This is a genomic window from Thalassoroseus sp., from assembly GCF_984380535.1.
This window is the reverse complement of the sequence record NZ_CFHRBF010000005.1, coordinates 94,899-152,569: the sequence shown is the minus strand read 5'-3', so window position 1 is coordinate 152,569 and position 57,671 is coordinate 94,899. Positions and strand designations below refer to the sequence as shown.

General features: G+C 56.1%; 37 protein-coding genes (2 of these 37 cut by a window edge). 25 read left to right on the top strand and 12 right to left on the bottom strand.

Going from position 1 to position 57,671, the window contains the following annotated elements:
* From AC5DDB_RS08325 to AC5DDB_RS08250, 16 genes are all read left to right on the top strand, one after another.
* Positions 1–320, top strand: partial view of a DUF1501 domain-containing protein gene (locus AC5DDB_RS08325; RefSeq protein ID WP_491739245.1) — the 3' portion only. The gene continues 1,027 nt to the left of window position 1, outside the view; only the last 320 of its 1,347 coding nucleotides appear in the window; its start codon lies beyond the left edge, outside the window; it ends in the stop codon at positions 318–320.
* Positions 317–1,897 (top strand): hypothetical protein, encoded by a 1,581-nt coding sequence (locus tag AC5DDB_RS08320; RefSeq protein WP_491739244.1) that lies wholly within the window; start codon positions 317–319, stop codon positions 1,895–1,897. Before AC5DDB_RS08325 ends, AC5DDB_RS08320 begins: the two co-directional genes overlap by 4 nt.
* A gap of 66 nt (positions 1,898–1,963) precedes the next feature.
* Positions 1,964–3,031: an AAA family ATPase gene (locus AC5DDB_RS08315; RefSeq protein WP_491739243.1), complete on the top strand. Its 1,068-nt coding sequence runs from the start codon at positions 1,964–1,966 to the stop codon at positions 3,029–3,031.
* A 92-nt stretch (positions 3,032–3,123) separates the two neighbouring features.
* Positions 3,124–4,083, top strand: coding sequence for a DUF58 domain-containing protein (locus AC5DDB_RS08310; protein ID WP_491739242.1), 960 nt, complete (start codon positions 3,124–3,126; stop codon positions 4,081–4,083).
* On the top strand, positions 4,080–4,487 hold the full coding sequence (locus AC5DDB_RS08305; RefSeq protein WP_491739241.1) for a hypothetical protein: 408 nt from the start codon (positions 4,080–4,082) through the stop codon (positions 4,485–4,487). Before AC5DDB_RS08310 ends, AC5DDB_RS08305 begins: the two co-directional genes overlap by 4 nt.
* A gap of 266 nt (positions 4,488–4,753) precedes the next feature.
* A complete protein-coding gene (locus AC5DDB_RS08300; RefSeq protein WP_491739240.1) occupies positions 4,754–7,093 on the top strand; it encodes a BatA domain-containing protein in 2,340 nt (779 codons plus the stop codon).
* A 32-nt stretch (positions 7,094–7,125) separates the two neighbouring features.
* Positions 7,126–9,918, top strand: a complete 2,793-nt coding sequence (locus AC5DDB_RS08295; protein WP_491739239.1) for a hypothetical protein — start codon at positions 7,126–7,128, stop codon at positions 9,916–9,918.
* Entirely contained in the window at positions 9,915–10,115 is a 201-nt protein-coding gene (locus AC5DDB_RS08290) for a hypothetical protein (protein WP_491739238.1), read from the top strand. The genes AC5DDB_RS08295 and AC5DDB_RS08290 overlap by 4 nt, the downstream gene beginning before the upstream one ends.
* Entirely contained in the window at positions 10,112–15,103 is a 4,992-nt protein-coding gene (locus AC5DDB_RS08285; RefSeq protein ID WP_491739237.1) for a hypothetical protein, read from the top strand. Before AC5DDB_RS08290 ends, AC5DDB_RS08285 begins: the two co-directional genes overlap by 4 nt.
* 3 nt (positions 15,104–15,106) lie before the next feature.
* Complete coding sequence (locus AC5DDB_RS08280) at positions 15,107–16,471, top strand: prenyltransferase/squalene oxidase repeat-containing protein (RefSeq protein WP_491739236.1); 1,365 nt, start codon at positions 15,107–15,109, stop codon at positions 16,469–16,471.
* Positions 16,472–16,567: 96 nt separating this feature from the next.
* Positions 16,568–16,888, top strand: coding sequence for a hypothetical protein (locus tag AC5DDB_RS08275; RefSeq protein ID WP_491739235.1), 321 nt, complete (start codon positions 16,568–16,570; stop codon positions 16,886–16,888).
* A gap of 103 nt (positions 16,889–16,991) precedes the next feature.
* Positions 16,992–18,128 carry a VWA domain-containing protein gene (locus AC5DDB_RS08270; protein WP_491739234.1) on the top strand — a complete coding sequence of 379 codons (1,137 nt, stop codon included), beginning with the start codon at positions 16,992–16,994 and terminating at the stop codon, positions 18,126–18,128.
* Positions 18,129–18,227: 99 nt separating this feature from the next.
* A complete protein-coding gene (locus tag AC5DDB_RS08265) occupies positions 18,228–19,811 on the top strand; it encodes an arylsulfatase (RefSeq protein ID WP_491739233.1) in 1,584 nt (527 codons plus the stop codon).
* A gap of 87 nt (positions 19,812–19,898) precedes the next feature.
* A complete protein-coding gene (locus AC5DDB_RS08260; RefSeq protein ID WP_491739232.1) occupies positions 19,899–20,405 on the top strand; it encodes an HYExAFE family protein in 507 nt (168 codons plus the stop codon).
* A 28-nt stretch (positions 20,406–20,433) separates the two neighbouring features.
* The gene (locus tag AC5DDB_RS08255; protein WP_491739231.1) at positions 20,434–20,661 is read left to right on the top strand and encodes a hypothetical protein; all 228 of its coding nucleotides are present in this window, start codon (positions 20,434–20,436) and stop codon (positions 20,659–20,661) included.
* Positions 20,654–21,892 carry a beta-ketoacyl-[acyl-carrier-protein] synthase family protein gene (locus AC5DDB_RS08250; protein ID WP_491739230.1) on the top strand — a complete coding sequence of 413 codons (1,239 nt, stop codon included), beginning with the start codon at positions 20,654–20,656 and terminating at the stop codon, positions 21,890–21,892. The genes AC5DDB_RS08255 and AC5DDB_RS08250 overlap by 8 nt, the downstream gene beginning before the upstream one ends.
* A gap of 123 nt (positions 21,893–22,015) precedes the next feature.
* Here AC5DDB_RS08250 and AC5DDB_RS08245 read toward each other — a convergent pair whose 3' ends face one another.
* Both AC5DDB_RS08245 and AC5DDB_RS08240 read right to left on the bottom strand, forming a co-directional pair.
* Complete coding sequence (locus AC5DDB_RS08245; protein WP_491739229.1) at positions 22,016–22,930, bottom strand: TatD family hydrolase; 915 nt, start codon at positions 22,928–22,930, stop codon at positions 22,016–22,018.
* A gap of 583 nt (positions 22,931–23,513) precedes the next feature.
* Positions 23,514–24,422, bottom strand: coding sequence for an EboA domain-containing protein (locus AC5DDB_RS08240; protein WP_491739228.1), 909 nt, complete (start codon positions 24,420–24,422; stop codon positions 23,514–23,516).
* Positions 24,423–24,875: 453 nt separating this feature from the next.
* Here AC5DDB_RS08240 and AC5DDB_RS08235 point away from each other — a divergent pair, with 453 nt between their 5' ends.
* Both AC5DDB_RS08235 and AC5DDB_RS08230 read left to right on the top strand, forming a co-directional pair.
* Positions 24,876–26,225: a radical SAM protein gene (locus AC5DDB_RS08235; protein ID WP_491739227.1), complete on the top strand. Its 1,350-nt coding sequence runs from the start codon at positions 24,876–24,878 to the stop codon at positions 26,223–26,225.
* A 252-nt stretch (positions 26,226–26,477) separates the two neighbouring features.
* Complete coding sequence (locus AC5DDB_RS08230) at positions 26,478–28,955, top strand: glycosyltransferase (protein ID WP_491739226.1); 2,478 nt, start codon at positions 26,478–26,480, stop codon at positions 28,953–28,955.
* Between the two features lie 97 nt (positions 28,956–29,052).
* Here the strand turns inward: AC5DDB_RS08230 and AC5DDB_RS08225 are convergent, their stop codons facing one another.
* Together AC5DDB_RS08225 and AC5DDB_RS08220 are read right to left on the bottom strand one after the other, a co-directional pair.
* On the bottom strand, positions 29,053–32,757 hold the full coding sequence (locus AC5DDB_RS08225; protein WP_491739225.1) for a PVC-type heme-binding CxxCH protein: 3,705 nt from the start codon (positions 32,755–32,757) through the stop codon (positions 29,053–29,055).
* A gap of 237 nt (positions 32,758–32,994) precedes the next feature.
* A complete protein-coding gene (locus AC5DDB_RS08220; protein WP_491739224.1) occupies positions 32,995–33,768 on the bottom strand; it encodes a hypothetical protein in 774 nt (257 codons plus the stop codon).
* 393 nt (positions 33,769–34,161) lie between these two features.
* On the opposite strand from AC5DDB_RS08220, the gene AC5DDB_RS08215 reads away from it, so the two are divergent.
* Positions 34,162–37,263, top strand: coding sequence for a PQQ-dependent sugar dehydrogenase (locus tag AC5DDB_RS08215; protein WP_491739223.1), 3,102 nt, complete (start codon positions 34,162–34,164; stop codon positions 37,261–37,263).
* 67 nt (positions 37,264–37,330) lie between these two features.
* Positions 37,331–38,269, top strand: coding sequence for a ribonuclease H family protein (locus AC5DDB_RS08210; protein ID WP_491739222.1), 939 nt, complete (start codon positions 37,331–37,333; stop codon positions 38,267–38,269).
* Between the two features lie 2 nt (positions 38,270–38,271).
* On the opposite strand, the gene AC5DDB_RS08205 is transcribed toward AC5DDB_RS08210, so the two are convergent.
* The 3 genes from AC5DDB_RS08205 to AC5DDB_RS08195 form a co-directional block, all read right to left on the bottom strand.
* Positions 38,272–40,686 carry a DNA internalization-related competence protein ComEC/Rec2 gene (locus AC5DDB_RS08205; RefSeq protein ID WP_491739221.1) on the bottom strand — a complete coding sequence of 805 codons (2,415 nt, stop codon included), beginning with the start codon at positions 40,684–40,686 and terminating at the stop codon, positions 38,272–38,274.
* 105 nt (positions 40,687–40,791) lie between these two features.
* Positions 40,792–42,054 carry a DUF1501 domain-containing protein gene (locus AC5DDB_RS08200; RefSeq protein WP_491739220.1) on the bottom strand — a complete coding sequence of 421 codons (1,263 nt, stop codon included), beginning with the start codon at positions 42,052–42,054 and terminating at the stop codon, positions 40,792–40,794.
* A gap of 119 nt (positions 42,055–42,173) precedes the next feature.
* A complete protein-coding gene (locus tag AC5DDB_RS08195) occupies positions 42,174–43,796 on the bottom strand; it encodes a DUF1549 domain-containing protein (RefSeq protein ID WP_491739219.1) in 1,623 nt (540 codons plus the stop codon).
* Between the two features lie 264 nt (positions 43,797–44,060).
* Between AC5DDB_RS08195 and AC5DDB_RS08190 the strand changes: the two genes are divergently transcribed.
* Both AC5DDB_RS08190 and AC5DDB_RS08185 read left to right on the top strand, forming a co-directional pair.
* The gene (locus AC5DDB_RS08190; protein WP_491739218.1) at positions 44,061–45,296 is read left to right on the top strand and encodes a DUF4013 domain-containing protein; all 1,236 of its coding nucleotides are present in this window, start codon (positions 44,061–44,063) and stop codon (positions 45,294–45,296) included.
* A gap of 318 nt (positions 45,297–45,614) precedes the next feature.
* A complete protein-coding gene (locus tag AC5DDB_RS08185) occupies positions 45,615–47,720 on the top strand; it encodes an elongation factor G (RefSeq protein WP_491739217.1) in 2,106 nt (701 codons plus the stop codon).
* Between the two features lie 121 nt (positions 47,721–47,841).
* Here the strand turns inward: AC5DDB_RS08185 and murJ are convergent, their stop codons facing one another.
* From murJ to trxA, 4 genes are all read right to left on the bottom strand, one after another.
* Complete coding sequence (gene murJ / locus AC5DDB_RS08180) at positions 47,842–49,434, bottom strand: murein biosynthesis integral membrane protein MurJ (RefSeq protein WP_491739216.1); 1,593 nt, start codon at positions 49,432–49,434, stop codon at positions 47,842–47,844.
* A 323-nt stretch (positions 49,435–49,757) separates the two neighbouring features.
* Positions 49,758–50,993: a hypothetical protein gene (locus AC5DDB_RS08175; RefSeq protein ID WP_491739215.1), complete on the bottom strand. Its 1,236-nt coding sequence runs from the start codon at positions 50,991–50,993 to the stop codon at positions 49,758–49,760.
* Between the two features lie 77 nt (positions 50,994–51,070).
* Positions 51,071–52,903 (bottom strand): coiled-coil domain-containing protein, encoded by a 1,833-nt coding sequence (locus AC5DDB_RS08170; RefSeq protein ID WP_491739214.1) that lies wholly within the window; start codon positions 52,901–52,903, stop codon positions 51,071–51,073.
* An 87-nt stretch (positions 52,904–52,990) separates the two neighbouring features.
* Positions 52,991–53,326 (bottom strand): thioredoxin, encoded by a 336-nt coding sequence (trxA, locus tag AC5DDB_RS08165; RefSeq protein ID WP_491739213.1) that lies wholly within the window; start codon positions 53,324–53,326, stop codon positions 52,991–52,993.
* 567 nt (positions 53,327–53,893) lie between these two features.
* Between trxA and AC5DDB_RS08160 the strand changes: the two genes are divergently transcribed.
* The 3 genes from AC5DDB_RS08160 to AC5DDB_RS08150 all read left to right on the top strand — a co-directional run bounded on the left by AC5DDB_RS08160 (position 53,894) and on the right by AC5DDB_RS08150 (position 57,559).
* Positions 53,894–54,796: a hypothetical protein gene (locus AC5DDB_RS08160; RefSeq protein WP_491739212.1), complete on the top strand. Its 903-nt coding sequence runs from the start codon at positions 53,894–53,896 to the stop codon at positions 54,794–54,796.
* 122 nt (positions 54,797–54,918) lie between these two features.
* The gene (polX, locus tag AC5DDB_RS08155) at positions 54,919–56,643 is read left to right on the top strand and encodes a DNA polymerase/3'-5' exonuclease PolX (RefSeq protein ID WP_491739211.1); all 1,725 of its coding nucleotides are present in this window, start codon (positions 54,919–54,921) and stop codon (positions 56,641–56,643) included.
* A 43-nt stretch (positions 56,644–56,686) separates the two neighbouring features.
* Positions 56,687–57,559, top strand: coding sequence for a homocysteine S-methyltransferase family protein (locus AC5DDB_RS08150; RefSeq protein ID WP_491739210.1), 873 nt, complete (start codon positions 56,687–56,689; stop codon positions 57,557–57,559).
* A gap of 1 nt (position 57,560) precedes the next feature.
* Here AC5DDB_RS08150 and AC5DDB_RS08145 read toward each other — a convergent pair whose 3' ends face one another.
* Positions 57,561–57,671, bottom strand: partial view of a phytanoyl-CoA dioxygenase family protein gene (locus tag AC5DDB_RS08145; RefSeq protein ID WP_491739209.1) — the end only. It continues 726 nt past the right edge of the window; only the last 111 of its 837 coding nucleotides appear in the window; its start codon lies off the right edge, out of view — the gene reads right to left on this strand; the stop codon is at positions 57,561–57,563.

Sequence of the window (57,671 nt, the reverse complement as noted above, 5' to 3'; positions counted from 1 at the left end):
AACGCGGGTTGCTCGAATCCACCACGATTCTGTGGATGGGCGAATTCGGTCGCACGCCGCAAATCAACGGCACCGTCGGTCGCGATCACTTCCCGAATGCGTGGTCAGCCGTGTTGGCCGGTGGTGGAATCGCAGGCGGTCAAGCCTACGGACAAACCAGCGAAGACGGCACAGAAGTCATCGAAGGCAAAACCACCGCTCCCGATTTGCTCGCCACGTTGTGTCATGCACTCGGAGTCGGCGACGCCTCCAGCATGGCTCCCAGCGGACGTCCGATTCCTTTGACCGATGGCTATCCCATCGAGGCGGTGTTGGCATGAAACTCGCCCCAGTCTTCCAACCACTGGCATTCGGATGGTTCCTCACATCGATGACGGCCGCCGAAGAAACATTACCGGTTTCAGTGCCGGTAAAAGTGCAGTCCGTCAGCACGCCGGATTCCTCGGAATCGATGTCGATGATGATCAATCCCGGAGTGGGTGCTCCCGCAGCTCCAACTATGCCCGATGGACGGTTGCCGCAATATCAACTCGATTACAGTCGCAAAGAGATTCCCACCCTCGAAGCGATTCAAAATCCCAAGTTGCGATACCTGCTCACCCTGCCCGACCAACCACTACTGATCGAAGCCACGGTGACGATCGACGGTCAACCGTTTGGCATGGTGCGTGAACGGCGGGTCGAGCAAATGTTGACCGACGCGACACGCCCCATCCCAGAGCCGACCGAACCAAAAGTCAAACCGCCCGCCATCGCGGAGAAACCACCGGCTGAAGGCGAAATGCAGCAGAAGTACGTGACGCCACCAACGGTGCCGCCCTATTCGCTCGCAGAGAACGCCACCGAATTACTACGCCGATACGTCACGGCGATCGGGCCGGAAGTCAGCCGGGATGAAGTGCATTGGTTGCTCATCAATCGTGTTGATGGGCCGATTCTGTTGGAACTCAATTCGAACTTCCAACGCTTCCGCGCCGGCAAACGCCCGGTGTTCGACATTCTCGACCGCGACCGTGACAACATCATCTCTGCCAAGGAACTCGACGAGTGCGTCAAGAGTTTCGAAGAGTGCGACCTCAACCGCGATCAAATCGTGACGTATCTCGAACTCGACGAAGTCGCCGCCGACCCAAGGCTCCGAAAACAACTGCCGAAACACGGCGTGGAATTGATTCACCTCGCCGGGAATTCCTTGGATCGCCAAACGATCCGTGATTTGAAGGCCCGTTACGGCGATACGGTTGATGAAAGTGTGAGCGAAACGGCTCCGCATGTCCGCCTGGAATTGAATTTCGACACCACCGCACCCAACCAATCGGCGTTGACCATCACTAATGTTGCCATTGGCGATGTCGCAAGCGAATCGCAATTGCAAGCGGTCGGTTCCACGCTCATGGTGTCGACCTCACAATCACGACTGGAATTCTCCGCGTTGCAACTTGGTGCGAGTGACCAAATCTCGATCGGCGTGGTACAAGACGGTTATCCGATTTTGCCCGCGATTGATCCGAACAGCGACGGTCGCTTTACGATCCGGGAACTTCGCGGCTTACGGGAACGTCTCCAACCTTTTGACCGGAACGGCGATGGCGAAATCACCGCAGGTGAAACGCAGTCGACGATCCGCGTGTGTTTTGGACTCGGACCAGGAGTGCACCAAGAGTTGGCCGGTATTCGGTCCATGACACTCGCCGATTCCACACCGTCCGTCTCTGGACCAGAGTGGTTCCGACGTATGGACCGCAATAAAGACGGCGACCTGACTCGCGGCGAATTCCCGGGAACCGATGAACAATTTGCCGATTTGGATGCCGACTCCGACGAACTTGTCAGTGCGGACGAAGCGAACAAATTCGAACAAGACCAGAACCCCCCGGCGGAGGCGGAGTCGAAGTGATTTCCATCCGTGGTACACTCACTGATTCGCGTGCATCCCATGAATCGATTTGAAACAGATCCTGTCATGAATGTTGAAGCTCACAAAAACGGCCACGTCGCGACGGCTCCCGAAATGGACATTAATGTCGCGGAGACGGTCGATAAAATCCATGACCAATTTCGCGTCTTGCGAGAGCAACTGGGCGGCGTGATTGTCGGGCAACACGAAGTCTCTGAGCAATTGCTGATTGCCCTGCTCTGTCGCGGGCATTGCATTCTGCAAGGGATGCCGGGGCTCGCGAAAACCACGTTGATTTCGACGCTCGCGTCGCTGATCGACTTGTCATTCCGCCGCGTGCAGTTCACGCCCGACTTGATGCCCGGCGACATCACCGGGACGGAGGTGCTCGAAGAAGACCACACCACCGGCAAACGGATTTTTCGCTTCGTCGAAGGCCCGTTGTTCGGGAACGTGATTCTCGCCGATGAAATCAACCGCACGCCGCCGAAGACGCAAAGTGCTCTGCTCGAAGCGATGCAGGAACAGCAACTGACCGTGTGCGGGAAGACGTATCAATTGCCGAGTCCGTTTTTCGTGCTCGCTACGCAGAACCCGGTCGAGACGGAAGGAACGTATCCGCTACCGGAAGCGCAGCTCGACCGATTCTTGCTCAAGATTCACGTCCAATACCCCAGCCGCGCGGAGGAATTGGAAATCGCGCGTCGGCAAACGACCGATTACCGCTTCGAAACCAAAACCGTGCTGCATGCGGAAGACATCGAACGTATGCAATCGCTCGTGCGGAACGTGATCGTGGCTGATCACGTTTACGATGCGGCTCTCGATCTCGTGCGGGGCACTCGTCCCGATGAAGACGCCCTGCCCGATGAACTTCGCGGGATGGTCCAATGGGGAGCTGGTCCGCGGGCAACGATTGCCCTTCTCATGGCCGCCAAAGCCCGTGCCCTGATCAACCGCCGGTGTCACGCGACGACTGCGGACTTGATCGCGGTTGCGCATCCGGTCTTGCGACATCGCATCATCCTCACGTTCAACGCCGAAGCTGCCGGTGTCGATGCCGACTCGGTACTGACGAAGATCATCGAAGCGACCAAGTCCCTGAGGAAACAACCCGAGAAAGCAAAGCCGTAGGGTGCGTTACAACGCACCGCAAAAATGGAACCTGTAACGAACGGTGCGTCACGACGCACCCTACGAAAACCCTGGCTTCTTGACCGAAAACAATGTTCAAACTGTTCCGCTCGAAATCAACTTCAGCCGCACCAACGGAACCGAACCGCACCGGTTACCAACTGCCGGCGGATTTGGTGGATCCGCGGGTGATGGATCAGATTGGGCATTTGGAACTGCTGTCGAGGACGGTTGTCGATGGACTGTTGGCGGGGAAACATCGCTCGACGACGAAGGGCGGTTGTTGTGAGTTCGCCCAACATCGGCAATACGCGCCGGGTGACGAAATTCGTCAAATCGATTGGCAAGTTTACGCCCGCAATGATCGTTACTTCATTCGGCAGTTCGAGGAGGAAACGAACCTCCACGGAATCCTGGCGATCGACACCAGTGGTTCCATGAAGTTTGGTCATTCGACGATTTCGAAACTCGATTACGCCAAACAAGCCGCCGCGTGTGTCGCTCGATTGTTGCTTCGGCAACGCGACGCGGTTGGTGCGATTGTGCTCAACGAATCGAAGCCGTTGTTCGTGCCACCGAAGCAACATGCCGCTCATCTGCAGGCGTTACTTTCCGCGTTGCATGCGGCCAAGCCACAGGATGGCGGGAACTTGGGACATCAAATTCAGGCGAACATTCCGCGGTTCAAACGACGGGGATTGTTCGTGCTGTTTTCCGATTGTTTCGGCGATTTGGACGATCTTGGAAAATCGCTGCGAATTGTGCGGGCTCGTGGGCATGATGTTGTCGTGATGCACGTCCTAGCTCCAGAGGAGATTCATTTCAACTTTCGGCGGTTTTCGTCGTTTCAATCATTGGAAGTCGCCGGTCAGAAGTTGAACCTCGACCCGGCAGCGGTTCGCGATGAATACGTGCGACGAGTGCGAATCTTTCTCGAACGATTGGAAGAACTTGTCACCGGATTGGGCGGGGATTACATCCGCATGACGACCAATCACGATCTGGCGAATACACTTGGATGGTTTCTTCGTAACCGGATGGCTCGCGCATGAAATCGGAAGACGAATTCTTGCCGCAAGCTCCAATGGACTACCCCATGAATCGCAATATTCTTTGGTTTCTACCGTTGGCGACTGTGCTGCTGTCACAAACGATGTTCAGCGAGGAACCGAAGCCGGAACTAAGCCTGCTAGAACAATGGAACGCCGTTCCCATTCCTGACGAAACACCCTTCAGTGCAAAACCGAAGTTAGAAACGCAGTATCTGAATTCGTATCGTGACGGCTTCAGCTGGGCGAACGGTTTGCACGCGGTTTGTCCGACGAATCCCAGTGATCAAAATTTGCACGCGATTCGCGGGTGGGTCGAAGGTTGGCAAGCCGGTGTCAAAGCCGGCGGCACGGCCCCACTCCCGGCGAAGTACGCAGCGTATTTGCAATGGAAAGATCATTCTTAGATCCCAAAGCCTATAAGGTGCGTCGCATACGATTGCGAACATGTGAGATGGCAAGGAACACAAACTATTACAAAGACGGAAGTTGTGTGTCACTGCTAGCTTGCCTAGCAGTGCGAGTGACCAGCGGTTCGGGAGTCGCTGAAAACACTGCTGGACAAGCCAGCAGTGGCACCCATTGACGCCAGCATTGGCAACCGTAAACGCTGACAAATGCGAAATCGTATGCGACGCACCCGACAACGAACCCCCTAACCCCGAAAACATCCGTGAGCTTCCTCAGCATTGCCTTCCTTTCAGCGTTGCCATTGGCCTTAGCGCCGGTGCTGCTGCACTTGTTTGATCGGCGTCGTAATGTCGTCATCGAATGGGGAGCGATGCAGTTTTTGCAGGAAGCCGTCACCCGCCGGACGAGCGCTCGTAAACTGAAGCAATGGTTGTTGCTGCTGCTGCGAACATTGGCTGTCTTGGCGTTGGTCTTCGCACTCGCTCGTCCGCTGTTGCCGGGCAATTGGTTCACAGGGACCGATCGCGGCGAGACGATTTTCATTGTGGATAATTCCATGTCCATGATGCGCTCGGTCGAGGATGAAACGCTGTTCCACCAAGCCATCGCCAAGGTGAAGAGCGAACTCGACGAGATGCCACCAACGGAGTTTGTCCGCGTGTTGCTTTCGTCGCCGTATCCGTCTTGGGCGACGACCGGAAGTTTGCGAGCAGATTCGCAAGCGAAGTCGCACATCGTCGACGAACTCGACGAACTTCGCCCAACGCAAGGCCAAAGTGACTTGCTTGCGGCATTGTTTGCAGCCACGCAGGCGGAAGTTCAACCCACGCAACAACGCCGTCGCATCGTATTGCTCACCGATCATCAGGCAACCGATTGGAACCTTGAAGTCGAGGAAAGTTGGCAACGCTTCCGTGATGTGCTCGCTTCCACGCCGATCCCGACGGAGTTGGAAATCGTCAACCTCCGTGAGACGCAACCGAGCAAAAATATCGCCGTCAATTCTCTGTCCGCGAATCGCACGACGGTGGGTGTCGACCGACCATTTACGTTGACCGCCGAGATTCAAAACTATTCCGACGCAGGCATGACACCATCGTTAGCAACATGGACGATCGCGGGCGAATCGGTCAACGAAAGTCAGATTCCCGATCTCGATGCCAACGCGGTTCACACGGCCGAATGGACCCACTCGTTCTCCGAACCGGGCGTGTATGCGATTTCCTGCGGACTCGACATCGACGACGAACTCACCGAAGACAACTCCGCGACATTGGTCATCGAAGTCGTCCGACAACTACCGGTGTTGGTCGTCGAAGGAACACCCGGCGGAGCGGAATTGCAACGCGATGCATTCTTTGTGGAGACGGCGCTCGGTTGGATCGATGGCATGCCGGGGTCGGCAAACACCGTGTACGCACCGACCGCGGTGGAACCGGATCGCTTGGAACATCTCGACCTCGCCGAGTTCCACGCTGTCGTTGTTCCGAACTTAACGGAACTCAGCGAAACCAGCGTCGCGCGGCTGTCCGAGTTCGTGCAATCCGGCGGTGGTCTGTGGATCGCACTCGGTCCGCGAACCGATGTCGATGCCTTCAATCAACGGCTGTACTCCGACGGCAATGGCTTGGCTCCCTTGCGAGTGGACCGCATCGTCGACTCGGCGGATTCCGAGGAATCGACCGACCGCACAAAGATCAATCCCTTTATGAAAGGACACCCGGCGACGGCGTCGCTTTCGGATACCGATCAACTCGATCTCGCCGATGTCGCGGTGGCCCGGCGATTCCGGTTCGAATCCGCACCACCGGGGGAAGATATCTCCGTGCTCCTCAGTTTGACGAACGGCGAATCGTTGGCCGTCGAGAACTATTTTGGTCGTGGTCGAGTTGTCGTGCAGGCGATTCCGTTGCGATTGCAATGGAGTGATCTTGCTCGTTCGCAGTCGTTTGTGGTCATCGTGCACGATTGGCTCGACTACCTGACGCAACCGTTATCAACGCAGCACAACCTCGTACCGGGCGAGCAACTCGCGATCCGGCTACCGGATAGTGAATTGAAAACCGCGACGCTGGAAACGCCGCACGGGAATGAAATCGAACTCACGGCGGAATCGTCCGATGGCGGGGCTGTCTTCCGCACCAGTCGGACGGCGTTGCCCGGCGATTACCGGTTAGAGACGGGACAAGAAACCGCGGCGATTCCATTTCACGTCGTTCGCGATTCGTCCGAATCCAACTTAGCAGCATTGGTCGGCGAGCAGCTTGAGTCGGTGCAGTCCCTGACGGACATCGAACCGAAAGCAACCGAAGCCGGCGAGATCATCGAAGTCGGCACGGAACCGCTGTGGCCGTTCTTGTTGATCGGATTGATCGCGGTGATTGCGGCGGAATTGTTGCTTTCCGGCATGATCTCTCGCGAACGCTTCGGCAGCGATCCAATCGCCGAAACCACTGAACCGATGAATCAAAGTTTCGGATTTCCACCGCCGGTCGATCATGGAACCACTTCCGTGAGTGGTATGCCTAAGACTCGGCATGGGGCTGAAAATTCCGAAATTGAACCTCGAACAAAGCGTGATGAGCACGCGACACGCGTCTAATACAGAGAACCATTTGGAAAAATAACTCTCGTATGAATCCCACGACCACGAACATCTCAGAACAGCTGACCCTCGACGGGCCGATTTCGCTAACGGCGGCGGTTTTGGTCGGGTTGGGTGCGTTGTTGGTGTTCGCGTGGGCGTTGTGGCGAGAACGCAAAATCCTCGGGCCGAAGCAAACCGTGATCTTCTGGTGTCTACGGACGGCGGCCATCGCGACGGTGTTGTGGATGCTGCTTGCACCGGCTCAACGTCGTGTGGAAACATCGCGAACGCGTCGGGCGATCGCAGTCGTTCACGACACCACCGGCAGCATGCAGACCATCGATCCGGTCGGTACTGCCGACGAACTGCGGTGGGCCATCAGTTTAAGCGACGAAGATTCCTCACCCATCCAATCCGGCGACAAAGCGGTCGTTGCAATGGGTTTGGCTCGACAACATTTGCTCGCCGCTGTTGATGCCCTGAAACATTACCAACCCGAAGCCGTCTTCGTGAAAGAGATGACAACGACCGGACGGGCCCTCGAACGCGTACGGTCTCACCTCCAACGACTCAGCGAGGCCCCGGTGAGCTCCGCAACCAAGGTGGCGATCGATCGGCAACTTACGGCGCTCGATGATGCGGAGTTTCAATCGTTTCAATCCGTCACCAACGCCCTGGAAAAAGGCCGCACGCCGACGGAAAAAGGTTGGCGGGAAAGTCTGCCGGACTTGGAATACCGCATCGCTGGTGCTGTCCGTTCGCTGCGGGAACTCGCTCGGCAAGTGGCGGTGGATGTACAATCTCAACCCGACGAATCGATCAAACCACAGTTGGCGAAACTCTCGCAACAATCGCGTGGCGAACGGGTGCGAAACCGCATCGGGCATCTGCAATCGGCTACGTTGAAAACCATTGAAGACACTGCCGACGTGCGGTTCGCAGAATTCGCGCAAGCGGTGAATTGGTCCAGCACGCCACCAAAACCGAAAGTGAAGAAAACCGACGACGAACCACAAGATTCGGCTTTGGGAACTGACTTGGCGATGGCTTTGGAACAGGTGCAACGACGCGGCCAGGAACAACCGCTCGCGGCGACGTTTCTGTTCACCGATGCGGCTCAAAATCAGACCGGTGCCGGCACTCCACAGGATGTTGCCCGTCGGTTGGACAATACGCCGGTTTATGTCGTGCCGATCGGTAACACGCGGTATGTGCGGGACGTGATTTTGCAATCCGTTTCCGCCCCGGCCGTCGCGATGCGGAACGATGATGTCGTCATCGAAGCGAATCTCGAAGCCCACGATTGTGCCGGCGAGGTTTGCCATGTCGAACTCTTGCAAGACGGCATGGTGATCGACTTCCGCGATGTCATCCTCGATTCCGATTTCGCCACGCGGAGTGTGCGATTCGAACAACGCGTGCCCGAGATCGGTCGGCAAGTATTCCAAATCGCGGTGTCTCCACTCGATCGCGAATCGACGGACCAAAACAATTACGACGAGGTCGAAGTCAACGTGACTCGCAGCGATATTAAAGTGTTGCTGACCGACGAGTTGCCCCGTTGGGAGTATCGGTATCTCACGCAACTGTTCCGGCGGGACGCGAAAGTCGAGTGCGACGAACTTCTCTTCCGTCCGCGATTGATCGCCACCGGACGCCGAAAAGCCACGCGAACTTTGCCGACGACAGTCGACGAGTGGGACCAATACGATGTTGTGCTGTTGGGCGATTTGTCACCCGAGTATTTTTCGACGGTCGCGCAGCAGTCGTTGCAAGAATATCTGCATGATCGCGGCGGCACATTGATCTTGATTGCCGGTCGAAACGCGATGCCGCAGGCGTATGTCAATCAGCCGCTCGAAGAGATTCTTCCGGTACGACCGATCGATTCGCCAGACGCGGAATCGACGCGGTTTGCCTTCCGTGTGACCGAGGATGGCTTGAGTCACGATGCTCTGATGATCGGCGAAACCGAGGCCGCTACCCGCACCGCTTGGGACTTTGTCAATCGATTTTCGCCATTGCATGAGGTGTCGGGATGGCGGCATCCGTTGCCATCAGCGGAAACACTAATCGCCGCCGTCCGCCGGGACCAACCGAATCTCGCCCAAGACGCCGCCAGCAATGCGTTCCTATGTTGGCAACCGATCGGTCGCGGGCGGATCGTGTATCTCGCCGGTCCTGAGACATACCGTTTGCGGTTACTCCGCGGCGACAGTTTGCATTACCGGTTCTGGGGGCAGTTGCTCCGCTGGGCGATCGCGGCGGATTTGTCGACCGGCACACAGTTCGTCCGTCTTCGCACGAACAAATCTCGTTACCAAACGCGTGACGAAATCCTGGCGACGGTGGAACTCAGCGATGCCGATGGTGAACCCGTCACAGCGGACAAGTTGGAAATTCAAATCACTTCCGGCGAGGACATTCGCACGGTGGCGTTAAAAGCACAGCCGACAGTGCCCGGCCAGTATCAAGCCGAGATTCGTTCGCTGCCGCCCGGTGTGTACCGACTCGAACCCGTTGGGCCGAGGATCAAAGAGCTTCAACAAGACAGTCTGGAACCGGCAGTTGCCAGCATCACGGTGCAAGCGGATTTGCCTCGTGAGATGGTCGACACTCGTTGCGACTTGGCATTAGCTGGGCAAATTGCAGACCTGTCCGGCGGGCAAGTTCTGCCACCGACTACCGTCGAAGAAGTGTTAGCATTGACGGATCTCGAACCCATCGTCACGGAAACCATCCAGCGAAAACCGCTGTGGTTGGAATGGAAATACCTGTGGATCGTCTTCGGCTGCCTGCAAACCGAGTGGATCGTCCGCAAATGGAAGGGACTGTCATGAAGGCAGAGAGCCAAGAGCGGAGCGCGGAGAGCCAGAAGCTCTCAGAACTTCGCGACATGCAACGATGTGCTTCCGTCTCGGAGCCTGAATTGGTTGTCGAAGAAACGAGTCTGAGCGACATGCATCAATCGCTCGGACTTTGGCTCTCCGCACTCCGCGCTCAGCCCTCCGCTCAACAGAACGAGGATGACCGATGATTCAGACACACAATAATGCCGTGCCGTCCGTCATTCAGCGGAAGTTGCGATCCATTCGATTGCGGCAAACCGGGTTGATTCTCCTCCGCGGACTGGCGATTGCGATCGCGGTGTTTGTCGCGGCGATGGTCTTGGCGATGACGATCGACTGGGTCTTCACGATCTTCAGCGCGACCGTGCGTGTTGCGTTGACGGGGTTGGCTGTCGTGTTGTCTCTCATGGCGTTTGCCGTCAATGTGGTTTCGCCGTTGCGTCGCACGTTTGGCCGGACACAACCCGCCGCCGATGCCGACGCCGCCATTCCGCAACTCGAAGAACGTTGGACGACAGTAGCGTCGTTCGCGAACTCCGGTGAGAAACCGGATTCGCCGATGTCACAACGCATGCTCGACCAGGTCAACAGCGAAGCGGTCGCGATGCAGCGATTGGTTCGCCCGTCGATCGTCGTGCGTCCGGCGTCGTTAAAACGACCGGCGATGTGGCTTGGGGCGTGTGTGTTGTTACTTGCCGGGTTTCTGCTGATCGATTTGCCACGCACGACCGTCCTGGTGAAGCGGTTTCTATCGCCGACGGCTCCGATCACGGCGACGCAACTCGTCAGCGAGTCGGGCGACATCATCATCCCACGCGGCGAGATGTTCGATATCGTCGCGAGTGCCACGGGTATCGTGCGAGAGTCAGTCACGTTGGCGATCGAACATGAATCCGGTGTGATCGATGTGCTCGAAGTGCCCGGCGATTCCGACGATACGAAACGCTTCGCACATGCGATGCGGGCGGACGATTCGTTGCGGTATCAAGTGACCTCCGGCGATGCCCGCACGGAATGGCATCGCGTGACGGTCATCGATCATCCCACGCTGGAGGAAGTGCAGTTCCAAGTGACGCCGCCGTCGTACATCGATCAGCCGGCAATCGAGAAAACGCTCATTCCCAGCCGACTGCGTGTGCCGCAAGGCAGCGTTTTGGAAGTGGCAATGAAGCCCTCGACCGATTTGGAATCGCTCACGATCGACCTGGAAATCCCGAGTGTCGAAGGCGAACCGCAACGCAAGTCCGTCAGTTTGCGTCCCAACAAACAGGGGTGGTATCGGTTCCGCACGCAACTGCTGAGTGATGTGTCGTTCCGACCCACGCTTAGGAACGTGTTCGGATTGGAGAACGAAGACAAGCGGGTCTGTCATATTGAAGTCATCGTCGATCGGGCACCGGTGGCTCGCATCATCAATTCCGATGCTGAGTTGGCCGTGGCGGACGACGAGGAAATCGAAATTGAATTCGAAGCCCATGACGATCATGGCGTCAAAACGGCGGAGTTGGTCATCTACGATGAAACCGCGACCGAGGAAGGCGAAGAACCGAAGATTCTCGAGGTTCGCGAAATCCCGTTAGGAGATCAACAGGACCAACAACACGTGAAGGCCAGCACGAAGTTGGACCTCAAAGAACTGAATCTGCCCGAAGGCGCGAAGATCAGTTATTCGGTCCGTGTGACCGACAACCGCAAAGTGGAGATCGATCCGGAGATGATGTTGGCAGCGACCGACACACAGCCAGACGAAGAATCAGCGGACACAAAAAGCGAATCCAAACAGGCCTCTAAGTCGGAGAATACCGACCGCGAATTGGCGATGGCCGAACCGTCGGAGGCGATGAAAAACGACACGACTGCGGAACCGAATTCCATCGATGAACCCGCGACCGACTCGCAGACGACGGTTGCCCAGTCGGACACCTCCGACAAGAAATCAGACGCGAAGCCAGGGGAGAAATCGACATCAGAAGAGAACACAGAGAATCTCGCCCAGGCGGAAACGCCAGGCAAAATGGATGATGAGGAAAACGGAACTCGTAAGAACGCCGATGCGAAATCGAGTTCAAGCAAGACTTCTGAAGAGAGCGAAGCCGATCCATCCGCCGAGGACCCGACGCAGGTCGCTTCGGCTGAGAATATGAAACCGAAAACCGGCAGCGAGCAAGCGGATACAGCAACGGAGAACGCGGACAAAGACGCGGAAACCGTCGCCGACGATGGCAAGGCGTCACCATCAGATCAACCGAACTCGGAACCAAAGAGTACCGAGAGCGAAAACGTCAAAGTTGCCCGGAACTCAACTAAGAAGACTGACGGCGATCCCGAATCCGAGGTCGACGACTCCGAGAAAGTCGCGGCAGCGGACGCCAATCCACCGATGGCCGATAACGAGAACAAGCCGGCGGACGCCGACAACGACACGGGCAAATCAACCGCCGATTCGGAAATGCCGACGGTGGCTCAGGCAGATCCGTCGGACGGGAAGCTGACCGATGACTCCAAAACGTCGGACGAAAACAACACCGTCGCCGACGCAGAATCCAAGACGCCAATGTCCGAGGACGACTCGAAGACTTCGGATGCCGGTAACAACTTAGCAGGTCAACCGCGAGATGCGAAAACGCCGTCCGTCGCTCAATCGGACAGTGCCGACGATCAGCCGATGCCGAATGACGATCCTCAAACAGCGGAGAAAACCGAGTCCGAGGATGCGAATCCTGAGGAATCTTCACCCGACAAGACGCCAAAGATTGCCAACGCAAAACCGACCGCGACTGGTAGTGCGAAGTCGCGGAAACGTCGGTCCCCATCCGAATCTGAACCGCCGATTCCCGTGGACGTCAGGTTGATGGCTCAGCAGTCGGAGAGTGGACAGAACACGGAAACTAACAAACGCCAACTCAAAATCACGAAGCGTCTGGCAAGTGTTGCCAAGTCGGATGCCGAGCGGAAAGAAGACGAGCGTATTGGCATTCGGGAAAAGGTTGTGGCGATTGATGTCATGCTTGCCGAGGTGCAAACGCGACTGACGCAGATACTGAACCGCGAAATTCCCGATTCCGAGCATCGTCCGGCTTTCCAAGAAATCGACGATCGTTTGGGCGACGTCGAAACCTACGTGTCAGAGTTGCGAGAAGAAACCGCAGAAGGCGAGTTCGCGTTTATCGGGTTGCAGATGGTCGATATCACGCGGACCTACGTCACACCGGCTCGGGACCGTGTGTTCCGGGCGATTCGTGATGCTGCCGGTGCAGAAGGCCATACGAAGGCCGCGACCGGGCACATCACCCGTGCCCGTGAAATGCTAGCGGCCCTGCTCGCTCAATACGACAAAGTCGCTCAGGAGAAGAAACTCGCCGAATCCATTGAGGAAACGGCTGAAATCTACGAAGTGTACGTCGAAAAAATGCAAAAGCTGATGCGGGAGCGTCGGCAAAACAAGAACCCGCTCAAACGCGCGATGGCCGTCATCGAAGTCGATCAAGATTATCTCGATCGGCTCGCCGAAGTCATCACGCTCCGTCGGGAAATGATGCGGGAGTTTGGACGAATGCTCTCGGACGATCCGCGGTTGCTCGCCCGTTACATGGACTTGCTCAAACGACGAAATAAGTCGCTAAGGGATCAACTTTCGGATTTGTCCGAACGACAGGAAGAAGTCGCTTACGAACTGGCCGGTTGGCAGTCGGTCGATGAAGCGGGCCGGGTCGACGTGTGGACGATCGTCATCGAAATGCGACTGTTGGCCGCCGAGGAATTGGCGAAGGAATCCGCCGCTCTCGCCGAGCGAGTTCACAAGCAATTGCCACTTACGTTGGAACCATCGCATCCGGTGGCGGCGCGGGTGCTTGCCGAGACCGATCGGATGGCTCAGCTGGCCCAAGAGATTGCCTTCGATGCTGAGTTGTTCCTCACCGCGACCCCGGACGATCCGCAGTTACAAGAGGCACTTGGCAGAACTCGGCAACTGACGGCCAGCTTCAACGATTTGGATGCGGCTCTCGATCAGTTGATCGTCGAAAACGAAGGTGATGAGGACACTGCCACTTATGTGAATTCCCGATTGCGGGAGAGTCGCAGTGTCGCCGATCAAGCCGAACGCTGGGAGCAAATCGCGAAGGCGATCCAGGCCCGATCGTATTATGGTTTGAATGAACTTGACCAATGGCAACTCAATACGACGACCGAACTATTGCGGGTAGACATGCTGGAATTCGAAGACGAATTGCAAGGCCAGTTCCAACAGCAAGCCAACAGCGATATCCCGGGCGAGATCGTCGACATGATTCGTCAACTTCACCGACTGATGGAAACGATTACGTTCAACCAGTCCGCCGCAACGTTCGCCCTGAAACGTGATCGCGGTGAGTTCGCTGAGGAGCAACAAGCCGAAGCCGTCAAGAATTTGGCGTTGGCCGAAGACTTGTTCGACAAGATTCGTCGGGCGGTCATCGCCGAGTTGGATCAGTATGAAATCGACGATCCGAATATCGCGAATCTACGTGACCCGACACTCGATCAGTTCTTGGCGAACTTGGAACGCGAACCGAATATCCAAGCCCAGCTGGGTATTCCGCGTCGCCCGACCAACTTACGGATTCGGGCTGATAATCTCTTTCAGGCCGAGTCTGGCATGTTGCAGAGTTCCTCCGAGGCGGCCGAAAGCCGGGCGAAGAATGCCATGAAAATGGCGCGGGACAGAAATCGAAACGGCAAAGAGGACGAACAAGAGAATCAGAAATCCGGTGAGATGACGCCCGAAGAGAAAGAGAAAATGGAAAAGGCCAAGCGAATGCAGGAGACGTTGGCCAAGTCGATGGCGGCTATCGAGGATAAACTCAAAGACCCGAAGACACCGCCCGCCGAAAAACGAAGACTGGAACAGATGAAGCAGAATCTCGAACGGGTTCGACAGCAACTCGACGAGAACGCCACTTCCGCGGAAGAGTGGGACAAGATTGTCGAGCAAGACCAGGCAGCCGAGATGCTGAAGGCACTCGCGAACGGCGAACGCATTCCCGACGAACAATGGAACAAGTTGATGTCCACACTCGAAGACGGTCTATGGCAAGTCCGGGGCACGCAGCCGCCGGAAGAGTATCGTCGAGCGATCGAACAATACCAAGACCGTCTGCGAGAGTTGATGTCGACCACCCCCGTGGGAGGTGAATAGTTCATGAACGTGCGTGGTTTACAAACATACGTGTGCCACGGCTCTGTGAGCCGTGCCGAGCGACGAGACCGAAAAGGCACGCTGAGTACCTCTGGCAATGGCTTGGGTGGCATGCTCACCGCTCGGGGTGAGCATGGGCCAATGACGCTCAAGAGTTTAATCATGCCCACACAAAGCTGTGGGCATGCCACGCAGATCTCGGTCTTTCGCTTGTTTCTGCTCGTCATCATGTGTGTCGGTCTTGGGAACACGACGTTCGGGCAGGGAGAGCTGACGGAAAAACCGTTGATCTCCCGGACGACGAATCTCAGCGGTGCATTGCCGCCGGGCGAATGGACGCGGGTGGAATCCTCGATCGATGCAGGTCTTGCGTGGTTGGCGAAACAGCAAGCGGATGACGGACGGTTCCCCAGCGATGAAATCGGGCAACCGGCGGTGACGTCGATGGCGATCATGGCATTTCTGTCTCGCGGACACGTGCCCGATCAAGGACCGTATGGAAAAACGATTTCAAAAGCGATCGATTTTGTGCTCTCGACGCAGCGGCGTCGCGGGTATTTTTCGCTGTTGCCTGTCACACCGCCTTCAAATCACCTCACGCCATCGCAAACGGTCACGTACAACCATGCGATTGCCGGGATGATGCTTGGCGAAGTCTACGGGATGACGTCTTCGGAGCGTTCGAAACAAATCGAAGAAGCCCTGGCCCGTGCGTTGATTTACCACCGCGAGGTGCAAACCCGGCAGAAGAAATACGCTTCAGACAATGGCGGTTGGCGATACGGTTTCCCGGAAGGACCGAATGCCTCGTCGGATTTATCGGTCACCGGATGGGCGTTGATGTTCTTGCGGTCGGCTCGGAATGCGGAATTCAACGTGCCTAAACAATACTTCGACGAAGGGTTGGATTACGTCGAACGGTGTTATGTGGAAGACCCGAAAGATCAGGAGAAAGGCGTCTTCCGGTATCGGCCGTTAGAGTCCGCACCGGGTGAGAACCCGCAGATCACGCATGCGAACACGGCGTCGGCCATGCTCACCCTGATTCTCGGTGGGCGGCTCGAACACAAAGGGCTTGCGGTGGGGGTCAATTGGTTTCGCGAGAAGGATTATCCACGTCCCTGGCAGACCGGTTATTTTTATTTGGCGACGTATTACAGCAGCCAAGCGATGGCTCAAGTCGGCGGGGATACTTGGAACGAAATTTTCCCGCAGATCGCACGGAATCTCATCGAAGAGCAACAAGACGACGGCAGTTGGCCACCGGGAACCGGCACGGAAAAGAATTTCGGGTCGGCATATTCCACCTCGCTCGCCGTTCTGGCATTGACCCCGGCTTATCAGTTGCTGCCGATCTACCAGCGTTGACCATCCCCTTTGGTCCGTGCACTCTCGATTTTTCCCGTCGCAACGTCCTAGAATTGAACGGGACCCGCGACGCACGCTGAACGATCGAGAAAGATCATGCCGGAAATTTCGACCGAACATCCACCACCCTGGGCACCGATCATCCGCCGTACCGGACTGTACGGTGCCGCTCTGGGGGTGATTGTCGGACTCATCGACCGCACGATTCGCGGAGCCGATGTGCCGGAAGTCGCCGCGATTATTCGCTGGCGGAACTTCATTCTCGTCGGCACCGCGATCGGAATTGTCGCGGGCATTTTGCTTGCGTGGGGTGTGCGTTCGTATTGGCGGAAAGTCGTGCGAGAAGCCAAAATCGAAGAATCCGGAGACACTCCGACATCTTCGGACTCGTCCTCGCCAGAGAACGCGCTATCCTAAACACAAGTGCGTCACGGTTCTGTGAGCCGTGCCGAGCGATGAACACGGAAAAACACGGCTCTCCGAGTCGTGGCACCCGAGTTTTTTGAGGAACTCGCCGACCATGCCGAATTTCGAATATTCCCGCTTCGATGAGTCCGAACAATTTCAGCCGCAATCGGCAGATCAGTTGTTCGACCAGATTAGCGAATACATGCTGCAATATGGCGAGGAGATTCTCGACCAACTTCCGGACTTGGAAGATGAACACCCGGAATTGATCGAAATGCTCATCAAACGCGGTTTCGTCGAGAAGGACAAAGACGGCAACTATATGATCACGCCGCAAGGCATTCGTCGCGTCGAGAACAAGGCCCTCGAAGACTTGTTTACAATCGCCCGCAAGGACAAGCTCGGCAAACACGACACCGAATTTCGTGGTGCCGGCCAAACGATTCACGAAGAGTCCAAGCCGTACGAGTACGGCGATCCGGTTTCCAACTTGAACATGCACGAGTCGCTGAAGAACGCGCTCCATCGACAAGGTGGCGGTTCGCCGATTCACCTGCAAGAAGACGATCTCGTCGTGCACGACACGGAGTACCAAACGTCCTGTGCGACGGTGGTTCTGCTCGACATGTCCGGCAGCATGGCCCGCTACGGCAAATTTGCGGGAGCGAAGAAAGTCGCGATGGCATTGCAAGCGCTCGTGCGGGGGCGGTATCAGGGCGATTTCCTGCAAGTCGTCGGGTTCTACACCTACGCGACTCCACTCACCGAACGTCAGTTATTACAGTGCGCCCCGAAACCGGTGAGCATTTACGATCCACGCGTGCGGATGCGAGTTCCGATCGACAACCCGCCCGGATTCGTCCCCGAGCACTTCACGAATATCCAAGCCGGACTGCAATTCGCCCGGCGAGTGCTCAAACGCCAACCGGCACAGAACAAGCAGATCATCACGATCACCGATGGCGAACCGACCGCGCACATCGAAGGTCGCGAAATCGTGTTGATTTACCCGCCTGCTGAAAAGACTCGGCAAATCACGCTGACCGAAGTCAAACGCTGTGCCAACGAAGGCATTCAGATGTCGAGCTTCGCCTTGATTGAAGATTACTTTTATCTCGGGCTGGTGAACTTCGTCGAGCAAATGGGCCAAGTCTCCGGTGGAGTGGCGGCATACTGCAATGCGAACGATCTCGGCAATATGGTCGTCGACAGCTTCGTCGGTGGCCGTCGCAAACGGAAGACGGTGTGAACGCACGCCCGTGCGTCGAAGTTGACCACTGGGAACGGTCACTGGCATACTGGGGACGACTTTTCTTGCGAACCGAACCGCTCGATTGGAGTTTCGCTAATGCCTGCGACCGTGATATTGCTTGTGGCAACGTTTTTCTTGTCGCTCGGTCTGCCCAAGCCCAGCTGTGCCGCAGATGAACCGGGGCGTCCGAACATTGTGCTGATTATGGCGGACGATCTCGGGTTCGCGGATCTCGGGTGTTATGGTTCGGAGATTCACACGCCGAATCTCGACAAACTCGCAGCGAACGGGTTGCGGCTCTCACAGTTCTACAATACGGCGAAGTGTCACTCATCGCGGGTGTCTTTACTCACCGGTGTGTATTGCGATCAAGCCGGGAGCGAGTCGCTTAGTCGCGGGGCGACGATTGCCGAAGCGCTGAAGAAAGCCGGTTACTTCACCGCGATGGTTGGCAAATGGCATCTCAGCAAACAGCCGACAGATTTCGGTTTCGATCGCTACTGGGGGCACCTCTCTGGTGCAACAAACTTCTTCACGGGCGACAACACCTTTCGCTTGAACGGCGAGAAGTGGGACGTTCCCGAAACACTCAATGGCCAACCGTTTTACACGACTCACGCCATCGGGGATTTCGCGTTGAAATTCCTCGATGAAGCTGCGGAGAGCGACCAACCGTTTTTGTTGTACGTGGCGTTCAATGCGCCGCATTATCCGTTGCAAGCTCCGCAAGACGCGGTGAAAAAGTACGACGGTGTCTACGATGCCGGTTGGGACGAAGTCCGTCGTCAGCGACACAAAAAGCAAATCGAAACCGGTTTATTGCCCGCGAAGTGGAAACTCAGCCCGCGGCCGGAACACATTCCGGCGTGGGAGGAACTTCCCGACGACGAACAACAATGGGAAGCCGACCGCATGGAGGTCTTTGCGGCCATGGTCGATGTGCTCGATCAAAATGTCGGACGCATCGTGGACGACTTGAAGCAGAAGAACGCGCTCGACAACACGTTGTTTCTGTTCTGTTCCGACAATGGTGCATGCCCCTTCGAACGCACACGCGGACGGAACCTGAAACCGTGGAATCCCAAGTCGTACTGGACCTACGATGCCAGCTGGGCTCACGTCGGCAACACGCCGTTTCGGTTGTATAAGCAGAACCAGCACGAGGGCGGAATCTCCTCACCCTTGATCGCTCATTGGCCGAACGGATTGAAAACCGAGCCGGGTTCGATCAGTCGTCAACCGGGGCATCTCATTGATTTCATGGCGACGTTTCTCGATGTCGCCGATGCCCAATACCCGACAGAAGTCGGCAACCGCAAGATCGATCCGCTGCAGGGCAAGTCGTTGTTACCCATCTTCCAAGGCAACACACGTGAGCCGCACGAGTCGTTGTATTTTCACTTCAGTACGGACCGTGCGTTGCGACAAGGCGATTGGAAACTTGTCTCGGCTAAACGCGGACGCTGGGAACTTTACAACCTCGCTGAAGATCGGACCGAAATCCATGATCTCGCAGAGCAACACCCCAAACGCGTCCAGCAAATGGCCGACAAGTGGTTCGAAATGGCGAAGAATCTCGACCGACTCAAAGGGAAACAACTGGCCCCTGTCCGCGACGAATTAACGCCACTCAACTTCCGCAAGAACACCCGGAACCAACTCACATCAAACAAGAAGTGAGTTGACATTCGTACGTCTCCACTTGCCTGCTTGCTCTAGGACGGTTAACATCTGTATGGATCAATGGGCATGGAATGGAGACATCACATGGTCCGTCGGAGCAACCATTACGATGCCGCCTTCGAGGAGTTCTTGCGGGCCGGATGCATTCCGTATGTGGCCGTCGACGAACAACGACGGGCCCTCATCGAGGATGCGTCGCTGAAGTCGTTCGATTTCATCGTCTATTCGGAAACCGGTCCGAATTTGCTTGTTGATGTGAAAGGTCGCCAGTTCCCCACCGCCGGAAAATCGAAATGGGAGAACTGGGCGACGGAGGATGACATTCAGAGTCTGCTCCATTGGCAACGGGTGTTTGGTGACGAATTTCGGGCCTGGTTGGTCTTTGCATACCAAATCCTGGGCGACTACGAGCAAACCGAGTTCGACAATGCCTCGGTTGTGCGGTATCGTGAGGAAACGTATGCTTTCTATGGCGTGAGTGTGGACGAGTTTGCCACCGCGATGCGGCCACGCTCGACGAGTTGGGGCACCGTAACGCTCCCGCGACGGATATTCCGTGAGCTGCGGTTGCCGGTTGCGAAAATGTTGTAAAGTGATGTTGCGTTTGGGGAATTCAATCATGATCCGTCGGGTTTGTTGGGCTGTCACATTGGTTCTGGGCTGCCTGCTCGTACGCCCCGTGACTGCCCAAACGAACGACGGAGCCAACAACGCACCCGCCCCGAGCACCCCGACGCCCACCACTCAGGTGGTGCAGTCGCAAAGTTTTCTCGTCGAGTATGCGATCGTCGGCGGACTCGCTGGGTTGGCCTTGTTCGCGGTTTGCAAGTCGAGTCGTCGTGTCTGATGCGAAGTGGGACAACCCGGTTGTCATCAGTGGCGTCGGGCTGACGACGACGCTGGGAATCGATCGAGAAACGACATGGCGGAACTTGCTCGCTGGTCGTTCCGGTGTGCGTCGAATCGGTCCCGCGGAACTCAAGCAACGTGATGCCACCGGGAATTGGCCGTCGGACGTGTTAGCCGCTCCGGCGGAATTGCTTCGGGAACCGGACGCAACCGCACCGAATCCGCTCACCCGATTGATTCGGCAAGCCGCTTATGAAGCTGCCACGGACGCCCGGTTTTCCGAAGTGGATCAACGTCGCGATCGACTCGGTTGTGTGATTGGGACCAGCAAGGGATCGCTCGCGGTGTTGTCGCAGGCAGCAGACGATCCGGCTTCGATTTGGACACAGCTTTTGCCCTCGACTCCGGCGCGGGAAATCGCACGCGAATTCGATTTACGGGGAGCGGCGTTGTCCCCGGTGGCTGCCTGCACAACGGGGCTGGCGTGTTTACAACGAGGGTATGAACTCATCCTGCAGGGCGACTGTGACATTGTGCTCGCGGGCAGCGGGGATGCGTCGCTGGTGCCGATGTTGTACGCAGCCTATCAGCGGATGGGCGTCCTCGCGAAAGTCACCGACGGCAGCGATCCGGCGACGGCATGCCGACCGTTCGATCGTCATCGCTCGGGTTTCGCACTTGGCGAGGGAGCCGCCGTCGTGGTGCTGGAACGCGAATCGACAGCACGACAACGTGGCGTCAAGCCGTGGGCCATTTGGCGAGTGGGCGGGTTAGCGGCCGATGCGGATGGGCTCACCTCGCTCGACCCATCTGCGGAGTCTCTCACGCAATTGATCCAAACGGTTTGTGCTCAGGGGGAACTATCACCGTCTGACATCGACGCCATCCAACTTCACGGCACTGCGACCAAAATCAACGACGTGCACGAGTCCCGAGCAGTTCGCAATGTGTTCGACGCAAATCAAAAAGCGATTCCGTGTTGCGGCGTTAAAGGGAGTTTAGGGCATTTGCTCGGTGCGGCGGGGAGTGTGGAAGTTGCGATCAGTCTGCTTGCGTTGCGTGACCGAATTCTTCCCGGCACTGTCAACTGTGACGACCCCGACCCCGCGTGCCCGTTGAATCTCACGAACCAACCCCATGCAATACCCAAATTGAAACGGCTGTTGAAACTTTCGCTCGGTTTCGGCGGGCACTTGGGCGCGACGGTGTTAGAACGTTGGCAAGATTAAACGCTTTGAAATGGTCATCTGGGGTGTGGCATGCCCACAGCTTGGGGTGGGCATGTTACCAATAAGATCCGATATCTTAATCATGCCCACGCAAAGCCGTGGGCATGCCACACTTTCGGGTACTTATTCGATAATGGTCGATTTGTCGTTTGGTTTATCGACGCGGGGTTCTTGTCCGCCTCGGAGGACGCTGTTGCCGGCGAAGAGATTGCGTTGATCGATCGGCTGCGGTTTGAGCCAATCCTCTTCGTTCATCTGCCCGCTTTGACCATAGGCAGCAAGGGCGTTGTGGTAGACGACGTCTTCGACTTGCGATTCAGGAATGCCACGTTCGAGCATAAGTTTCGCAGTCTTCGGAACAGCGAGCGGATCGGACACGCCCCAATCGGCGGCGGAATCGACGATGATCCGTTCCGAACCGTATTGCCGGACGACTTCCACCATCCGCTCGTTGCCCATCTTGGTTTTCGGGTAAATCGTGAACGCGGCCCAGTAGCCGCGGTCGAGCACTTCTTTCACGGTTTCTTCGTTGTTGTGGTCGATCACCACGCGACTCGGCGAGACACCATGCTCTTCGAGCAGATCCATACTACGACTCGTGCCGACCTTTTTATTACGGTGCGGCGTGTGGATCATGATCGGCAAATCGACTTCGTTGGCGAGTTCGACTTGCTCGTGGAAGAAGCGTTCCTCGGCGGCGGTTTGGTCGTCGAAACCGATCTCACCGACCGCGACCACGCCCTCTTTCGCCAAGAACAACGGCAACGCCTCCATGACTTCCTCAGCCAACGGCACATTGTTGGCTTCCTTGGAATTCAGCCCGATACAGCAGTAATGGCGAATCCCGAACTGAGCCGCCCGAAAACGCTCGAAGCCGACCAGGCTGGAATAGTAATCGAGAAAACTTCCGACTTTCGTCCGTGGCTGACCCAGCCAAAACGCCGGTTCGATAATCGCCACCACCCCGGCGGCGGCCATCGCTTCGTAATCGTCAGTCGAACGGGATGTCACGTGGATGTGAGGATCGATAATTCGCATTCCGGCTTCCAATCAAAGTTCAAATTGTCGTTGTTTCAGATCGGTATATGGTCACTCAGATGGTTTCTGCGTTTGTTGTTCCCAAAGCCGATCCAACTCCTGCCAGATTTCTTCGTCACTGAGAGACTCCATTCGGGGCTGCCATGATCGTTTCAAGCAATAGTCGATGAAGAAAACGACAAATGAAGCGACTACGAGAATTCGTCCGTTCCAACGAATGCGTCTTGCAGCATGAATCTTGACGTCTAACAGTTCTTGATCGTTTTTCAATAACTTTCGTTTTGTTTCCAGCTTCGAATCAAGCACTAACCCAGGTGAGATCGGTTCAACGTGGGACGGAGGTTTCGTTAGAACGCGCCCGGGAAAGCGACCGCCTCTCTTGAATTGTTCATACCATGCCCGCTTTTGACTCACCAACCTTGCATCGATGACTGTTAATTGTTCGATAGTCGACGAATGTTTCCAGCAGAGATTGAAAAGTGCGAGATCGAGGAGAAGCTCAAAAGCCAAACCAGTGTAGAAAAGGACTTTCGCGCTCAAGACCAATGTTCGTCGCATGCCCGTTTTGCTTCTGTATTGGCTGCTAGTGCGGATTCATGTTTTCGGCGATAACGTGCCACGTGAGTTTGCCGTCGCGGACTTGGCGTTCGAGGTCCGGGTTGGTGCGAAGGGCTTCGGCGGCGGATGATTGACGACATTGGGACAATGCCAGCGCGGCGGCTTGCTGTTCGAGCGGTTGGCCTTTCTCCAAGACCCGTGTCAAATCTTTGATGGCCGTTTCGTTCGCGAATGGACCGACACACCGCCAAAGTTCCGGGCTCACGTTCCGACCGGCGGCCCAGCGTTCATGGGCGTAGTCGATCAGCATTCGCATCAGCGTGGTATTGGCACGTTGGTCGAGACCCACGATTGGGTCGAGTTGCAAGTCAATGAACAACGCCTTGAGCACCATCTGATTCCAACGCCCCTCCTCCAAACGTTCCGCGGGATACGGGTTGCCATGAGCGATTGACCGGAAGACGGCGGGAATGTTCGTCCGCAGGCCTTCGGCAGCTCTCAAGACGTGGACATTGGGGTGTGGCAGTACGGGAATCGCCTGATACAACGCGACCAACTCGCCGACTTCGCCAGCCGCGAAGAGTTGGTCGAGCGTCTCGACGAAGCGTTCCTGATCGGTCGACGGATACGACAGCAACAGCAAGGTACGAGCGGTTTGGTCGAGGGTCCAGTCGTTCGGTTGCCAACCGGGTCGCGCGGCTTCGGCTTGTTTCAAGTCGTCGTCAGAGAGCTGCAAGTCGGCTTTGCCCACTTTCCGAGGTGCCATTCCGAAGGAGAGAAACAACGTGCGTTGCTCGCCGGCGGCAATTTTCTCGGTGCGTTCCTCCAGCCAGGTGAGAGCATCGGCGGACGCTTGCCGAGCGAGCCAAGCTCGAAGTAAGTCGGCACATTGGCTCGGCTCGAAAGTTGGTGGATTCAAAGTCGTATCACTCATTTCAGCTTGCCGTTTCGAAGCCGTTTCGGAACAGCCACGCCGTCATCGGGACCAACCTGCCAAAGGACGCAGGTAAGAGCGCGGAACTATCTCCGAGTGTATCGGGCAGGCGGTAAGAATCCAACCAATGTTGAAGCGGCTCGAACTTCGCAACCAGTCAGGAAAACCGGACTCGCTCGGTGAGGAGTTTTTTCGCGGTGAACGGTTGAGCAACAAATCTTCCTAGACTCGCTGCCAAGCTTGGACGATCGACGATCACCGCACGACCCAAAACAGCCCTGCGGGTGATCTCGGTAATTTCCGGGGCCCAAATTCAGGGAAAAACGGTATGTCTTCTTGAAGGATTCATCTTTTTCTTAACAAATCCAAATCGTTATGCGATACTACGTTCACTGCATGAGACAAACACGCAGCAATCTTGATCGACACTCTCGAAAGGCGGGGACTCTCGACATGCCCCATAAACCGGGTCCGTTCTCTTGGCAGAACATCAAAAGCTTGATTCGGGGGCGTATACCGGGACAGTTGATCATTCAATTCAGTGATCGCTGTAACGCCCGTTGCCCACAATGCGAAATGCGGGTGCAGAACAAGTATGATCGGTCGACACTCGATGTTGCCTCCGTCGAGAAAGCCATCGACGCTGCTGCTGAAAAGGGTGTGCAATCGGTTTCATTCACCGGTGGCGAACCGTTTCTGTATCAGGATGAGATTGTCCACCTGATCGGTCGTGCGTCGAAAGCCGGGATTCCGTATATCCGCACCGGCACGAACGGTTTCATGTTCTGTGGTTCGGATAAACCGAACTTCGAAACCAAAGTGCGTCGCTTCGCCGAACGGTTGGCTGAGACGAACTTGTACACATTTTGGATCAGCATCGACTCCGCCGACACCGAAGTCCACGAGCAAATGCGTGGGCTGCCCGGTGTGATTAAGGGCATCGAAAAAGCGTTACCGATCTTCCACGAGTATGGCATCTATCCGTCGGCCAACTTGGGGATCAATCGGAATGCAGGCGGCGATTACCACAAACTGCTCCCGGAAGTGCCCGCTGACGAAGAAGACCCCCGCCGCATTTACGACTACTTCCGCGACGGGTTCGATCGTTTCTACCGCAAGGCGACCAACCTCGGATTTACGATCGTTAATATGTGTTATCCGATGAGTGTCGACCCCGATCAAGGGGATTCTTTGGCTGCGGTTTATTCGGCGACCGCGTCCGATCGCATCGTGCGATTCCGTCCCGATGAGAAGATTCCGCTGTTCCAAGCCGTCTACGACACGGTCCCGCAGCATCGCTCGAACATCCGGATTTTCACGCCATTGGTCTCGCTCAAGGCGTTGATCAAGCAATATCAGGACGGGGAGAAGTCTCGCTACGGTTGTCGTGGCGGAATCGACTTTTTCTTTATGGATTCCAAGAACGGTAACACCTATCCTTGTGGCTACCGTGGCACCGAGGATCTCGGCAAGTTCTGGGAACTCGATACCGGCAAGATTAATAAGACCGCTGATTGCACTGATTGCGACTGGGAATGTTTCCGTGACCCATCGGAATTGACTGGTCCATTTTTGGACTTTTTCAGTCAGCCGCTACGGACTTCAGCGCGATTGATCGGCGATCAAGAGTGGACACGGTTGTGGCGGACGGATCTCAAGTATTACCGGGCTTGCGACTACTTCTGCGGTCGCGTCCCGGCGAACAAGAAGAAAATGGCCCGTTTTGCCGCTCCCTCGACCACACAAGACCCCACCCTCAATGAAATCGATTCCGAATCGTTAACGAGTTTAGAACGCATTTAGTTGATATGTCGCGTTCATACAGATGGTGTAATCCAGAAAACACACAGCGTCACCTGCCATACGAAAACTAGACATGGTCTAGACCGTAATACGGTTTTCTGTGCCCGTGGTGCCTGCGGATAAGCCGATGTTTTCCGGCCTCCACGAGCCAAGAACCTTTACCAATAGAGATAAATTGCTCTAGTGTTCCAATCGCGACGAGACGTCCGCGTTCCCGTCAAAAATCCTTCCTTACCTAGGGAACAGTTTGTCATGGCTAGCAAAGCCGACTTGCATGTCCACAGCAAGCATTCGAACAAACCGACCGACTTCTACATCAAGCTGCTAGGTTCCGCCGAAAGCTACACGGAACCGCTCGACGTCTACAAACGCGCCAAAGCTGCCGGCATGGATTTCGTGACGCTGTCCGATCACGACTGCATCAACGGAGCCCTCGAAATTGCCCATTTGCCGGGCACCTTCATTTCGACCGAAGTCACCACGACATTCCCGGAAGACGGTTGTCGCCTGCATTGTCTTGTGACCGGAATTACAGAGACGCAGTTCGCCGAAATCGATCGTCTCCGCGAGAACATTTACGACTTCCGTCAGTATCTCGCCGACGAAGACATCATTTACTCGGTCGCGCATCCGTTGTATCAAGTCAACGATCAAATGACGGTCGACCATGTCGAAAAGTTGTTGCTGTTGTTCGACCGGTTTGAAGCCATCAACGGAGCGCGTCACCCGCGAGCTGCAGAGATGGTCCATGCGATTTGGACCACACTCACACCGGAACACATCACCGAAATGGAAAACCGACAAGGCATGCAGGCCTGGTCGGAAACGCCGTGGAAGAAAATTTTCACTGCCGGCAGCGATGACCATGGCGGGTCTTTCATCGCCAGTGCCTGGACCGAAACGCCATATGCGGCGACTGTCGACGAGTTTCTAAACCACCTTCGCAACGGCGATCACGTAGCTGCCGGCGAACACGGTTCGAGTTTGCAATTGGCTCACAGTTTTGTGGCGATTGCCCGAGAAAGTTACCGGGAACGGTTCCGTTCAAACGATTCCACCCGCGATGATATGATGGACTGGCTCTTCCGCCGGTTATTGGGTGAGGACACCAATCGCGATTACGATTGGCTGACGAAGGCTAAACTCTTGATCACACCGGTACTGCAAATGAGCAGCAAACGGGCCTTCGAAGCCTTGGAGACTCGGCTGATCAACCGGATGGCGGAACGGATCGACGAAGAGCCGGAATCCAATACCTCGGGAGTTTGGGACGGGCCGCATCCTGATAACGCGGTACTCAATAGCCGAGAAGCACGTGAGCAGCAAACCTTCGCGACCGCACGCCGAGTCAATCGCCGCATTTCATCGTTGTTCCTCACAGACCTGGCAAAGTCGGTCTCGGGGGGGCAATTCTTGGAATGCTTGCAAAGTTTGCCTCTGGCTGCCGCCACGGCGATTGCCCATTGGCCGTATTTGGCATCCTTTAAGACACAGCACAAAGACGAACGTTTTCTGCAAGCCGTCGCGGATCACTTCCCGGCTGCTCGTCACATGAAACATCGCAGCAACAAGAAGCTGTGGGTGTCTGACACGGTGGCCGACGTCAATGGCGTCGCCCGCACCGTACAAGCAGTTGCAGCGGTCGCCCGAAAACGGGGCGAGCATCTCACGCTCGCGACTTGCTTGCCCAAAACGCCGAACCTGGACGTCCGCGTCAAAAACTTCGTGCCCGTGTCGCGGTGCCCGTTGCCGGAATATCCCGAGATCGTCCTGAGTGTACCCTGTCTCTTAGAACTGATGGAGTACATGGAACGCGAGGAGTTTTCCGAAGTCATCATTTCCACGCCAGGTCCGCTCGGTTTGGCAGCCCGGATGGCGGGACAATGGCTGGGGCTGAAAGTCAGCGGAATTTACCACACCGACTTCCCACGGTACGTGCGATTACTCACCGGGCATGTGAACTTGGAAAATTGGACTTGGCAGTACATGCGGTGGTTCTTTGGACCGCTCGAAACCGTGTACGTCCCCAGCCAGTTTTACATGCGAGCGTTGACCGAAAACGGTTTCAATTCCAGCAAGCTGAAGCACATGCCACGCGGGATCGAGATGGATCGCTTCTCACCCGAACATCGGCAAGCCGATTTCTTCGAGAAGTTCGGTCTCGGCAACGGTTTTCAGTTCCTCTATGTTGGTCGCATCTCCCGCGAGAAGAACGTTCGGCGGTTGCTCGAAGCGTTCTCGGTGTTGGCGGAAGAAGATCCGAACGTGCAACTAGCGATTGTGGGGGATGGCCCTGGTCGTGAAGTTTTGGAAAGTGAATTCGCCCATCCGCGGATTGCGTTCACCGGTTATCTACACGGCGAAGAACTCAGTGCTGCGTACGCGAGTGCCAATGCGTTCGTGTTCCCTAGCACGACCGACACTTTTGGCAACGTCATCTTGGAAGCTCATGCATCCGGGTTGCCGGCAATCGTTTCTGACAAAGGCGGGCCTAGCGAGATCGTTTCCGACGGACGTTCCGGCTACGTGGTTTCCGTCGAGCAAACCGAACCGTTGGCCCAAGCGATGAAAAAACTCGCTGCTGATCCGAAGATGGCCCGCATGATGGGAGACTACGCCCGCGAGCAAGTCAGCCGACGTAGCTGGGATGCAATTTTCGACATCCTCTGGAACACGACACCAGCCAAGACCGTTCCCGGATCGCGTTCCAATGATGTTGTAACGCCCTAGTTCGTCGAACTGTCCTCTATGTCTTCGGCGGATTTTCGATTCTTAAGTCCCGCAGAACGGAACTAGCGCCGGTGACGAATCGCCGGCGCCGTTCGATTTACTTCGACTGATGATTGTGATGATGCTGCAAGTGTTTCGGGAGTTTGAAGCCCCCGGATTCCACAAACGCATGCAGATCGAGAATCTCGTCTTTGGTAAGAACGTCCAACAACCCTAACGGCATGGGCGAGGTCTTCGATTCAATCTTTAAGTCGACATCCTTCTTACGAATCGTTGTGAGGGTGTTGGGGGTCAGTAGGTTCGTCGCCACCTGATAGTTTTTCTTGTCCTCTTTGACAATCACTCCGGTAACAACGCGGCCTTCGCTAGTCACGAATTGATAGTTCTGAAACTTCTCGTGAATCTTCGATGAGGGTTCGATCATTTGTCGGAGAAGTTCGACGCCTTTAAGCGTCTTGACCGATTCGGTCAGGTCTGGTCCTAAGTTCACACCGTGACCAGCGACCACATGACACTGATTACAACGTGCTTTCACGAATGCTGTCATGCCGCGTGTGACAGTTTTTTCGTCATGTTGGCGAGCTAGTTTTTCGAAGTTTTCAAAGTCTTGCATCGTCCATTTCTTGACGACTTGCGGCCGACTCGCAGCGAGTAATTCTCGAGCGGAGGATTCGTCTTTCGCCACGACCATCACACCATTCATGACCACCCAGTGTCCAGGAAACGTGCAGACATAAGGATAAATTCCCGGTTCACTCGGCGCTTCAAAACGCAGAACATGCACACGCGAGGTCCGACTGGGGCCGATCATCGGCGAAGCGTGTAGAATCAATTCACGTTTCTGCGGTGGAATAAAATCGGAGCTTGCATTGCGAGGATCTTTGGCCATCTCGTTTGCAGCCATACCCACTTCGGCTAAGGCATCCGGTTGAACGAAGACTAGGTTGTGGTCGGTCGCGTCTGCATTGGTGAAGACGATTTTGACCGGTTGTCCGGGTTGGGCTGTGAAATCTTTGACCGTAAACAGCATCCGTTCGGGCACGCATGCAATGGCTACAGACTTAAGGTTTTCCTGACTATCAAATTGTGCCTGCGATGCTGTCGGTGTCGGCTCTTTGATGACTTGTTCTTTGGCCGCTTTCTTCAGTATTTCGGCGATGCCGTACTTCGGATCATGTTCCCAATGTTTGCGGAGGGTATGAGAGCCGAGAGCGCAGGTGATGGCGTAGGCCACATGACCTTTGCGGGGGTACTTGAAAACATCCAGCATGGCTGTGAAAGCATCGTGTGTGCCGATGTAGCTGGCTGCAATCGCCGCTTGCATCCGAACAATCGCGTTGGGATCGTTCGCGGCTCGGTTTAACAGTCGGATGGCATTTGGTAGATGAGGATGCCAGTACCGAAGTTGTTCGGTCGCGGCTGCTCTTGCATGATGGTTTTCGCAGACGAGCAGTTCTTCAAGAAGTTTCGGTCGGGCAACGTCGATGCCTCGGTATGTCCAGACGGCTTCGAGTTGGTGATGTCGATATCTCGTATCCGTCGGATCGAGATTCTTCACCCATTGATCGAGTGCTTTCGCAACGTCTTCCGACTTTCGTTCGCGAAGTTCGCGTTTCGCCCAATAACGAATTCGGTATTCCGGGCGTGCGAGTAGCTCGATGAGTTCTTCGATCGAGGCGTCAGCAATTTTTGGTGGCTCTTGGGTGGGTTTGCCTTTGGTGGTGATTCGCCAGATGCGTCCGGAATGACGATCGCGTCGTTCATCACGCAGCGAATATTGCATATGTCCTTTGACGGGGTTGTACCAATCGCAGACATACATGGCCCCTCGCGGTCCGAATCGCAAGTCAACCGGAATGAAGCTGAGATTCGTCGAGAACAAAAGGTCGCCGACGTATTCTTCGTTATAGCCAGATGACGTCTCGATCCACTTGTGAATTTCAACGCGGTTCGTAGGCTTATAACGGACCTTGATGAACCCGCCTTGCAACTCGTCCGGAAAGGTCGAGAAGTCGACGAACTCATGCCCGCACACACCGGAGTACGCCTGCAGACCCTTGGGCGCAGGATGTTGTTGTGGATAGGGTGGGTCTAAGGAATGAAAGGCGGCTGCATAGACCGGGTGACTGGCAACGTGCTGCCCCCAATCATCGAAAGTCACACCCCAAGGATTCGTGCTGCGATACGTGCCGAAACTCGTCAATCGATGCGTTTTCGGTTCAAAGCGGAACCAACCACTATTTTGTTGCCGGACTGGTCCGTATGGGGTTTCGACTTGCGAGTGATGAAAGATCGATTCGCGAAAAACTAAGTCGCCGTCAGGTGTCCACGCGAAGTCATGTAGGGCGTGATGGGAGTCTTCGGTTCCGAACCCCGAGAGAATCGTCTGGTGCACATCGGCGCGATCGTCGCCGTCGGTGTCCTTGAGAAAACTCAGATTCGGTTGCTCAGAAACATAGACGCCGCCATCACCAAATTCAAAAGACAGCGGGATGTGAAGATCATCGGCGAACACGGTCGACTTGTCGGCTTTGCCGTCGCCATCAGTGTCTTCGAGAATCACGAGTTTGTCGTCCGGCTGATTACCGGGATAGACGTGTGGGTATGTCGTCGAGCAACTGACCCACAACCGTCCGCGAGCGTCCCAACGCATTTGGATGGGGTTCGCGATATCGGGGAATTCCTCCTCGCCAGCGAAGAGATTGACCTCAAACCGTGGGTCCATGCGGAATGCTTTTTGTTCGTCTGCGGCGGACATCCATTCGTTCGCACCGCGACTTTCGATCGACTTCGGCAATGGTGGGACGTTGGAATCGTCGGGTCCGTCGGCAGACGGCTTGCCTTGGGCGAGATCCCAGATGTACTGATCCCGATTCCGCGTCATGATGTCGAAATTCTTCATAGCCGGAAGAAAGTCGAGATAACCGTAAGTCTTGTTGCGGCCACCGGTGTAGTAGAACGTATTGACCGGGCGAAACCGTCGAAAGTACTCCTGGTTTTTCTCGACGATCGCGTTGCGAAGAGTTTCATTGACCGTCGGTGCGTCGGTCTTGAAGACTTGCTCGAAGAGTGCCGCGGAGAAGACTCGGTTCCCTTCTTCACCGAGGTGAATCCCGTTGATGGTGAGATCGGAGCCGAGACTTGCCATCTCCTGACGGGTTGTCTGGTACACATCCGCGAAGCCGACTTGTTGTTCGTGGGCCACTTCTTTCATTGCGGCGACGTATTGTTGAATACGCTCGTTGTTTCGCGAACCGGCGTCGACGTTCTTGATGTCTTCATTTGCGATCGGTGAGATCAGCACGATCCGCGGGGCGGATTCTCCGTTGAAGGCTTTCGATTTCAGGTTTGCGATGTAGTCAGTAAGTTTCTTTTTGAACTCGGGGAGACCCGCTTCGCCGGCGAATGATTCGTTAAAACCGTAGGCGGCGAAGATGACGTCGGCTTGTTCGTGCGTGAGATGTTGTTCGGTGTCAGCGAAGTTATCGGGGCGTGGCTGCAGGTCGATTTCATCCGCTGACCATGCTAGCGTCCGTGTAACGAGTTGGTGCTGCGGAAACGTTTGATGCAGCATCGCTTCGAAGTGCCCGAACTCTTGCGAACGTTCGAGCAAGGTGTTGCCGATGAATGCAATGCGGTCGCCCGGATTGAGCTTTAACGGAAGTTCGGTCTTAATGGGTTCCGTTGATTTCGCTCGCGGGGCGGTCTTGGCGTAGATGCCGAAGGGTTCGAAGTCTTCCGCACTCGCGGGACCTGCGAGGAATATCAGTAGCAACAATATCAGGGCGATTCTCGGGGACATGCGCGTGTCTCGATTCAGTTGAGCGTGTGGTTGTCACAACGGGTCAACAATTGTAATCGCAACGGCAGCTTGTTCCAAAGCAACGATGCAGGAACTTCCGTTGGTCACAATATCGAGAACGGAATTCGTCAGTGATTGGAAGATTCGAGAATCGGCAGAAATGCTTGTCCGGTTTCGCGTTGGCTATCAAGGGAATTCCCAAGTTGCGAAACCGGACGATGAGGATTGTCGCGGAGCTTATTCGTCGGATGTTTTGTCTTCGCTCTCGGTTTCCTCATCCGCTTTTTCGGCGGGTGACTCCGATTTGCTGAAGACATAAGAGAGCATCTGCTTGACGGCTTCCATTTCGTTTTCGACAGGGTCGCCCGCTTGCAGCGGATTGAGGGCCGTATTCGATGACGGCAGCAACCCCTCATTCTGCGCTTTTTGCACTTCTTGATTGATGATGCTCTGAATCTGCTGCGGACTTGGCGGGGACGGTTGGGATGGTCGACCGCCGTTACCGCTGTTTCGTGGCATCAACTGTTGATACAACGCGATGTTGATTCGCTGTCGCACGATTGCAATCGCTTGTGCCGGGCTCACCTGGGGGGTGGCGTCGGCATCGTCGGGGTTTTTCTCGGCTTCGGCATCATATTCCGGAATCGTGCCGACATCGCCCAGCCCTTTCCGAATGGCAGACAACCGTCGCGAAGCCATCATCAACGCCTGACAAGCCTCGCGAGCGGCCGGCGGTTCGTTGAACTCGTATTCGGTTTCGTTGAGATTGACGATGCAGGAAAACGTCATCGATTCACCCGACTTCAGCCGCTGAAATTTCGATTCCGCGCGACGAAGTTCGGTCATGGCTCGGATGGGGGAATCGTACGATTTTTCTCGATCGTCGATATTCACGGTGATTTCCAAAGTGCCTTTGTTCGGCCCTTTTTTCTCGGGCGGGTCCGCGGCAGAAACGTTGGAAACGACAATGAACAACGCCATACACAACGATAAGCGACTGGCAAGAGTCATGGCAGGTTCTCCCCTGAGGGATCAAAATGGGCGGGCGGAATGTCGGCGCGAGTTGGCCAACTTCACAATATCATGCTACCCACTGTCGATGCATCTGAATAGCTTGTTCATTCAAATTTTCACGACGCCTACACGACTCCCGACGCACGCTTTGGAATATCGCGAGAGGTCACTTCTCTGAGATGTCGAGTTTTGTTCTGAAATCATCTTTTTCGGGTTTCACTTTCCGGTCTGAATCATCATTGTAGAACCGGGCCAGAAATTCCGGATAGCGATACCCTCACGCGACAATCAACAGGACTTCCGATGTTTGGCCGACTCAACGCTTTTCTGCACCGACGAAACTCTGAACCCCGCCGTGTGGTCGCACGACGTCGCACGAAACGGTCGCACGTGGAGCGATCTATCGAAGTGTTGGAAACGCGGTGTTTGCTCTCCGGGATGAGTTTGGGCGACACGTCGGACAGCCCCGACTCACCGACCGCCCTAACCGATGTCGTGCCGAGCGGGTTTAGTGAAACGGTGGTGATCGATTCATTGACCACGCCATCGGCCATGCAGTTCTCGCCCGATGGAAAACTCTTCGTTCTCGAAGACAGCGGAACGATCGAGGTTTGGGACGGAGATACTCGTGTCCAAGAGAACTTCCTCGAGAACTCGCCGATCAGCACACAAACCTTCAGCGAACGCGGCCTGCTGGGAATCGCGTTTGATCCCGACTACGAGAACAATCGGTTCGTGTACCTCTATTACACAACCACCGCGGCGGACAACCATAACCGCGTGAGTCGATTCACTGCAAACGCCGCCGGAGACTTGGCACTCGCGGGGAGCGAGCAAGTCATTATGGAACTCGATCCGCACTCGGCTGGGAACCACAACGGCGGAGCGATGCACTTTGGTAGCGACGGCCTATTGTACATCGCAACCGGCGACAATGCTCAATCGGCGAACGCACAGTCACTCGCTAACCGACATGGCAAGATACTGCGAGTCGATGTCCGAGGAGACGATTTCCCGAACGACGACGGGCAGAACTTCCGTATTCCGGCCGACAACCCCACGACTTTTCCTGGCATCAGTGGGACACCCAGCGGCGTGAATCGGGCGATTTGGGCGGTCGGTTTACGAAATCCGTTTACGTTCGCCGTCCAACCGGGAACCGGTCGCATCTTTATCAACGATGTCGGTCAGAATAGCTTCGAAGAAATCAACGAAGGCGGAGCCGGTTTGAATTACGGTTGGCCTGCAACGGAGGGGAATTTTTCGACGTCTCAGTTTCCTGATTTCACCGAACCGTTCTTTGCGTACGATCAAGGAGGCAACCCGCCGAACGGTTGCGCGATTACCGGCGGTGTGTTCTATAACCCGGAGACGTTGCAGTTCCCTGGCGAATTCGCGGGTGATTACTTCTTTGCGGATTTCTGTGACAGCACGCTTTGGCGGATCGATGTCGACACACGCGAGGTGGAACTGTTTGCCTCCGATCTCGGTAGCCCAGTCGATTTGAAAATCGACGATGCAGGAAACTTGTATGTTCTGTCCCGGAATCGTGGGCAAGTCCGTCGCATTTCCTTCGGCAGTCAACCGCCGACAATCACCGACCAGCCGGACTCGCAAACGGTGACGATTGGTTTTGATGCCACATTTCGCGTGACAGCCAGCGGAGATTCGGCCCTCTCGTTTCAATGGCAGCGTGCGGAAAGTGGCACCACGAATTGGCAGAACATCACCGGCGAGATCATCACAACATTGACTCTCGACAACGTTCAAAACGCGGACGACGGCGATCAATTCCGCGTGATCGTGACGGACGATTTGGATCGCATAACGATCAGCGAGTCGGCTACGCTGACCGTGACAGAGAACGAACCACCCATCGCCACAATCACCGTGGAATCGGGGCTTCGAGACGGAATGTTCATAGCAGGCGATGAGATTACGTTTCGAGGGGAAGCCACCGACTCGGCGGATGGGGAACTTGATCCCGCAAGCTTCCAATGGCGGGTGGATTACCTCACCACGATCGACGCCGGCGACGCCGACAACGACGGTTTGCCGGGGATCACACGACCGTTCCTGAATTCTGCAGACATTGGCGGCGTAGCTTCGAGTCAATTCACGCCAGCAACGGTCAGTCCGTATACGCTCAATGATGTCGCTTATGCCATCACGTTGACCGTCGAGGACTCGGCTGGGCTTCGGAGTGTCGAGCAAATGGTGATCGAACCGAATTTGAGGAGCTTGAGAATCATCACAGACCCCGCAGGATTGGACGTGACCTTCAACGGTCAAACGCAGGCTGCACCGGCCGAAATCCGGGTCATCCCAGGAATGGAATTTGAAGTTTCCACACCGCAGAACCAGGTCGCCAATGGTATGTCGCTGACATTCGCTGGGTGGTCCGACAACGGCTCGCGAACACACACCGTAGCCACGCCGCACACCGGTTTAACTCTGACTGCAACTTTCACCACGACCGGCGTTGCCGACCCGCTTGCTCAAGTGACGAATGCCGCCATCAGTCCGAGCACCGTCAACGGAGAGTACACGCATCTTGTCACCGGCAACTTCGATGGCGTCGGCCTCGATGATCAGTTCTATTGGGATCCGGCGAGTGGACAGAACCGGTTCTTGCTCGGTGACGGCAGGGTCCTGACGAATTTCTTTGCCCCCACGTTGATCAACGGCAACGATTTCACCACGCTCGTCAGCGGCCGATACGATCGTGTGAACCAAGATAGCTTGTTCTTTTGGAATCCCACGACCGGGCGAAATCGGTTTGCAACTATTTTTCACCTACCCACATTGCGAGGCTATGTCACGACGAACGTGATCGATCCATCAGCGATCAACTCCGATTTCACTCAGGCGATTTCTGGGCATTTTGATGGACACATCTACGAATCGCTGTTCTTTTGGAATCCCGCGACGGGACGGAATCGCATTGTCGAGTTACGATCGGTCACCAGCCATTCTCCGGCGGGAATTCATAGCATTCAAACGAACGTCATTCCGCCAGCTGCGGTGAACGACAATGCCTACCAAACGGTGCGAACGGGGAATTTCGCCGGCATCGGCACGAGCCTGTTATTCGTGAACTTGCAGAACGGCGTGAATCGCCGGATCGACATCGTCGATTCCGACACTCGCGATGAACTTCAGTTGTTGGATATCGTCTCGAATGTCATCGCACCGGCGGCAATCAACGGGAATGCGTTTCCTCAGATTCAGGTCGGTGACTATGATGGCAACGGCTTTGACGATCTGTTCTTCGGCGACCCGCTCACAGGGCGAAACCGAGTGTTCCTTCGCAACGACGACGCCAGCGAGAGTCTGTTCGAACTTTTGGATCAGCGGATTCCACCGGCCGCGATCAACGGGGCCGCGAACGGACGTTTTGCCACCATCGAAGCCACGGCTCCCATGCGGCCTGACGGACTGTTCTTCTGGATTCCTCGCCTAGGAACCAACCGTCGTGTGACGACAGCCTAGACCGTGGGACGGTGAAATTCATTCCCACCAAGTTGCGAGTCAGCCGATGTTGCGGTAAGACCGTGACATGGGAACTTTGATTGGAATGGACGAGGCCGGTTACGGGCCGAACTTGGGGCCGTTGGTGGTCACCGTGACAGCATGGGACGTGCCCGACGATCCACGAGCGTGCGATCTGTGGGACTGTTTCGCGGATGTCGCTGCGAACAAGTACGACCCTCAGAAACTTCATATCGGCGACTCGAAAGAAGTCTATTCGCCCGCGAAAGGCATGGCTGAACTTGAACGCTCGGTATTTGCGGTGATGGGGTTATGCTTTGAACGGTTGCCACAGACACTCGCCGAGTTGGTCGAAATGTTAGGGGGCAACTGGCGTGAATTCGCAGCTGCCGAACCGTGGTACAACACCGATCTTCCATTGCCACTGGTGATCGATCCGCAAACCCTCTCGGAGTCGGTCGATCGTTGGCGAACATGCTGCGAAACACATGGCGTGTGTTGTCGAGCGATACAAAGTGATGTCGTCCTGACGGCACGTTGGAACCGTTTGGTCGATGAAGCGAACAACAAGGCGCTGGCTCATTCGCGAAATTGTTTGAAGCTGCTCCAGGCGAATTGGTCGGTCGATGGCGGCGACTGTTTCATTGTGATTGACAAGCACGGCGGACGGAATCGGTACGACGAACTGTTGGCTGAGATCCTCGATGGCGAGATGGTCATGCGACTCGATGAAGGTCGGCATCTTAGCCGTTATCGCGTTGGGCGATCCGAACTTCACTTTCGAACTAAGGCGGAAGCCGCCTTTCCGGTTGCGGTGGCATCGTTGATCTCGAAGTATCTCCGTGAGACCGCGATGGAGTTATTCAACCGGTTTTGGCAGCAACATCTCCCAGAGTTAAAACCGACAAAGGGTTACCCGCAAGATGCCAAACGCTTTCGCCAAGCCATCGCCAAGCAACAGGAAGAACTTGGCATTCCCCTAAACACGCTCTGGCGAAATCGTTGAGCCTACCGCGCGAAAGTTGGCGAAATGACAAGCCGGCCGGTTGCGGAAATTGTCACCGTGACTGCCCCGTGGTCAGCCGTCGAAAACAGTTGAGTCGAAGCCGGGTACATGCCGATGAGTTTCTCCACAAGACCGGGTTGTCCGCTGCTCGCAATGGCAGCTTGCGCGTTCGCCCAGTGACCCAGCGATTCATGATCCGTCCGCAAGCTGCCATGATGCGGAATCATCAAGACATCGACATTGCGGGCGGACCGCGTCAGGTCGATCAAGCCGTTTGCTTCCAAATCCCCCGTCAGTAGGATCGAACGTCCCGCGTATTCCAAGAGCAATACCACGCTGTTGGCATTGTCGGTTTCGTGGCGTTTCCCCGGTTCCGGTGCCAACACCGTCAACGTGACTTGAGGATCGAGCTTGAGACGATCACCGGCACCGATCAGGCGGATCGGCACGCGATGGCGGCTGGCCGATTCACAAAGCACCTCCACCCCAGACTGCTGAAAGTCCAGTAAACTCTGTGCGACATACACGCCCGCCACCGGCACATCATCGAGCAAACTTGGCACACCGTTGAAGTGGTCGATGTCCGCGTGCGAAACGATCAGACCATTCAAGGCCGACCGATTGGCCTGCGTGAGTGCACCCGTGACTACTCGCGCGGGGCGAGCCGGATCGTCAATCGCACCGGCATCGTACAGAATTGTTCCCCCGTTCGGCGTTTCGATGAGGACCGCCACACCATGCCCGACTGCCAAGAACGTGCATCGCAATTCTGTCGTTCGCGATGGAAAGGTTGTTGTCACCAAACCGACTGCCAACCAAATCAAACCGCCAAAAACAATTGGCCGAACAGATCGCACACGGGACCGCGATTGCCAGAGAACACCGATCAGTCCGAGATAATAACCGGCTAGCCACCACGTCGGCACGGAGGAAACAGCGAGATGTCCCGCCGGAACGGTGGCTGCGAAATCGACGACCAACAATAGCAGTGACAATAACCTATCGAAGAGAAATCCAAAGACCCACCCCAACCAAGACCACGCAGGACCGAAAAGCAACAACGCATATCCGAATCCTAGGATCGGTGTCGCCAGCGGCACGAGTATCAAATTCAACAGCAGACCAATCGGCGAGACAAGTTGGAACGACAACGCAATCAGCGGAGCGGCTAGAAGCCAAATTCCGAGCATCACCCGCGCACTTTGAAATACAAAACTTTTCAGCGAATTGAGTGCGTCTCGCCAAGGCGTTGGCAGACGAGTTTCATCGGCAAACGTTTGCTCGCGTTTCCAACTTGGCCACGACTGCGACCAAAAGATTCCCACGACCGACAGTAACGAAAGTTGGGCACCGACATCGAACAACATCAACGGATCATGCAGCAGCAGAATCGTGACCGTTACGCCCAACGTATTCAACAATCGTGTCGGACGAGCGGAAAGTTGGCCGACGATTGCAATCGTCAGAAAGATACTGGCTCGCAGAATCGGTGGACGCAAACCCGAAACAACCGCTAACAGCCAAATGGCCATCAGCATGACAACGCCCGTTGTTCGCGGAGTTAGTAGCAGCAATCGGCAAGCAATCCAGACGAAACCCGCGAAGATTGCCACATGCAATCCGGAGATGGCGAGCAAGTGCATCATGCCGGTGTTCGCGAATTGATCACGAAGGGCTTTCGGGAGTTCCGCTCGTTGACCGATCAACAACGCCGCCGCGATTGCACCGTGTTCCGGACCGAGTCGGTGCGTCAAATAGGTTTCTGCCTCCGTCTGGATCTGATTCAACAATCTCGCGAACCCGGTGTGGTCGGCCGTTCCTAAAAGCTGCACAGCATCGGGATGCCCAGTTCGCAGAATCGCACCGATGCCCTGTCGACGCAGGTATGCGGCGTAGTCGAACTCGCCTGGATTCTTGGGAGGCGTTGGCACCGCTAACCAGCCGAGCACACGAACACGATCGCCCACGGTGCAATGTGCGAGATGCCCGGAAACTCGTAGTTGGACTTTCCCCACGATTGCGATTGGCCCGTCCACCGTCGCCAGGGTTTCGCATTCCAATACCGTGACTGAGTCTTCCACTTGCGGGAATGCCGCCGGCATCGGGCTGTCGTTTCGCGATCGGATGACAGGTCGTGATCGCAAGATTCCCTCAACTCGCACCAAGCGGGATTCCTCGTCAGCGAAGCGAGCCAAATCGTTTGCCGCTCGCGTAGACCAACTCCGATGGTGTATTGCCCCGCCGACACACGCGAATCCTACGAGTACACCAACGCCGGCGATTCTCCAGCGATGCCCACAGACCGCGCCTAGCGAAATGACGACCGCAACACACCCCGCCGACCACCATGGCATCAACGACAAAGCCACAACGCGATCAGCCAAGATGCCCACGATCAGGGCAAACGCGACCGACATCGCCGGTGCTCGACCGGAGAGAAATGACGATGATGGGGACGACGTTTGATCCATGCGACGAGTGTACGCAGATCAAGTCGCAAAGCCCAAGCGACTGGCGATTGATTACGAGCGTTGGAGACGCGTCAGCGGTGAACCCGAACTGATGGCCATCGGACGGCCGATCGGTGTGAGAAACTCTTCCTCAGGATCAAGCCCCATCGTGTGAAAGACCGTCGCGAACAAGTCGGCCACACTAACGGGGTCGGTCGGATCTTTCTTTTCGCCGGTAGGGTCGGTCGCACCGATGACGACCCCGGAACCCAGCCCGCCGCCGCCAATCACGCACGAAAAGCCCGTCGGCCAGTGATCACGACCAGCGAGTGGATTGATTTTCGGTGTGCGTCCGAATTCACCAATACACAAGATGAGCGCCGAAGCGAGTAGGTCGCGTTCGACGAGATCGTTCACCAAAGCGGCGAATGCAGGGTCCAACTCGGCGGCTCGCGTGTTGTGAATTTCATGGTTGTTGGCGTGACTATCGAAGCCGTTCAAGTTGACTTCGATCGCCCGCACCCCCTGCTCGACCAATCGTCGCGCAACTAAACAGCCACGACCGAACTGGGTATCGCCATACGATTTTTGAACGGCTTCGGGTTCGTCCTCGATCGAGAATGCTGCAAGTTGTTCGGACTGCATCATCGTGAGGGCTTGCTCGGTCGTATGTCGATGGAGTGTACGACCACTGACGAGCGGTCGGCGGGCAGCGAACGTGTTGGAAAGAACGTCGAGCGCAGCCAGACGGCGTTGTTGTCGTTCGTCGGTCACGCGTGCTCGCAAGTTCGGCAAACTGCGACCGGGGTCGTACACTTTGAATGCGTCAAGCTGATCACCCAAGTATCCACCGCGACCAGGCCATTGACTGCTGCCAAGTGAAATGTGGTCCGGGATCTCCAACTTCGGCGTGGGCAACTCGTGGGCGAGCACGGCCCCCATTGACGGGTGCGTGAGTTTGACGTCCGGGCGGTAACCGGTCTTCAGCAGATAGGTGCCGCGTTCGTGATCGCCCTCCTCGGACACAAGCGAACGGATCACGTTCAAATGCTGCATCTGCTCCGCCATTCGCGGAAACTGATCGCTGATTTTCAATCCCTGCAGTGAAGTCGAAATGGCTTTCGCATCACCACCGATTTTCGTGCCGGGGTGCGGGTCCCAGGTTTCTAACTGACTCGGACCGCCCGCCATCCACAGCAGAATCAGCGACTTCGGCCGTTCTGCACCGCGACTGTTCGCCGCTCGCAGGTCCATCGCCGGGAGTGAAAAACTCAGTCCCAAGCCGGCAGCGAGTTTCAACGCATCGCGTCGGGTCAAATGGGGTGACGAAATCATATTCGGTACCTTTGGGTTATGGGGCTGGTGACAAGGGCCGAGAGGCGAGAGCCGGAAAATAGCCTAGGACATCTTCCGACTCTGGCCCCTGGTCTCTTGCCCCTAGCCCACTTCTCCAGTCAATGGTTCCAGGAAAACTCTTCGCAGTTGAGTAATGCCCATGCCAGGTCTTCGGCGGCTCGCGCTCGGTTGCGTCCGTATTGGTCTTCGAGTTGCGGTAACATTGCAGCTTGTTCGGCTTCTGTTGGTCGACGTGTCAGACAGATGAGGAATAACACGTCCAAGCACTCCGTGTTTGTGCCGGCGGAGTGGGCGATGCGACCCACCGATGAGAACGGAGTGGCCTTGGTGAGTTCGTGTGGCAAGTTGCCATTCATCCGCAAGAGCGTCTGCGACACGGTGCCCGCACGGTCAGCGAGTTCATCGCCTTCTGCATCGCCGAAGTCGCGGACGAAATCTTGTTCGCGGAAGAACCGCACCGTCCGCACAAGCAAATTCGATTGTTGATCGATCGTTTTCACCGATGCCGCTTGCAACATCGACCCGATGACCTGTTCCGGTCGCAACCGAGTCACCGGAAAGACCGCTCCCTTTTCTTCATGGGTCCAAAACCGATTCGGTTCGGTTTCCGGATGGGTGGACGCCAATCGGAACGGCTTGGATGAAGTCATCGCAAGGATCAGTCGTTGCAAGTCGTAATCGTGCTCCCGAAAATCGTCGCTGAGTATGTCCAGTAGATCGGGTTTGTCGGGCGGGTCGGGCATGTCGTCGACGGGTTGCACAAGCGGTCGCCCGAAGACCAACCCCCAAACGCGATTGACGATGGCCCGTTCGAAACGACGGTTGTCGGGATGCGTGATCCACGCTGCCAACCGATCACGACGACTGCCCTCCGCTGGCAACCATTCCTCACCGAACGGAACGGCGGGCGAAATGGTTTTCTGTTCGAGTGTTTCGCGATCTTCGATCATGTACTCCAACGGTTTGCCATCGTTGAAACCGAAATCGCGAACGCCATCGAAGCGAAGTTGGGTGTGTCCGTAGAACGACGCCAACCCTTGAAACTGCGGTTGCGTCCATTTGTCGAACGGGTGATCGTGGCATTGGGCACAATCCATCGACTGCCCAAGAAACGCCCGTACGGTGCGGCTGGCGAGTTTTTCTTCGTCGAACTCGTCGTTATTGAACGCAGCCGTCAGAAAGTTGGTCGCCGGATCGCCGGTCCATAGGCCATCGGTGGCGATCAGTCGCTGCACGATTTCGTTGTACGGTTTGTTGCTCCGCAGCCGCTCACTGAGCCAATCCACAAACCGATCACGCCGGTACAGCACGAACTGTCCGTTCTCAGTCCCGACAAAACTCCGGGCGAGTCGTTCCGCGAAATAGTCGGCGAAACGGCGATCACGTAGGCGATTCAATGTCCAACGGGTGAGACGATCGGGTTTTTGATCCGATTCGAAGCGACGGATTTCTTCCAGCGACGGAATCGTCCCATGCAACGCAAGTGACAACCGCCGGAAGACGGTCAACTCGTCGGCCATGGCGCTGGGTTCGAGGTCATACTCGGACCAGTCATCCGCGAACTTTTGATTGACTTCGCTGACAACATCCGCAACCGACTTCTCGGTCGGCACCTCGAACGGAATCGAACGATTTACCGACGAACGTGCGGCCCATGTCACCGCAAAGATCACCCCCGCGACGATGGCGATTGGAAGAATTGGGATGCGAATGCGTTTCATGTCGACCGACTCGGCTTGCGAGTGATATTCTGAATAGACGTCACCACATTTTACCTTTCCGACTCGCTTGCGGTTTCAATTTCTGAAACGATTTCGCCAGAGCAAGGGTAATACGTGTGCCGATTCGACGAATAACCCACAGACTGGGTGCCACGGTTCTATAAGCCGTGCTTTCGTGGGGGTTGTCGATCCACACGGCTTCCGAAGTCGTGGCACGCGCAAAATCGATTTTCGTGATTCACTAGGTTTCCAAAAGGATGTGTTGTGACATCTCTCACCTCGCCATCGCAAGTTGAATCGGAAGCGGTCTGGGTCACGGACGTATTGCCGGAAACTGAGACCGAGACGCCTCCGGAACCGCTCGCCGGATTGCCGGAGGTGCCGCCGTTTCCGGTTCCTTGGCGACATCCGTTGCGTTGCATCGGTTGGACCGTTCGCATGGCGTTTGGTGTGGCGACACTGATCGCGTTGCTGGCGATTGTGGCAGCCGTTCCTGTTCTCAATTTGTTGGTCCTCGGTTACTTTCTCGAAGCGGAAGGACGAGTCGTGCGAAGCGGCCGGTTCCGTGACGGATTTCCGCTGCTCGGTTTCGCTCCACGACTAGGGAGCATCGCGATCGGTTTTTTGCTCTTCCTAGGTCCGTTGTTGTTGATCAACGGTTTCGCGGCCGACGCTCGGTTGATCGATCCCGACGGATCGGTTGCACGCCGATGGACGACGGTGCTGAATATCGCCAGCATTGCGGTCGGCGTTCATCTGACGTTGGCACTCGCACGCGGCGGGACTCTCGGATGTTTCTTGCGTCCGCTCAAGAATCTGAGATGGCTGATCGGTCAGGTTCGGGAGCAAGGGGTACGGAACGCGTATCTCAAAGCCGACGAAACGTTGGCGAACGGTTTGAAAGCCACACAACCGGGTCAGCTATTCTGGCTCGGACTACGTGGTTTGATTGGCGGAATGATTTGGCTGGTACCGCCGACGGTGGTGTTCGCTGCGGCCGACTCCAACAGACCCGCGACAATGTTGATCACAATTCTCGGTGGTGTGTTGTTGATGCTTGTCTTCGGTTGGTTACCGATGTTGCAAGCCCGGTTCGCCGCCAACAACGAATTCCGCACGTTGTTCCGCTGGAAGGAAACTCGTCGACTCTTCCGCAACGCACCGCTGGCATGGATGTTCGCGATCGTCGTCACCTACGTGTTGGCGTTGCCGTTGTATCTTGCGAAAGTGGCCCTTCCGCCACGAGACGCAGTTTGGTTGCTCACACCATTGTTCATCGTCGGTGTGTACCCGGCTCGCATTCTGACCGGATGGGCGGTGTCGCGAGCGGAACGTCGTGAAACCCCCACTTGGCGTGGTTGGCAGTGGCTCGGGCGATTGATCATCGTCCCCATCTTGGCGGCTTACGTGTTCCTGCTTTTCTTCACGCAATACGTCGGAGCCGAAGGCCGTCAGGTGCTGTTCCAACATCACGCCCTGCTGTTGCCGTCACCGTTTTAGGAAGAGGCGGAGAGTTGAGTGTAGAGAATGGGGAGTATTTTTTACCCTCTACGCTCCACCCACTACCCTCTACATCCGCCCCGATCGCATCAACAAACACAAATTTAGTAGCAATCCGCGAATGTTCTTCGTAGGATCTTAACATCTGATCCCGTTCGGGATTTTTTGTTGGCGCGTTCGCGCCGGTCGGTGCGAGCGATCACGGTCTCTCTTAGAGCAGTTCTCGTTGGGCTGTCGCAGGTCGGAAGGTTTGGTGACTTGCGTCTCTAGCAGTGGACCCGCCAGACATGAGTGCGGTACGCACAGAAAGGCGCTCCGATGTGTGGATTCTCGGTGGATCATGTGAGGAACACGGCCCTGGTTGGACACGGGGCCAGCGGCAAGACGACGCTGGCCGATCTCATGTTATTCAAGGCCGGCATGAATACGCGGGCCGGGTCGGTAGATGACGGAACGAGTCTATTCGACTTTGACGAAGACGAAAAACTCCACAAGTACTCCATCAACTCCGCGATTGCTCACTTCGAGCACAACGATCAAGAAATTCACATCTTAGACACGCCCGGTTATCCCGATTTCATCGGCCAAGCCATCGAGGCATTGCAGGCGGTCGAGACGGCGGTGATCGTGGTGAACGCTGCTCACGGGTTGGAAGTCAACACCCGCCGGATGTTCCGCAAAGCGAGCACTAGCGGTTTGGGCCGAATGATCGTGCTCAATCGTATGGATTCCGACAACATCGATTTCGCTGGCCTTGTCGGTCGCATTCAAGAAGCCTTTGGGGCGATCTGCATTCCGATGCAAGTGCCGGTCGGCAGTGGAGCGAATTTCAGCGGCGTCGTCAGCACGTTGAACGTTCCCGATTCCGTGCCGGACGGTGTGGTGGTCGATCCGAACGAGTACTCCGGCCCGTTGATGGACGCCATCGTCGAGGCCGACGAAGACCTGATGATGCGGTACTTCGATGGTGAAGAAATCCCGCCCGAAGAGATCGCCGCCGGCGTTTCCAAAGCGATTGCCGCCGGTACGTTGATTCCGATCTTCTGTTGCAGTGCGAAGAAAGACGTCGGGGTGTCGGAACTGATGGACGCCCTTGCCGCGTACGCACTCAACCCCGCACAACTCGAACGCGTCGCCAGCCAAGGCGATCAGCAAATTTCGGTTGTGGCCGATCCCGATAAAGACTTCATCGGCCAAGTGTTTCAAACGCGAATTGATCCGTTCCTCGGCAAGATGAGCATGATTCGCGTGTTCCAAGGGACACTCAAAAAGGACATGGCGATTCAGACCGGCGATGGCAGCACGAAACCGATGAAGATTCATCAAATGATGGAACTTCAAGGAGGCGGCCACGAGAACGTAGAATCGGCGGGGCCTGGCGATATCGTGGCGACGGTGAAGATGGAGGAACTGCACGTCAATCACACGCTCAGCCCAGCGGGTGCGTACCGCATGCCCGCAATTCCGTTCCCGATTCCGATGATCGGATTGGCCGTCGAACCGAAAAGCCGCGCGGATCAGCAAAAGATTTCCGGGGCACTGCATAAGCTTGAAGAAGAGGATCCCACGTTCACCGTCACGCGGGACGAACAAACGCACGAGATGGTGATGCATGGCATGAGTGAGTTGCACCTCAAGACGATGGAAGAACGTCTCGCTCATCGCGACAAAGTCAGCATCATCACGCATCAACCAAAAATTCCCTATCGCGAAGCCGTCACCGGTGCCGCCGAAGGCAGTTATCGGCACAAGAAACAAAGCGGCGGGTCCGGTCAGTTCGCCGAGGTGCACTTGCGTGTTTCCGCCTGCCCGCGAGATGTGGACCCCGAAGAGTACTTCACGAAAAGCAACTTCCCGAACCTACGGACCTACCATTACGATCCGACTTTGAACTTCGCATTTGTCGACCGCATTAGCGGTGGGAGCGTGCCGAACCAGTTCATTCCCGCTGTCGAGAAAGGCGTGAAAGAACGGATGACCAAGGGCGTGCTGGCCGGTTATCAAATGCAAGACGTGGTTTGCGAACTGTTCTTCGGGAAGGATCACCCGGTGGATTCAAACGAAACCGCGTTCAAAACCGCTGCCGACCGAGGCTTCCGCGAAATCGCCATGCAGGCGCACCCGGTGTTGTTGGAGCCGATCGTGGATATCGAAATCACCGTGCCCGATGACAAAGTCGGCGACATTTCCGGTGATCTTTCCACCCGTCGCGGACGTCCCGAAGGCATGGATTCCGACGGTGGGTTCACCACCATCAAGGCGAAAGTGCCGCTTGTGGAAGTGATGACTTACGCTCGGGATCTCTCAAGCATGACCGGCGGCCAGGGTTCGTATTCGCTCGAACCGAGTCACTACGAAACCGTGCCCGCCCACGAACAACAAAAAGTCATCGCCGCCGCTAACCACCAGGAAGAAGAGGATTGATCGTTCGGTCGGAATTTCATGTTCGTGTGCCACTGGCATCTCGCCAGTGTGAATACAAGTGGAAGTTGAATTCGCAAAGCACTGGCAAAGCCAGTGGCACACCCGATGTCAGACGAAGTTTCTACTTCGAGGATTCGCCACGACCGAGGAGTTCTCGAAGTTCGGGCATGCGGAGTTGCCATGTGACGACGGTGTAAATCAGCACGGCCGACAGGAACGGAAGTCCGACCCGGATTGAGCGACGCAGCATTGTCTCGGTTGGCGGAAACATTTCGAGGATTGCAATCACGACGAGTGTCATCAGTGTGGTCGCTAACACCGACTTCGCGATGGTTCGCCACACGTCACGATCAAGGAACCCGCCGAGAATCTGTTGCAGGCACATGAGTGAAGTGACCAACTGCAGCGTCAAGCTGACGGACGTTGCCCACGCCAATCCTGTTCCGCCGCACACCGACATCAGCAGGAAGTCCAACACGACGTTGACTACGAGCGCCATCAACCCCAGCCGGAGCGGCGTTTCGCGGTTGCCGAGCGCGTAGAAGGCACGGTTCACGATCAGCAACCCGCACACCGACCACACGCCTGCACCGTAAGCGAAAATCATTGCGGATGTTTGCTGGGCGTCTTGGGAGTCGAATGCGCCATGTCGAAAAAGGAGATCCGTTAACGGGTCGGCGAGCAACATTAATCCGGCGGTGGCGGGGATTGTGACGAAGGAGACAAGTCTCAGTCCGAACGCAAAGACTCGACGGACCGCTGCATAATCGTGCAGGCTGGCAGACCGGGCGAGTTGCGGAAACAGCACTGTTCCCAAGGCCACGCCGAACACGCCGATCGGGAATTGGAACAAACGCTGTCCCAGATACAACGCAGACGCGGTTCCTTGGGCCAATGTGTTTGTCGTCGCCGCGTCACCTTCGGCCGAAAATGCCCAGGCGATGAAACTGTCAATCAACGGGTTCAGTTGAGTGACCGCCAAGCCAAACAAGATCGGCAACACGCCCCGCCACACATGGGCGACTTGCGATCTCGCTTCTCGCCAATCGCCAAGCAGAGGAAACCCGTTTCGCCAGAGCACCACGGCCGGCAACGCGAATTGCAGAAATCCCGCGAAGACGACACAAGCGGCTAACACGACCATGCGAACTTGCGGATCGTCGATGCCAATCGTCACACCGACGAGACCGGCAATCCACACGACATTCAATACGATCGGCACTAACGCCGGCACGAGGAAGGAATTTTGCCCGTGTAGAATCGCACTCAGCTGGGCCGACAGGCAAATCACTCCCAAGTACGGCAACAAGATCGCGGTGAGCAGCAGCAGAAGTTCGCTGGCGGGTGTTGGATCGGTAAGAATCGCGACGGCTCCAATCCCGAGTTCCGCGAGCACGGTCACGAGGAGCAACACGATCGACAATGTCACCAACACACCACGAGCTAAACGGGCGGCGGAAGCTGGACCAGACTGTTCCTGTTCCGCCACGAATGCGGGCAAGAACGCAGCAGTGAGTGCGCCTTCGCCGAACAATCGTCGAGCCAAGTTCGGCAAACGGAACGCGATGGTGAAAGCGTCCATCAGCAGGCCGTTGCCGAACGTCATTGCCATGCCCGCATCGCGAACCAGGCCGAGTATCCGACTCAAAAACGTGAACCCGCTGATCAATCGCACGTTCCCGGCGACAGAGTTGCCGGTCGATTCCGCATCCATGCTGAATTCGTTCCTCGTGCGAAGTGAAATCGCTTCGATCGTTTATGTGCCACTGCAGGAAATTGCATCGATTTTGCGTCGTGGGTGGCATGCCCACGGTTTTACGTGGGCATGATTGGACATTCAAACATCGCTGGCCCATGCCCACCCCAAACGGTGGGCATGCCACCCAAGTGTTAACCGCATTGAATGTCACGTAATATTGTCTTTAGTACATGCAATTTCCTGCATTGGCAGCGGCAGTGCGAGGCACCGAGCCCCCGGTATGCGGGGAAACACTGGCAGCGTCAGTGCCGCCCAATTTTTGAAAAAATCCGAGTACTCTAACGGCGTATGTTTCCGCGAGCGGTGGCGATTTGATCGATCACTTCCCGACCACCGAGCACTTCGACGAATTGTGTATCAGCGGCGATTCGTCCTCGTCGGTCCTGGGTACTCGCGGCGATTCGTCGGATTTCCTGAAAGTCTTGCAACAGTCCCTGTTGTACCGCGTCCACCGTTGTTTCGGTGTCGTCGACGTATTGAGTGACCATGCCGCGACGCTGCTGCCAAGCGGTGGCCAGATCGAACAGGGACGCCGTGCCGATTTGATAAAATTCGGTCAGCGCTGCGTGCAACTCCGACGAGGCTTGTATTCCCTCGCGGAACGCCGTCGTCCGGGCGGTGCTGTTGTCATCGACGTTAGCAAGATCGTAATTCAGCCGAGCCAATTCAAATCGCGCTGCTGCGAGTCGATCTGCCCGTCCGAGTGGTGAACCGACTTGCGACCACTGTTCGAGTTGCCGAACGAAGGCAGCTTGATCGTTGCGTTGATCCTGAATGGCGGTGCGGATGGCTGCGACGTCTTCCGTGGGAATTTGCAATCCGGAGCGAATGCGTTGAGCTTGCAACACCTTTTCCGGCGTACCCGATCCGGTGATGACTTCCAACTTGGTGGCATCGACAAGTCGATCGGTCCAATCGATGACACGGGCGCTCGCGGCGGCTCGCCGATCGACTTGATGTTCGTCTTCCAACGTGGCCATCTCGGCAACGGTTTGCGAGAGCAGCGTTTCGACCAAAGCCTGATCACCCGGAGCAACCGGCCAATAGTTATTCAGACTTTCATAGCCCGCCTGAACGGTACGCAAGCGTTCGACGCGATGTTGCAACACTTGTTGCCTGGCGGCGGGATCGTTTTGCATTGCCGCCGCGGAGAGCACCACATCATCGGCGGTCTGCAGGTGCAAGAGATGATCCTGTAAAGGCATCAAACCCAAATCAAACGCTTGTTCGCTTTCACGAACCAAAGTGAGCGCGGCTTGATTGGCCTGTTGCAACCGCTCCCGTTCTGTTCTCGTCAGCGGACGCAGTTGCTCTGCCCGCGGCTGTTTGGTGGGAGTTGGTGATACGACTTTCGGGTTCACCGTGGCGTCGTAGTCGGTTCCGGGTGCAGGTGGTTTCGCGATCGGGCTGGGTTGTTCCTGCGTCCAGCCGACGGTCGGTTGAACGCCCGCCGCTCCCCAGCAAACACACAAACCCAATGCCAGTCGTTTTACAGAACTCGGATTTCGAACCATGACCTTGCCTCCGACGAAGTGACTCTCTGTTATCATTCCGATTGGCGGCCAAATCGTCCAGAGCGATTTTTATCGGTCTAAGCAGCTTGCCGGTCGGGTTCTGGGATTTCGGTATGCTGAACCTGGTCGAGCAATTCGCGGATGATCTGCTCGGCTTCGAGTTTTTCGGCTTGCCAACGATCTCGCAGCGTTCGCCACTCGGCTTCGCGAGTTTCCAAGTCCGTTGTTTGCCGAGCGAGTTCCTCGTCGCGTTGGTCGAGGAGCGACTCCCGTTCACCGAACCATGCCGTCAACGTTTCCCGTTCGCGGGCGAGTTCGGCCTGTTGATTCTGAATAACGGCTTCCGTTTGGGCCAACGATTCGCGATCGGATTGGACGCCGGTGCGGAGCTGTTCAAAGAACGCTGTGACCGCCTGACGAGCCGCTTCCAACCGCTGATTTGCTTCCTCGGTGCCCGCGGCACTTGCGAAGTTCGCCCATGCTTCCTCGACAGCCAAACGGGTTTCGAGTGACTGCCGATGTGTTTCTTCGAGTTCCGCTCGGAATTGATCGAACCGTTCGCGACGACGATCCAACTCGGCGGCGTACTCGGCGAAGGTCGCATATTGCTGATCGAGTGTCGCTTGTTGCACCGAACGGTCTTCGGTCCATTGGCGGCGTTCGTCGGCGACTTGCTCACGGTCAGCTTGGAGTTCGGCTTGAATCAATTCCTGCTGTTCAGCGAGAGCATCACGTTCACGTTCGATGGACGCTTCAGTTTCCGCGAGTCGTTTGCGGTGTTGCCGAAGTTGTTCCCGTCCTCGGCGAATTAAGTCCTCTTGCCAAACCAAATGGGCCCGTTGTTTCTGACGCTCGCGTCGCGCTTCCAGTTTTTCGGCTTTGAGTTCCTCGCGGCTTTTCTTCAGGTGTTCTTCCTGGAAATGTCGACGGTTCTCGAAATTGGCTTGCTCTTGCCGGAAGTGTTCGACGGCGTTCGTATGGCGTTCCTCGGTTTCGCGACGGTGAGCTTCAAACTCGCGTTGTTCCGTGGCGAGCGCTTCGGATTGGGCGTGAAATTTCTCGTTCCATTCGTCTTGTCGACGTTGGAAATCCGCCTCATGCTCGGCTTGTTTCTCGGCCAACTCGGTTTCGAGTTGCGTCCGTAGTTCCGCGAGTTCTTGTTCGCCTTGTTCACGGAGTTGTTGGATCTCATCGCGTTCGGCGTCGCAGTCGCGTTGCCACGCTTCCTTCTCTTCTTGGAACTTGGCTCGTTCGGCATCGAGTTCGACCCGCACCGCCGCCACGAGTTGTTTTCGTTCCTGCTCGAGAAGTTGATCAACCGCTTCCAAGGCCGCTTCGTGATCGCGACGGTGTTGGTCAACTTCCTGGGCGAACCGTCCGCGTTCGGTTGTGAGTTCCGTCTTGGCTCGGTCCAACTCTTCGCGTTCGGTCGCAAATTCCGACAAGACACTTTCGCGAAGCGTCTCGCGTTCGTTCAGAAGTGCGGTTCGGGCTTGGTCCAGTTCGTCAGCCCGTAACGCAATTTGTTCGTTGAGTTGCTCGGACTCTTGGAAACGGGCATCCAGTACGCGATCTCGTTCATCCGCCAACTGGACACGTTCGCGAAGCTGCTCTTCGGCTTGCGATTTCTCGTCGAGCCATGCGGACCGTTCCCGGTGGAAAAGTTCGGTTTGCTCGCGAAGCGCTTGTTCGGCAGTTTCGACTTCCGCGAAACGGTTTTGGAGTTTCTCCGCCACTTGGGTGGCTTCGTGGAGTGCTTCGCGTTCGTCGGCGAGCGAAGACAGCGGACTGCCGGACTTCGGTTTCACAACCGGTGACAGTCTCGAGGGCGGAGCAAGCTTCAAATGCGGTTCGGGCGCAGCGTCAGCCCCCGGTTGGTTGGGAACCGATGTGGGGCGAGCTGTGCTCATTGTGGGAATCCTTTCCCAGGTTGCAAAAGAAATGAACCACGGACGCCCAGGTCACTCATTGACCAAGCGTCCGGGGAGTTGCCAGGATCAACCGGCTGATGCGTCGAGGACTTGCACGAATTGCTCTTTGGGTGTGAGACCGACAAAACGGCCGTTGTCGGCGATATCACCGTTCTTGAACAGCAGAACAGTCGGGATGGCACTGATGCCGAGCGACTGGGGCACTTGCATGTTTTCGTCGGTGTTCATTTTGCCGACTTTGACTTTGCCTTGGTAGTCGGCAGCCAATTCGTCGATCGTCGGACCCAAGCGTTTGCACGGTCCGCACCAGGGAGCCCAGAAATCGACCAACACCGGTTGATCAGATTGCAAGACTTCCGACTCGAAGTTCTCGTCTGTGAAGGTCAATGTGGCGTCGGACATGGTCGTCGTTCTCGTTGAAAAGGTGATCGGGCAGGAAAAGCGATTTTCGTTCGGTCAATCGCTGTCAATAGGTTTCCAAATGCCTGTTTTTCAAATCGCCGCAATTATAGGGTGCACCCCAACCGTGTCAACGCGAGCTCGCCGTAGCATGTGTTCGCGTGAATAGTATCGTGTGTCTGTTTGAGTCGTTTTCCGAACGCTTTGAACACAGGACATTTCCGCAGCAAGAGCACGTAAGTCGCGTCAAGTTTCCCTAATCGTTACAACCGGTAAAGTCGACCGAAGCATTTTTCAAGTCGTTGCTGTAACTTGAGTAACGACTTGCGACGTTTCCGTAACCGGAATAGTGAAAGGGTCATTGACACCGCTTCCAAATGGTCGGTACAAATGGGTAAGGTTCATGAATGATTCCGGACCTGGCCCTCTGCTTTGACTGGCTTGCCTACATTAGACAGTGTTGTGGTCTTTTGTCGCAGCAGTGAAGGCGAAAGTGCGAAAGGCTGTAATTCCAGTAGACGGAACATGCTCCCCCAAGAACGTCGACGGCTCCAACCCGAAGGAAATTCTATGAAATCGTTGTCCGGCCCGATTGTGCTGGTGTGCGGACTGTTGGCGAGCGTTTTTGGTCCGTCGTCAACACAAGCATGCCTGTTCCCGAGCTACTACTCCAATTACACCCCAACTTATGCAGTGGGTTACGGTTACAGCTCTTACTATGCACCTTCGTACGCCTCGTATCCAACCTATTCGGCTTACTACGGCGCTAGCGAGTGTTGTGGCGTAAGTTACTCAGTGCCATCGGCTTGCGACACGTGTGGTGGGTGTAGCCCGTGTAATAGTTGCGTGTCTGGTTGTGGCGTATCTCCTTGTGGTGATTGTGGATACGGCGATTGTGCCTCTGGAAACTGCTCTAGCGGATGCAGCAGCGGAGATTGCTATTCTGGCGACTGTGGCGTTTCCGGTAACAGTCCGGCTGTTCCGAACGATGGCCCCCGGGACCGGTCGTTCGATCCAACCCCGACCCCGGCCGATGGCGGTCGTCCTCGTACGTTTATCGACGAACCTGCCGAGGAAGAACCGCGACCGCGAGATGACCCTGGTTTTTCTCGGGATCGTTACGAACGTAGTTACGATGGACAGGATTCCGGAGCCGGATCGCCCATGCAACCGGACGGGTTTGGTCCGCGGGATTCTTCTCCCACTCCGACCTTCAACAACTCCAATCGTCCAGAGCCGCAGAATCTCATCCGACACCAACCCCGGTTCCAAATGCCGATCGAACGCGAATGGCAATCCGAGCCGGCTCCCGCATTGAACTTGGACGACAAAATCGCTCGTCGACCGATTCTGCAACCGGCCCGGTTTATCGCCGGCGGTCAGGACGCCTGGAAACCCGTTGTGCATCATGTCCAGCTAGCAAATGACGGTTGGGTTCCAGCACCGTCGCCAACTCAATTGGTGCAGAAGTAAACGCCCAGGTCTCCGGAGCCGGACAACAGGATTCAGTCAGGCCACAATAGTATTTATAGTAAGAAGCCGTCGGTGTTTGCCGACGGCTTCTTTTGTTGTTTCATCCTCAATCCGACAATCCCATGCAAAACGCTGATGTCGCCCGTATCTTCGAAACTCTGGCGGACCTTCTGGAAATTCAGGAAGCCAACCCGTTCCGGGTGCGAGCTTACCGCAATGCCTCGCGCACTGTGGAGGGGCTGACCGAATCGCTGTCGGATATCATCGAAGACCCCGATCGCAAGCTCAGCGATCTTCCCGGCATCGGTAAGGATTTGGCAGAGAAGATCCAGACGATTCTCGAAACCAACACCCTGCCCCAACTCGAAGAATTGAGATCGAAGATTCCCCCGGGTGTGGTGCAGATGTTGAATTTGCCGGGCATCGGTCCGAAGAAAGTCGCGGTGATGTTCCGCGAACTCAAGGTGCAAACCCTGGAAGATTTGCGAGCCGCCGGTGAGAACGGACAGATCAGTGCGCTCAAAGGCTTCGGCAAGAAAACCGAACAGACGATTCTCGAGAACATCGATTCCGTCGCTGCCGCCGAACAGCGGTTTTATCTCAGCGAGGCCATCACCGCTGGTGAAGCGATCGTCGCGTCACTGCGGGAGTTGAAAAGCGTCACACAGGCGGACTTGGCGGGTAGTTCACGGCGTCGCAAGGAGACAGCGGGCGATCTCGACGTACTCGCGATTGCGGCTGATTCTGAAGAGCCCATGAACCATCTCGCCGAACACGAACTCGTCGCCAAAGTGCTGCAACGCGGACCGACGAAGATGCGGGTCAAGCTGCACTTGGGCATCGAACTCGATCTCCGCGTGGTGCCGGAGGAATCTTACGGAGCGGCACTCGTGTACTTCACCGGTTCGAAGGAGCACAACATCGTCCTCCGTAAACGGGCCCAGGAACGCAAACTCAAACTCAACGAGTACGGCGTGTTCCCGGATGGCAAGGAAAAATCGAAACCGGCGAGCACTGAAGAAGCGGTTTACAAGTTGCTCGACTTACCATGGATTCCACCGGAACTCCGCGAAGACCGCTGCGAATTCGATGCGGCCGAGAACAACAAACTGCCTGAGTTAGTCGAAGTCGATGACATTCGCGGCGATCTGCACATGCACACGACGGCGAGTGACGGCAAAAACACGATCCTCGAAATGGCCGAAGCCGCCAAGAAACTCGGCCGCAAATACATCGCGATCACCGACCACTCCAAACGCGTCTCGATGGCCAACGGTCTCGATGCGAAACGGCTCCGCGAACATTGGAAAAACATCGACAAAGCCAACGACGAAATTTCCGGCATCGAGATTTGGAAGGGCATCGAGTGTGACATCCTCGAAGACGCCACGCTCGATTTACCCGATGATGTGTTAGCCGAGGCCGATTGGGTCATCGCGGTCTTACATTACGGATTGAAACAACCGAAGGATCAAATCAACAAACGTTTGCTGGCGGCGATTCAGAACCCGTATGTGCATTGCATTGGTCATCCGACGGGGCGGTTGTTGCTCAAGCGACAGGGGGCGGAGATGGACTTCCATGATATCCTCAAAGCTGCCGCCGATCATGGCGTGCTGATGGAAATCAACGCCAGCCCCGAACGCTTGGACCTCAGCGATGTCCAAGCCCAAGCCGCCGCCGACATGGGCATTCCGATCGTCATCGACACCGACGCCCACAGCACCGCCGGTTTCAACACCATGAAATACGGCGTCTACCAAGCCCGCCGCGCCGGTCTGGAGAAGAAACACATCGCCAACACGCGAACGCCGAAACAATTCCGCAAGCTGTTGCGGACTTCGTAGGGCAAGAGGCCAGTGGCTAGGGGCCAGAGCCGGAGATCTTGTCATGGATACCTCTTTTCGCAACCGACTTCGTTTTTCTCTACCGTTGCTTCTCGATGGTGCCACGGGGACGGAACTGGATCGGCGGGGGTTGGATTTGACTCCGCCATTGTGGTCGGCTCGGTCGTTGTTGTCGCATCCGGAGATCGTGCGGGAGATTCACGAAAGTTATGTCGAGGCGGGTGCGGACGTTATCACTGCAAACACGTTTCGCACGCATGATCGCAATGTGCGGGATGAGGGTTTGAACGGGCGGGACATGACGCGTTTGGCGGTTGAGATCGCTCGCGAAGCCGCTGGGGATCGGGCGTTCGTCGTGGGTTCGATCGCACCGCTGCAGGACTGTTACCGGCCGGAACTCACGTTGCCGGAGGAAGTATTGTTAGATGAGCATCGGCAGATGGCCGGGCACCTTGACGAATCCGGGGTGGACGGGATTCTCGTCGAAACACAACTGACGATTCGCGAAGCCGTCGCCGCGACTCGGGCTGCGACGGAAACGCAACTACCGACGCTTGTGAGTTTTGTGTGTGGCATCGATAGCAAACTATTGTCGGGAGAATCCCTGACGGATGCGGTGACTGCTGTGTTGCCGTTCGGTCCTTCCGCGATTCTTGTGAACTGCGTACCGGCGGATGTGGTTGCTGGATTGCTCAAAGAGATTCAACAATCCGCTCCGGGAATCGCCTGCGGCGCGTACGCGAACACAGGCCGATACGACGCCGACACCGGTTGGAGTGATACCGTGGCGGTTGAGGCAGACGTGTACGTGGAACTCGCGGAGGAATGGTTGAATTCGGGAGCAACGATCATCGGCGGATGTTGCGGGACGACACCGACACACATCCGCCGTTTGCGACAATTGCTCGACGCGTAACTTACGGGTTGCCCGGTCGTGGCGGGTTGGCCCAGTGTCCGCTGGGGTCGTGGCCGCTGACGACAACGCCCTTCTTGTTCCAATCCATTCCTGCTCGCACGTCGGCAGCACA

Excerpts from the sequence above, each read along its gene's own strand:
- AC5DDB_RS08320 (WP_491739244.1), top strand. The coding sequence starts at position 317 with ATGAAACTCGCCCCAGTCTTCCAACCACTGGCATTCGGATGGTTCCTC.
- AC5DDB_RS08315 (WP_491739243.1), top strand. The coding sequence starts at position 1,964 with ATGAATGTTGAAGCTCACAAAAACGGCCACGTCGCGACGGCTCCCGAA.
- AC5DDB_RS08310 (WP_491739242.1), top strand. The coding sequence starts at position 3,124 with ATGTTCAAACTGTTCCGCTCGAAATCAACTTCAGCCGCACCAACGGAA.
- AC5DDB_RS08305 (WP_491739241.1), top strand. The coding sequence starts at position 4,080 with ATGAAATCGGAAGACGAATTCTTGCCGCAAGCTCCAATGGACTACCCC.
- AC5DDB_RS08295 (WP_491739239.1), top strand. The coding sequence starts at position 7,126 with ATGAATCCCACGACCACGAACATCTCAGAACAGCTGACCCTCGACGGG.
- AC5DDB_RS08290 (WP_491739238.1), top strand. The coding sequence starts at position 9,915 with ATGAAGGCAGAGAGCCAAGAGCGGAGCGCGGAGAGCCAGAAGCTCTCA.
- AC5DDB_RS08285 (WP_491739237.1), top strand. The coding sequence starts at position 10,112 with ATGATTCAGACACACAATAATGCCGTGCCGTCCGTCATTCAGCGGAAG.
- AC5DDB_RS08280 (WP_491739236.1), top strand. The coding sequence starts at position 15,107 with ATGAACGTGCGTGGTTTACAAACATACGTGTGCCACGGCTCTGTGAGC.
- AC5DDB_RS08275 (WP_491739235.1), top strand. The coding sequence starts at position 16,568 with ATGCCGGAAATTTCGACCGAACATCCACCACCCTGGGCACCGATCATC.
- AC5DDB_RS08270 (WP_491739234.1), top strand. The coding sequence starts at position 16,992 with ATGCCGAATTTCGAATATTCCCGCTTCGATGAGTCCGAACAATTTCAG.
- AC5DDB_RS08265 (WP_491739233.1), top strand. The coding sequence starts at position 18,228 with ATGCCTGCGACCGTGATATTGCTTGTGGCAACGTTTTTCTTGTCGCTC.
- AC5DDB_RS08260 (WP_491739232.1), top strand. The coding sequence starts at position 19,899 with ATGGTCCGTCGGAGCAACCATTACGATGCCGCCTTCGAGGAGTTCTTG.
- AC5DDB_RS08255 (WP_491739231.1), top strand. The coding sequence starts at position 20,434 with ATGATCCGTCGGGTTTGTTGGGCTGTCACATTGGTTCTGGGCTGCCTG.
- AC5DDB_RS08245 (WP_491739229.1), bottom strand. The coding sequence starts at position 22,930 with ATGCGAATTATCGATCCTCACATCCACGTGACATCCCGTTCGACTGAC.
- AC5DDB_RS08240 (WP_491739228.1), bottom strand. The coding sequence starts at position 24,422 with ATGAGTGATACGACTTTGAATCCACCAACTTTCGAGCCGAGCCAATGT.
- AC5DDB_RS08235 (WP_491739227.1), top strand. The coding sequence starts at position 24,876 with ATGCCCCATAAACCGGGTCCGTTCTCTTGGCAGAACATCAAAAGCTTG.
- AC5DDB_RS08230 (WP_491739226.1), top strand. The coding sequence starts at position 26,478 with ATGGCTAGCAAAGCCGACTTGCATGTCCACAGCAAGCATTCGAACAAA.
- AC5DDB_RS08225 (WP_491739225.1), bottom strand. The coding sequence starts at position 32,757 with ATGTCCCCGAGAATCGCCCTGATATTGTTGCTACTGATATTCCTCGCA.
- AC5DDB_RS08220 (WP_491739224.1), bottom strand. The coding sequence starts at position 33,768 with ATGACTCTTGCCAGTCGCTTATCGTTGTGTATGGCGTTGTTCATTGTC.
- AC5DDB_RS08210 (WP_491739222.1), top strand. The coding sequence starts at position 37,331 with ATGGGAACTTTGATTGGAATGGACGAGGCCGGTTACGGGCCGAACTTG.
- AC5DDB_RS08205 (WP_491739221.1), bottom strand. The coding sequence starts at position 40,686 with ATGTCGGTCGCGTTTGCCCTGATCGTGGGCATCTTGGCTGATCGCGTT.
- AC5DDB_RS08200 (WP_491739220.1), bottom strand. The coding sequence starts at position 42,054 with ATGATTTCGTCACCCCATTTGACCCGACGCGATGCGTTGAAACTCGCT.
- AC5DDB_RS08195 (WP_491739219.1), bottom strand. The coding sequence starts at position 43,796 with ATGAAACGCATTCGCATCCCAATTCTTCCAATCGCCATCGTCGCGGGG.
- AC5DDB_RS08185 (WP_491739217.1), top strand. The coding sequence starts at position 45,615 with ATGTGTGGATTCTCGGTGGATCATGTGAGGAACACGGCCCTGGTTGGA.
- murJ (WP_491739216.1), bottom strand. The coding sequence starts at position 49,434 with ATGGATGCGGAATCGACCGGCAACTCTGTCGCCGGGAACGTGCGATTG.
- AC5DDB_RS08175 (WP_491739215.1), bottom strand. The coding sequence starts at position 50,993 with ATGGTTCGAAATCCGAGTTCTGTAAAACGACTGGCATTGGGTTTGTGT.
- AC5DDB_RS08170 (WP_491739214.1), bottom strand. The coding sequence starts at position 52,903 with ATGAGCACAGCTCGCCCCACATCGGTTCCCAACCAACCGGGGGCTGAC.
- trxA (WP_491739213.1), bottom strand. The coding sequence starts at position 53,326 with ATGTCCGACGCCACATTGACCTTCACAGACGAGAACTTCGAGTCGGAA.
- AC5DDB_RS08160 (WP_491739212.1), top strand. The coding sequence starts at position 53,894 with ATGAAATCGTTGTCCGGCCCGATTGTGCTGGTGTGCGGACTGTTGGCG.
- polX (WP_491739211.1), top strand. The coding sequence starts at position 54,919 with ATGCAAAACGCTGATGTCGCCCGTATCTTCGAAACTCTGGCGGACCTT.
- AC5DDB_RS08150 (WP_491739210.1), top strand. The coding sequence starts at position 56,687 with ATGGATACCTCTTTTCGCAACCGACTTCGTTTTTCTCTACCGTTGCTT.